General features: G+C 72.8%; 38 protein-coding genes, 1 rRNA gene and 1 pseudogene. 9 read left to right on the forward strand and 31 right to left on the reverse strand.

Features of this window, described 5'->3' with window-relative positions:
• Positions 1–108: 108 nt before the first annotated feature.
• From der to aroH, 5 genes are all read right to left on the reverse strand, one after another.
• Complete coding sequence (gene der, locus ACFWI4_RS35345) at positions 109–1,587, reverse strand: ribosome biogenesis GTPase Der (RefSeq protein ID WP_387204937.1); 1,479 nt, start codon at positions 1,585–1,587, stop codon at positions 109–111.
• A 76-nt stretch (positions 1,588–1,663) separates the two neighbouring features.
• The gene (locus tag ACFWI4_RS35350) at positions 1,664–2,281 is read right to left on the reverse strand and encodes a lysophospholipid acyltransferase family protein (RefSeq protein WP_387205020.1); all 618 of its coding nucleotides are present in this window, start codon (positions 2,279–2,281) and stop codon (positions 1,664–1,666) included.
• A gap of 53 nt (positions 2,282–2,334) precedes the next feature.
• Entirely contained in the window at positions 2,335–3,030 is a 696-nt protein-coding gene (gene cmk / locus ACFWI4_RS35355; RefSeq protein WP_385406887.1) for a (d)CMP kinase, read from the reverse strand.
• 133 nt (positions 3,031–3,163) lie between these two features.
• Positions 3,164–4,249: a prephenate dehydrogenase gene (locus ACFWI4_RS35360; RefSeq protein ID WP_387204941.1), complete on the reverse strand. Its 1,086-nt coding sequence runs from the start codon at positions 4,247–4,249 to the stop codon at positions 3,164–3,166.
• The gene (gene aroH, locus ACFWI4_RS35365; protein ID WP_037628600.1) at positions 4,246–4,608 is read right to left on the reverse strand and encodes a chorismate mutase; all 363 of its coding nucleotides are present in this window, start codon (positions 4,606–4,608) and stop codon (positions 4,246–4,248) included. Before aroH ends, ACFWI4_RS35360 begins: the two co-directional genes overlap by 4 nt.
• Positions 4,609–4,864: 256 nt before the next feature.
• Between aroH and ACFWI4_RS35370 the strand changes: the two genes are divergently transcribed.
• Genes ACFWI4_RS35370 through ACFWI4_RS35385 form a run of 4 tightly spaced genes read left to right on the forward strand, consistent with a single transcriptional unit; the run spans position 4,865 to position 7,287 of the window.
• A complete protein-coding gene (locus tag ACFWI4_RS35370) occupies positions 4,865–5,542 on the forward strand; it encodes a hypothetical protein (RefSeq protein WP_387204944.1) in 678 nt (225 codons plus the stop codon).
• Positions 5,543–5,566: 24 nt separating this feature from the next.
• Positions 5,567–6,151, forward strand: a complete 585-nt coding sequence (locus tag ACFWI4_RS35375; protein ID WP_387204948.1) for a DUF6529 family protein — start codon at positions 5,567–5,569, stop codon at positions 6,149–6,151.
• Positions 6,148–6,558 carry a Rieske (2Fe-2S) protein gene (locus ACFWI4_RS35380; protein ID WP_387204951.1) on the forward strand — a complete coding sequence of 137 codons (411 nt, stop codon included), beginning with the start codon at positions 6,148–6,150 and terminating at the stop codon, positions 6,556–6,558. Before ACFWI4_RS35375 ends, ACFWI4_RS35380 begins: the two co-directional genes overlap by 4 nt.
• Positions 6,559–6,579: 21 nt before the next feature.
• Positions 6,580–7,287: a DNA polymerase beta superfamily protein gene (locus ACFWI4_RS35385; protein ID WP_387204954.1), complete on the forward strand. Its 708-nt coding sequence runs from the start codon at positions 6,580–6,582 to the stop codon at positions 7,285–7,287.
• Here ACFWI4_RS35385 and ACFWI4_RS35390 read toward each other — a convergent pair.
• The 15 genes and pseudogenes from ACFWI4_RS35390 to ACFWI4_RS35460 form a co-directional block, all read right to left on the reverse strand.
• Positions 7,284–7,989 (reverse strand): annotated as a pseudogene (locus ACFWI4_RS35390) (DNA polymerase beta superfamily protein). The gene ACFWI4_RS35385 and the pseudogene ACFWI4_RS35390 sit on opposite strands and share 4 nt — an antisense overlap.
• A gap of 3 nt (positions 7,990–7,992) precedes the next feature.
• A complete protein-coding gene (locus ACFWI4_RS35395) occupies positions 7,993–9,015 on the reverse strand; it encodes an ADP-ribosylglycohydrolase family protein (RefSeq protein ID WP_387204956.1) in 1,023 nt (340 codons plus the stop codon).
• A gap of 11 nt (positions 9,016–9,026) precedes the next feature.
• Positions 9,027–9,818 (reverse strand): NUDIX domain-containing protein, encoded by a 792-nt coding sequence (locus ACFWI4_RS35400; RefSeq protein WP_387204959.1) that lies wholly within the window; start codon positions 9,816–9,818, stop codon positions 9,027–9,029.
• A gap of 82 nt (positions 9,819–9,900) precedes the next feature.
• Positions 9,901–11,376 carry an MFS transporter gene (locus tag ACFWI4_RS35405; protein WP_387204962.1) on the reverse strand — a complete coding sequence of 492 codons (1,476 nt, stop codon included), beginning with the start codon at positions 11,374–11,376 and terminating at the stop codon, positions 9,901–9,903.
• A gap of 20 nt (positions 11,377–11,396) precedes the next feature.
• Positions 11,397–12,008, reverse strand: coding sequence for a TIGR03086 family metal-binding protein (locus tag ACFWI4_RS35410; RefSeq protein WP_387204965.1), 612 nt, complete (start codon positions 12,006–12,008; stop codon positions 11,397–11,399).
• A 79-nt stretch (positions 12,009–12,087) separates the two neighbouring features.
• On the reverse strand, positions 12,088–13,077 hold the full coding sequence (locus tag ACFWI4_RS35415) for a sigma-70 family RNA polymerase sigma factor (protein WP_387204968.1): 990 nt from the start codon (positions 13,075–13,077) through the stop codon (positions 12,088–12,090).
• A gap of 170 nt (positions 13,078–13,247) precedes the next feature.
• The gene (locus ACFWI4_RS35420) at positions 13,248–14,486 is read right to left on the reverse strand and encodes a pseudouridine synthase (RefSeq protein WP_385406854.1); all 1,239 of its coding nucleotides are present in this window, start codon (positions 14,484–14,486) and stop codon (positions 13,248–13,250) included.
• Positions 14,486–15,142, reverse strand: coding sequence for an SMC-Scp complex subunit ScpB (scpB, locus tag ACFWI4_RS35425; protein WP_387204972.1), 657 nt, complete (start codon positions 15,140–15,142; stop codon positions 14,486–14,488). Before scpB ends, ACFWI4_RS35420 begins: the two co-directional genes overlap by 1 nt.
• Entirely contained in the window at positions 15,139–16,314 is a 1,176-nt protein-coding gene (locus ACFWI4_RS35430; RefSeq protein WP_387204975.1) for a segregation/condensation protein A, read from the reverse strand. The genes scpB and ACFWI4_RS35430 overlap by 4 nt, the downstream gene beginning before the upstream one ends.
• 360 nt (positions 16,315–16,674) lie before the next feature.
• On the reverse strand, positions 16,675–17,247 hold the full coding sequence (locus ACFWI4_RS35435; RefSeq protein ID WP_387204978.1) for a hypothetical protein: 573 nt from the start codon (positions 17,245–17,247) through the stop codon (positions 16,675–16,677).
• Positions 17,232–18,359, reverse strand: a complete 1,128-nt coding sequence (locus tag ACFWI4_RS35440) for a ParA family protein (RefSeq protein WP_078943795.1) — start codon at positions 18,357–18,359, stop codon at positions 17,232–17,234. The genes ACFWI4_RS35435 and ACFWI4_RS35440 overlap by 16 nt, the downstream gene beginning before the upstream one ends.
• A 425-nt stretch (positions 18,360–18,784) precedes the next feature.
• Complete coding sequence (ald, locus tag ACFWI4_RS35445; RefSeq protein ID WP_339128479.1) at positions 18,785–19,909, reverse strand: alanine dehydrogenase; 1,125 nt, start codon at positions 19,907–19,909, stop codon at positions 18,785–18,787.
• A 162-nt stretch (positions 19,910–20,071) separates the two neighbouring features.
• Positions 20,072–22,153: a tetratricopeptide repeat protein gene (locus tag ACFWI4_RS35450; RefSeq protein ID WP_387204982.1), complete on the reverse strand. Its 2,082-nt coding sequence runs from the start codon at positions 22,151–22,153 to the stop codon at positions 20,072–20,074.
• Between the two features lie 216 nt (positions 22,154–22,369).
• Positions 22,370–22,996, reverse strand: coding sequence for an NUDIX domain-containing protein (locus ACFWI4_RS35455; protein ID WP_387204985.1), 627 nt, complete (start codon positions 22,994–22,996; stop codon positions 22,370–22,372).
• Positions 22,997–23,108: 112 nt separating this feature from the next.
• Positions 23,109–24,776 (reverse strand): CTP synthase, encoded by a 1,668-nt coding sequence (locus ACFWI4_RS35460; protein WP_339128483.1) that lies wholly within the window; start codon positions 24,774–24,776, stop codon positions 23,109–23,111.
• A gap of 568 nt (positions 24,777–25,344) precedes the next feature.
• Between ACFWI4_RS35460 and ACFWI4_RS35465 the strand changes: the two genes are divergently transcribed.
• The 3 genes from ACFWI4_RS35465 to ACFWI4_RS35475 all read left to right on the forward strand — a co-directional run bounded on the left by ACFWI4_RS35465 (position 25,345) and on the right by ACFWI4_RS35475 (position 30,428).
• Positions 25,345–27,153: a glycoside hydrolase family 15 protein gene (locus tag ACFWI4_RS35465; protein WP_387205024.1), complete on the forward strand. Its 1,809-nt coding sequence runs from the start codon at positions 25,345–25,347 to the stop codon at positions 27,151–27,153.
• A 106-nt stretch (positions 27,154–27,259) separates the two neighbouring features.
• Entirely contained in the window at positions 27,260–28,654 is a 1,395-nt protein-coding gene (locus ACFWI4_RS35470) for an FAD-binding oxidoreductase (RefSeq protein ID WP_387204988.1), read from the forward strand.
• A 145-nt stretch (positions 28,655–28,799) separates the two neighbouring features.
• Positions 28,800–30,428 carry a PucR family transcriptional regulator gene (locus ACFWI4_RS35475; RefSeq protein WP_387204991.1) on the forward strand — a complete coding sequence of 543 codons (1,629 nt, stop codon included), beginning with the start codon at positions 28,800–28,802 and terminating at the stop codon, positions 30,426–30,428.
• 22 nt (positions 30,429–30,450) lie between these two features.
• Here ACFWI4_RS35475 and ACFWI4_RS35480 read toward each other — a convergent pair whose 3' ends face one another.
• The 5 genes from ACFWI4_RS35480 to ACFWI4_RS35500 form a co-directional block, all read right to left on the reverse strand.
• Positions 30,451–31,587: a glycosyltransferase family 4 protein gene (locus ACFWI4_RS35480; protein WP_387204994.1), complete on the reverse strand. Its 1,137-nt coding sequence runs from the start codon at positions 31,585–31,587 to the stop codon at positions 30,451–30,453.
• Between the two features lie 513 nt (positions 31,588–32,100).
• A complete protein-coding gene (gene recN / locus ACFWI4_RS35485; protein WP_387204997.1) occupies positions 32,101–33,843 on the reverse strand; it encodes a DNA repair protein RecN in 1,743 nt (580 codons plus the stop codon).
• A gap of 161 nt (positions 33,844–34,004) precedes the next feature.
• Positions 34,005–34,910 (reverse strand): NAD kinase, encoded by a 906-nt coding sequence (locus tag ACFWI4_RS35490; RefSeq protein WP_355853631.1) that lies wholly within the window; start codon positions 34,908–34,910, stop codon positions 34,005–34,007.
• Complete coding sequence (locus ACFWI4_RS35495) at positions 34,907–35,722, reverse strand: TlyA family RNA methyltransferase (protein WP_339128491.1); 816 nt, start codon at positions 35,720–35,722, stop codon at positions 34,907–34,909. Before ACFWI4_RS35495 ends, ACFWI4_RS35490 begins: the two co-directional genes overlap by 4 nt.
• A 138-nt stretch (positions 35,723–35,860) precedes the next feature.
• The gene (locus ACFWI4_RS35500) at positions 35,861–36,187 is read right to left on the reverse strand and encodes a hypothetical protein (protein ID WP_387205001.1); all 327 of its coding nucleotides are present in this window, start codon (positions 36,185–36,187) and stop codon (positions 35,861–35,863) included.
• 42 nt (positions 36,188–36,229) lie between these two features.
• Here ACFWI4_RS35500 and ACFWI4_RS35505 point away from each other — a divergent pair, with 42 nt between their 5' ends.
• On the forward strand, positions 36,230–36,577 hold the full coding sequence (locus ACFWI4_RS35505) for an SCP2 sterol-binding domain-containing protein (RefSeq protein WP_339128493.1): 348 nt from the start codon (positions 36,230–36,232) through the stop codon (positions 36,575–36,577).
• Here the strand turns inward: ACFWI4_RS35505 and ACFWI4_RS35510 are convergent.
• The 4 genes from ACFWI4_RS35510 to ACFWI4_RS35525 all read right to left on the reverse strand — a co-directional run bounded on the left by ACFWI4_RS35510 (position 36,561) and on the right by ACFWI4_RS35525 (position 40,894).
• Positions 36,561–37,451 carry an ABC transporter ATP-binding protein gene (locus tag ACFWI4_RS35510; protein WP_387205005.1) on the reverse strand — a complete coding sequence of 297 codons (891 nt, stop codon included), beginning with the start codon at positions 37,449–37,451 and terminating at the stop codon, positions 36,561–36,563. The genes ACFWI4_RS35505 and ACFWI4_RS35510 overlap by 17 nt on opposite strands.
• Entirely contained in the window at positions 37,448–38,545 is a 1,098-nt protein-coding gene (locus ACFWI4_RS35515; RefSeq protein WP_387205008.1) for a FecCD family ABC transporter permease, read from the reverse strand. Before ACFWI4_RS35515 ends, ACFWI4_RS35510 begins: the two co-directional genes overlap by 4 nt.
• Complete coding sequence (locus tag ACFWI4_RS35520; protein WP_387205011.1) at positions 38,542–39,585, reverse strand: FecCD family ABC transporter permease; 1,044 nt, start codon at positions 39,583–39,585, stop codon at positions 38,542–38,544. The genes ACFWI4_RS35515 and ACFWI4_RS35520 overlap by 4 nt, the downstream gene beginning before the upstream one ends.
• 280 nt (positions 39,586–39,865) lie before the next feature.
• On the reverse strand, positions 39,866–40,894 hold the full coding sequence (locus ACFWI4_RS35525) for an HAD hydrolase-like protein (protein WP_387205014.1): 1,029 nt from the start codon (positions 40,892–40,894) through the stop codon (positions 39,866–39,868).
• A 72-nt stretch (positions 40,895–40,966) separates the two neighbouring features.
• On the opposite strand from ACFWI4_RS35525, the gene ACFWI4_RS35530 reads away from it, so the two are divergent.
• Positions 40,967–42,259 carry a DUF1015 domain-containing protein gene (locus ACFWI4_RS35530; protein ID WP_387205017.1) on the forward strand — a complete coding sequence of 431 codons (1,293 nt, stop codon included), beginning with the start codon at positions 40,967–40,969 and terminating at the stop codon, positions 42,257–42,259.
• A 100-nt stretch (positions 42,260–42,359) separates the two neighbouring features.
• Here the strand turns inward: ACFWI4_RS35530 and ACFWI4_RS35535 are convergent, their stop codons facing one another.
• Together ACFWI4_RS35535 and rrf are read right to left on the reverse strand one after the other, a co-directional pair.
• Complete coding sequence (locus tag ACFWI4_RS35535; protein ID WP_387205027.1) at positions 42,360–43,205, reverse strand: hypothetical protein; 846 nt, start codon at positions 43,203–43,205, stop codon at positions 42,360–42,362.
• A gap of 1,364 nt (positions 43,206–44,569) precedes the next feature.
• Positions 44,570–44,664: ribosomal RNA gene (gene rrf, locus ACFWI4_RS35540) — 5S ribosomal RNA — on the reverse strand; the annotation flags it as partial.

Raw genomic sequence — 44,664 nt, forward strand, 5'->3', positions numbered from 1 at the left:
GGGCCCCCCCCCCCCGCGCGGGGGTTTGTACCCCCCCGAGCCGTCGGCGTACACGGGGGGGGCGGGCCGCCCCGGGGGCTCCCCCCCCTCACGCTTCGCCCGTGGGCGTCACTTCTTCTTGTTGGTACCGCGCTTCTCGCGCACCCGCACCGAGATGTGGATCGGGGTGCCCGCGAAGCCGAACTCCTCGCGCAGCCGGCGCTCGATGAACCGGCGGTAGCCGTGCTCGATGAAGCCGGAGGAGAAGAGCACGAACCGCGGGGGCTTGGTGCCCGCCTGGGTCCCGAACAGGATGCGGGGCTGCTTGCCGCCGCGGACCGGGTGCGGGTGGGCGGCGACCAGCTCGCCGAGGAAGGCGTTCAGACGGCCGGTCGGGACGCGGGTCTCCCAGCCGTCCAGGGCCGTCTCGATCGCCGGGACGAGCTTCTCCATGTGACGGCCGGTACGGGCCGAGACGTTCACCCGGGGCGCCCAGGCCACCTGGGCGAGCTCGGTCTCGATCTCCCGCTCCAGGTAGTAGCGGCGCTCCTCGTCGAGGGTGTCCCACTTGTTGAAGGCGAGGACGACCGCGCGGCCGGCGTCGACGGCCATGGTGACGATGCGCTGGTCCTGCACCGAGATGGTCTCGGACGCGTCGATCAGGATGACCGCGACCTCGGCCTTCTCGACGGCCGCGGCCGTGCGCAGCGAGGCGTAGTAGTCCGCGCCCTGCTGGAGGTGGACGCGCTTGCGGATGCCCGCCGTGTCGACGAACTTCCAGGTGACACCGCCGAGTTCGATGAGCTCGTCGACCGGGTCGCGGGTGGTGCCAGCGATCTCGTTGACGACCACGCGGTCCTCGTTGGCGACCTTGTTCAGGAGTGAGGACTTGCCGACGTTCGGGCGGCCGATGAGGGCGATGCGGCGGGGGCCGCCGACCGCGGTGCCGAAGGTCTGCGCCGGGGCCTCGGGCAGCGCCTCAAGGACGGCGTCGAGCATGTCGCCGGTGCCGCGGCCGTGCAGCGCGGAGACCGGGTGCGGCTCGCCGAGACCGAGGGCCCAGAGGTACGAGGCGTCGGACTCGCCGCTCATGCCGTCGACCTTGTTGGCGCACAGGACGACGGGCTTGCCGGCCTTGCGGAGCAGGCGTACGACGGCCTCGTCGGTGTCGGTCGCGCCGACCTTGGCGTCCACGACGAAGACGACCGCGTCGGCCGCCTCGATCGCGTACTCGGCCTGGGCGGCGACGGACGCGTCGATGCCGAGGACGTCCTGCTCCCAGCCGCCGGTGTCGACGAGCTTGAAGCGGCGGCCCGCCCACTCGGCCTCGTAGGTGACACGGTCGCGGGTGACGCCCGGCTTGTCCTCGACGACGGCCTCGCGGCGGCCGATGATGCGGTTCACCAGGGTCGACTTGCCGACGTTCGGGCGGCCGACGACGGCGAGGACGGGCAGCGGGCCGTGGCCCGCCTCCTCGATCGCGCCCTCGACGGCCTCGATGTCGAAGCCCTCTTCCGCGGCGAGCTCCATGAACTCCGCGTACTCGGCATCGCCAAGCGCCCCGTGCTCGTGTTCCGCCGAGCCGTCGGGCTGGATGTGGTCGTTCATGAAGTCCGTACCTCGTCGTTCATCGTGGTGATCGGTGGGCCACCCGTAAACCGGGTGATCCACTACTAAGTGTCGCCTAACGCCCGCCGGTGCGCCCGGCGTTTTCCCGGCGTCCGGTCAGATGTCTGGCGTTGTCCAGGTGGGCGCTGAGCTGCTTCTGGATGCGGCCGGTGGCCTCGTCCAGCGCCTGTCGCGTACGGCGGCCGCTGCCGTCGCCCGCTTCGAAGGGGTCGCCGAAGACGACGTCGACCCTGCTGCGCAGCGGGGGCAGCGCCTTCGTCAACCGGCTGGAGCGCTCGGAACTTCCCAGCACCGCGACCGGGACGATCGGCGCCCCGCTGCGTACGGCGAAGTAGGCGAGCCCGGCCCGCAGCGAGGCGAAGTCGCCCTCGCCCCGGGTGCCCTCCGGGAAGATCCCGAGGACCCCGCCGGACGCCAGGACGCCGAGGGCGTCGGTGATGGCGGCGCGGTCGGCGATCTCCCGGTCGACCTTGAGCTGGCCGATGCCCAGCAGGAACGGGTCGAGCGGACCGACGAACGCCTCCTTCTTGATCAGGAAGTGCGTCGGCCTGGGCGCGACGCCCATGACCATCGGGCCGTCGATGTTGTGCGCGTGGTTGACGGCCAGGATCGCCGGACCGGTCGCCGGGACCTTCCAGGCGCCGAGCACGCGCGGCTTCCACAGCCCGTACATCAGGCCGACGCCGATGCGGCGGCCGACCTCGGCGCCTCTGGCGGAGGGTGCGCTCACGCGGCGGCCCGCTTCTCCTCGACGAGGGTGACGACGCACTCGATGACCTGCTGGAGCGTGAGGTCGGAGGTGTCCACCTCGACCGCGTCGTCCGCCTTGGCGAGGGGGGAGGTCTTGCGGCTGGAGTCGGCCGCGTCGCGCTTGACCAGCGCCTCACGCGTCGCCTCGATGTCCGCGCCCTTCAGCTCACCGCTGCGCCGGGCGGCACGCGCCTCAGGGGAGGCGGTGAGGAAGATCTTCAGGTGGGCGTCGGGCAGCACGGTGGTGCCGATGTCCCGGCCCTCGACGACGATGCCGGCCGCCGCGGACCCGGCCAGGGCGCGCTGGAGCTCGGTGATGCGGGCCCGCACCTCGGGGACGGCGCTGACCGCGCTGACCTTGGAGGTGACCTCCTGCGTACGGATGGGCCCGGCGACGTCGGTCCCGTCGACCGTGATGGTCGGCTCGGCCGGGTCGGTGCCGGAGACGATCTCCGGCTTGCCGGCCGCGGCGGCGATCGCGGAGGGGTCCGTGATGTCGATGTCGTTGCTGACCATCCACCACGTGATGGCGCGGTACTGCGCCCCGGTGTCCAGGTAGCTCAGTCCGAGCTTCGCGGCCACGGCCTTCGAGGTGCTCGACTTGCCCGTGCCGGAGGGGCCGTCGATGGCGACAATCACAGCCGGAGCGGTACGGGCGGCGCCGTTTTCCACGGTGGGAACACCTTCCTGGTGCGGGGTGGAGGTCTCTGCGGGGCGCGAGGGCGCCCCGCACAAGGTTACCGGCCCCGCGGACCCCGTATTACTGGCCCTTCCCGGCGCCCGCTCACGGGCAGGGCCCGCGGTCCTACTGGCGCAGTGCCCAGCCCCGCTCGCGCAGGGCCGCGCCCAGCACCGGCACCGCCTTCGGCTCCACCATCAGCTGCACCAGGCCGGCCTGCTGGCCGGTCGCGTGCTCGATGCGTACGTCCTCGATGTTGACCCCGGCCATCCCCGCGTCGGCGAAGATGCGGGCGAGCTGTCCCGGCTGGTCGTCGATGAGGACGGCCACGACCTCGTAGACGCGCGGCGCGGAGCCGTGCTTGCCGGGGACGCGGACCTGGCCCGCGTTGCCGCGCCGCAGGACGTCCTCGATCCCGCCGGCGCCCTCGCGGCGCTTGGCCTCGTCCGAGGACTGAAGGGCGCGCAGGGCCTGGACCGTCTCGTCCAGGTCGGCGGAGACGTCCGCGAGGAGGTCCGCGACGGGGCCGGGGTTCGCGGAGAGGATGTCGATCCACATCCGGGGGTCGGAGGCCGCGATCCGCGTCACGTCGCGGATGCCCTGCCCGCACAGCCGTACCGCCGTCTCCTCCGCGTGCTCCAGGCGCGCGGCGACCATGCTGGACACCAGGTGCGGCATGTGGGAGACGAGCGCCACGGCGCGGTCGTGGGCGTCGGCGTCCATCACCACGGGCACGGCACGGCAGTGCGACACCAGTTCCAGGGCGAGGTTCAGGACCTCGGTGTCCGTGTCCCGGGTGGGGGTGAGCACCCAGGGCCGGCCCTCGAAGAGGTCGCCGCTGGCGGCCAGCGGGCCCGACTTCTCGCGGCCCGACATGGGGTGCGTGCCGATGTACGGGGTGAGGTCGAGGCCGAGCGCCTCCAGCTCGCGGCGGGGACCGCCCTTGACGCTGGCGACGTCGAGGTAGCCGCGGGCGACACCGCGGCGCATGGCGTCCGCGAGGGTCGCGGCGACGTGCGCCGGGGGCGCGGCGACGATCGCGAGGTCGACGGGCCCCTCGGGGGCCTCGTCCGTGCCGGCGCCGAGCGCGGCCGCCGTACGGGCCTGCTCGGGGTCGTGGTCGGCGAGATGGACGACGACACCGCGGGCGGTGAGCGCGAGGGCCGCGGACGTGCCGATCAGCCCGGTTCCGATGACGAGCGCGGTCCTCACTGGGCGATGTCCTTCCGGAGTGCGCCCGCGGCGCCCAGGTAGACGTGCACGACGTCGGCGCGCGGCCGGTCGGACTCGATGTGCGCGAGGACGCGGACCACCCGGGGCATCGCGCCCTCGATGTCCAGCTCCTGCGCGCAGATCAGCGGGACGTCGACGATGCCGAGCTTGCGCGCCGCCGCGGCCGGGAAGTCGCTGTGCAGATCGGGCGTCGCCGTGAACCAGATGCTGATCAGGTCGTCCGTGGTGAGCGCGTTGCGCTCCAGGATGGCGGTGAGCAGTTCGCTGACCTGCTCGTCCATGTGCCCGGCCTCGTCCCGTTCCAGTTGGACGGCGCCCCGGACCGCTCGTACCGCCACGGTGATGCTCCTCGCTGATCTGTGGTGCGTTTCGTGTCACTCCAGCGTAGTCAGCCCTCCGGACGGCGGTGCGCGGCGCCCGCCTGCCGAGACACGGACCGCGCGCCGGATCCGGCGGGGCCCCGCCGCCGCGCCGCGTCGGTGTCACCCGAATCGCCCCATTCCGTCACCCCGGGCGAGAACGCGCCCGTGCGCCTCTGGACGCGGGCGCCCCCGTCCGCTCTGATGGCAGGAGACCCGCCCGGGGGAGGACCGGATGAAGCGACCAGGACCCCTGCTGACCCTCCTCGCGGGGCTCGTGTTCGGTGTGCTCCTGCTGGTGCTCAACGCGACGACCGGGCCGAAGGGGACCTCGAACCCGTACCGGCCGGCGTCACCCGGCGTCTCGGTGTCGGCCACCGTGCCGGCCGTCTCCGCCTCCCCGTCGGCGAGCCCTCCGCCGAGCGCCTCGCCGTCCCGTACCGCCGCTCCCTCCGGCGCCTACGCGGGCCGTACCGACGACGGCACCTCCGCGATCGCGTTCTCCCTGCGCGACGGCAAGGTGGTCGCGTACTTCTGCGACGGGCACGCCAAGGAGTCCTGGCTGAAGGGCGACGTCGCGGACGACGGCAGCATGCGGCTCACCGGCGGCGACGGCGACGAGCTGGACGGAACCCTCCGGGACCACCGGCTGATCCACGGCAGCGCCGACGTCGGCGGGCAGCGGTACGGCTTCACGGCGGACCGGGCCGTCAGGCCCTCCGGCCTGTACCGGGCGACGGCCACCGTGCGCGGCGCGAAGGTCGACGGCGGCTGGATCGTGCTGCCCGGCGGGAAGCAGGTCGGCGTCGTCGAGCGCGACGGCACGCCCGCGGCGGCGCCCTCGATCGATCCGGAGACCGGCGCCGTGACGGTCGACGGCCAGAAGATCACCGCCCGTCCTGTCACCCCCTGACCTCCTCTGCCACAGGAGCCGTTCATGAGCGTGGACCCGAACGCCGCAACCCAGGGCTTCCCTCCCCCGCCGCCCGGCCACGACCGTCCGGGCGCGGCGCGCTATCTGGTCCCGGCCCTGGTCGCCGGGGCCGTCGCGGTCGGCCTCGGCGTCTACGGCAAGGTCCACGACCCGACGGGCACCGCGTTCGACCTCGCGGGGTTCAGCAGCACCGGCGCCGTGAAGTCCTGGCTGGCGACGACGGCGTTCTTCTTCGCCCTCGTCCAGCTCGTCTCGGCGCTGATGATGTACGGAAAGCTGCCGGGGCCGGGGTGGTCGGGGGCGCTGCACCGGTGGTCGGGGCGGATCGCGTTCCTGGTGGCGGTGCCGGTCGCGGTGCACTGTCTGTACGCGCTGGGCTATCAGACGTACAGCACCCGCGTCATGTGGCACTCGCTCCTGGGGTGCTTCTTCTTCGGTGCCTTCAGTGCCAAGATGCTGCTGCTCCGCTCGGAGCGCCTGCCCGGCTGGCTGCTTCCCGCCATCGGCGGCCTCGTCTTCGCCGTGCTCACCGCCGTCTGGCTGACGTCCGCCTTCTGGTTCTTCCGAACGTTCGGAGTGACGACATGACCCATCGCTCGACGCGGCGCACGGTGATCCTCGCCACGGGGGCGTCCGCGCTGCTCGCCGGGTGCAGTCAGTACGGCAGCGGCGGCGGCTCCTCCAGCGCCTCCCCCGACACCTCCGGCGGCGGGGAACTCGCCACGACGAGCGACATCCCGGTCGGCGGCGGCACGGTCTTCGCCGACCGGAAGATCGTGGTCACCCAGCCGGCGAAGGGCGACTTCAAGGCCTTCTCGGCGGTCTGCACCCATCTGGGGTGCATCGTCGACAAGGTGGCGGACGGCACCATCGACTGCCCCTGCCACGGGAGCAAGTTCGCCATCGAGGACGGGGCGGTCAAGGCCGGGCCCGCGCCGCGTCCGCTGCCCGCGGAGAAGATCACGGTGCAGGGAAACTCGATCCGCCTGGCGTGAGAGGGCCCGTACGCTCGGGACATGAGCTCCGACGGACACTCCCTGGTGCGGGACCACACGGTCTACTCCTGCGTGATGGGCTCCCGCGCCTTCGGACTGGCCACGGACGGCAGCGACACGGACCTCCGGGGCGTCTTCCTCGCCCCGACCGCGCTGTTCTGGCGGTTCGGGAAACCGCCGACGCACGCCGAGGGCCCGGCGCCCGAGCAGTTCAGCTGGGAGCTGGAGCGGTTCTGCGCGCTCGCGCTGCGCGCCAACCCGAACGTCCTGGAGTGCCTGCACTCCCCGCTGGTCGAGTACGCGGACGACACCGGGCGCGAACTCCGTTCCCTGCGCGGGGCGTTCCTGTCCCGTCAGGCGCACGAGACGTTCACCCGCTACGCGCTCGGCCAGCGCAGGAAGCTGGAGGCCGACGTCCGTACGCACGGCGCGCCCCGCTGGAAGCACGCCATGCATCTGCTGCGTCTGCTGACGAGTTCGCGCGATCTGCTGCGCACCGGGGTCCTGACGATCGACGTGGCGGACCAGCGCGAGCCGCTGCTCGCGGTGAAGCGGGGCGAGGTGTCCTGGAGCGAGGTCGAGCGCCGGATGGTCCGGCTGGCGGCGGAGACCGACGAGGCGGCCGCCCTCAGCCCGCTCCCGCCCGAGCCGGACCACGCGCGCGTGGAGGACTTCCTGGTCCGCACCCGCCGCGCCTCGGCCCTCCGGGACCCCGGCGGCGACGCCTAGCTCTTCGGAACCCCGTCCAGGCGGACCCTGACCACGAAGTCCTGCAGCGCCTCGTACGCGGAGGGGGCGTCCGGCAGCGCCGAGGCCTCCTGCGCCTCGTCGAGGAGGACGTGCAGCCGCTCCACGTCGGCCTCCACGCGCGGGTGCGGGACGTCGGCGGCCCCGTGCTCGCGCTCCGCCTTCGCGGCGATCAGGTCCGTGAGGTAGGCGGGGGACGAAGGGATCTGCCCGGTCAGTGTGGGCAGATCGGCCTGCACCTCGCCGCTGCGCATCAGATGGATGCCGGTGAGCAGCACCCGGAACGTGTAGAGCAGCGGCTTGAGTTCGCCGCTCTTCTCGAAGAGCCGCCACTGCGTGGCCGCGAACCCCCGGTAGTGGTGGGCGTGATGGCGGGTGAGGACCCCGGGGGCCAGCGAGATCAGCTCGCGGTGTTCGTCGCCGGTGTGCACGACCAGCGGCGTGGGTGACCAGGTCCATCTCGGTCCCCTCCCGCATCCACATCCGGGACCGGGTCTCCTGCGGTTCGTCGAGCCCGACGAGGTCGGCCGCCGGCAGCACGTGGACGCCGCGCAGGTCGACGTCGGAGTCCCGCGAGGGGAAGCCGTACAGGTGGGCCCCGGAGACGGTGGCGAAGAGCACGGGGTCGGGCTGTTCGCCCACCACGCTCGCGAGGTCGGCGCCTGTGCCGAGGACGTCTGTCATGGATCAAGCATCCCAGAGCGCCCCCAGCGCCATCAGGTCGCTGTGGTACTCGATGCGGTCGGCCCAGTCGGCCGGCCAGGCGTCCGAACCGAGGTGGGCGCCCGCGAACGCGCCGGTGAGACAGGCTATGGAGTCGGAGTCGCCCGAGGTGCAGGCGGCCCGGCGCAGTGCGGTGACGGGTTCGTCGGCGAACATCAGGAAGCACAGCAGCGCGGTGGCGAACGCCTCCTCGGCGATCCAGCCCTCGCCGGTGGCCAGGCAGGGGTCGTCCTCGGGCGAGGCGGTGCGCACGGCCCGGCGGACGTTGTCCAGGACGGCGATGCACTCGTCCCAGCCGCGGGCGATGTACTGCTCGGGGCCGGCGTCGTGGCAGAAGGTCCACAGGTCGCCGAGCCAGCGGGAGTGGTAGCGGTGCCGGTTCTCGTGCGCGTAGGCGAGCAGCAGGCCCGTCAGCTCCGCCGGCCTGACTCCTTCGGAGAGCAGCCGTACGGTGTGCGCGGTGAGGTCGGAGGCGGCGAGGGCGGTGGGGTGGCCGTGGGTGAGCGCGGCCTGCAACTGGGCGGCGCCCGCGCGCTGTTCGTCGCTGAGTCCGCGGGCGAGTCCGACGGGCGCGACGCGCATGTTGGCGCCGCAGCCCTTGGAGCCGGTCTGGCTGGCCTGCTGCCAGCGGCGCTTCTCGTCCTTGAGGAGGTTGCAGGCGACCAGGCAGGTGCGGCCGGGGGCCCGGTTGTTCTCGGGCGACTGGTACCAGTCCACGAACTCCTCGCGCACCGGCCGTTCCATCCGCAGCGGGCCGAGCAGTCCGCGGTCCATGGCGGTGCGCAGTCCGTGGGCCAGCGCGAGGGTCATCTGGGTGTCGTCGGTGACGATCGCGGGCCGGGGCAGCGCCAACTGCCGCCAGGGGCCGAACGAATCGAGGATCGCGGGCACGGTCTTGAACTCGGTGGGGAACCCGAGCGCGTCTCCGAGGGCCAGGCCGATCAGCGAACCGGTGGCGGCGCGTTTGGTCAGGGTCGTGCTGGTCATCGGGGCCGTCCTTACGAGGTGGGACGCAGCAGGGGTGGATGCAGTGCCTTCGCGTCGCCCGCGCGGTAGAGGGCGGCGGGTTTGCCGCGGCCGCCGGTGAGGCGTGCGGCACCGGGGACCTGTTCGACGAATCCGGGCGTGGCGAGGACCTTGCGGCGGAAGTTGGGCCGGTCGAGCGCGGTGCCCCACACCGTCTCGTACACGTGCTGGAGCTCTCCGAGGGTGAACTCGGGCGGGCAGAAGGACGTGGCGAGGCAGGAGTACTCGAGTTTGGCGCCGACGCGGTCGTGGGCGTCGGCGAGGATCCGGTCGTGGTCGAAGGCGAGCGGGGCGAGTCCGTCGAAGGGCAGCCACATGGCCCGCGCCGCGTCGCCGCCGCCGTGCGGTTCGGGCGGGTCGGGCAGCAGCGCGGCGAAGGCGACGGAGACGACCCGCATCCGGGGGTCACGGTCGGGATCGCTGTAGGTGCGCAGCTGCTCCAGGTGGAGTCCCGTCAGGTCCGACAGGCCGGTCTCCTCGGCGAGTTCGCGCCTGGCCGCCTCCTCGGCGGACTCGCGGGGCAGGACGAAGCCGCCGGGCAGGGCCCAGCGGCCTGCGTACGGTTGTGTGCCCCGCTCGACGAGCAGTACCTGGAGTGCGCCCGCGCGCACGGTCAGGACGGCCAGGTCGACGGTGACGGCGAAGGGCTCGAAGGCGTACTTGTCGTAGCCCTCGGGTGCCGCACCCCCCGGTGCGCGGCCCTCGCCCGTGTCCACTCCCGCGCCCCCGTCTCGCCGATGACCTTTTATGGTCACCTTGACCATGGTCACTACGACTATAAAGGGAGCGCGGGGTGTCAACAAGGCTTTCGACCGGGGAAGTTGCGGTCCCCGCGGGCCGGCGCCTTCACCGGGCCCGGGCGGGCGATCCCTCGGGCCGCCGGACGTCGTCCCGGGGCGCGTCCGGTCCGCGCGCCGGAGCGTGAGCCGGGGCGAGGGCGGCCACCAGCGCTCCGGCGGCCGCGACTCCCGCCGAGACCCACAGCGCCGGGCCGCATCCGTCGACGAAGTCCCGCGCCGAACCGTAGCCGCCGAAATGCGTGAACACGGCCGCCGCGGCGGCGATCCCGAAGACTCCGCCCAGTTCGCGCAGCGCGTTGTTGACGCCTGCCGCGACTCCCGCGTCGGCGAGCGGCACCGCGGACGTCACGGCGTTCGCGACGGTGGGGAAGACCATGGAGATGCCGACGCCCGCGACGACCAGGGGCAGCACCAGCCGTCCGTAGGCGACACCGGGCTGCACCTGCCAGGCCAGCAGCGCGAGTCCGGTCGCCTGGAGGACGAGTCCGCCGAACATGAAGGGACGGTTCCCGAACCGGTCGGCGAGTGCGCCCGCGAGCGGCGCCACGAGCAGGGGCATGCCGGTCCACACCAGGATGCGGACACCGGCCTGGAGCGGCGAGTTCCCGAGGCCGAGCTGGAACAGCTGCGAGATCATGAACAGCGAGCCGAGCAGCGACATGAACGTCAGGAAGACGGCGCCGTTGGCGGTCGAGAAGGCGCGCCTGCGGAAGTAGCCGAGGGGCAGCATCGGGTAGCGGGCACCCGCCCGCTCCCAGCCGAGGAACGCGGCCACGAAGACGACGCCGACGGCCAGCGCGCCCAGCACCTCGGCGCTCCCCCAGCCCGCCTGCGGGGCCCGTACCGGCGCCCAGGCCAGGCCGGTCAGCCCGACGGCGGCCAGCAGCAGCCCCACGACGTCGAGTTGGGGACGCGGGCCACGGCTCTCGCGCAGCCTCAGCGCGGCGAGCGGCATCATCGCGAGCCCGGTCGGCACGTTCAGCCAGAAGATCCACTGCCAGGACAGGCCCTCGGTGACGGCGCCGCCGAGCACGGGTCCGGCAGCGACACCCAGGCCGGTCACCCCGCCCCAGATCCCGATGGCCACGCCCCGCTTCTCGGCCGGGAACGCCTCGCTGATCAGGGTCAGGGTGAGCGGCAGCAGGACGGCGGCACCGGCGCCCTGGAGCACCCGGGCGGCGATGAGCTGACCCGGCCCCGGGGCCAGCCCGGCGAGGGCCGAGGCCAGGGTGAAGACGGCGAGCCCGACGACGTACATGCGCCGCCGCCCGAACCGGTCGCCGAGCGCGGCCCCGGTCAGGGTGAGGCAGGCGAAGACGAGGTTGTACGCGTTGATCGTCCACTCCAGGTCGGACAGGCTCGCCCCGAAGTCGGCCCGCAGGGCCGGCAGCGCGGTGGCCACGACGACCACGTCGAGGGAGCAGAGCAGCGCCCCGAGCCCGGCCAGGATCACGGTCCACGCACGGCGTGCGGGCGGGGCCGGCGACTGCTGGACGGGGGCGCGCGCGGTGGTGTCGGTCATGACGGTTCCTTCCGTGAGGATCACTCACGGAGGACCGACCCGCCCCGCGCCGGAAAGGAATCGCCGCCGGGGCACCGGCCGAGGAAAGCGAGGAGCCGGCCGCCGGGCGCCGTTCCCGGCGGGGCGTCGACGGGGTCGGCGAAGCGCACCCCGCGGTCGGCGTCCGCGACCACGAGGTGCGCCAGCGGCAGCAGCTCCGCGGCCAGCCCGGACGGGATCGGCCGGGCGTGCCCGCAGGCCCGCGCGACGTCCCAGCCGTGCACCGCGATCTCCAGGGCGCCGACGGCCACCAGCAGCCCGGCGCCCAGCGACCGGTCCCCCACGGCCGGGTCCCGGAGCGCCCCGGGGACCGCCGCGCACACACCGAGGAGGGCGGCCGCACGCTCGCGGAAGGCGCACACCGGATCGGCGGCGGGGCGCGCCGGACACAGCCCGACCCGTCCCTCCGCGACACCCTCGTAGAGCGCTTCGACCGAGTCGTCGAGGTGGTGGAGCAGGTCCCCCAGGTCCCACTCGGCGCACGGCGTCGGCCGCCGCAGGCCCCCGCGCGGCACGGCGGCGACACCGACGCTCGCGTACGCCAGCGAGCGCTCCAGGAGCTCCCCCGGATGCAAGGGGTGCAAGGGGTTCACGGGGAGCTCCTGGGACTCACGGAATTCACAGGACTCAAGGGATTCACGGGATCCACGGGATTCACGGGACTCACGGGGTTCACGGAAGGATCCCCGGCAGCCCGAAGGAGGCGAAAAGGCCCGGGTCCAGGAAGACGGTGAGCCGTGCGACACCGCCCGCCTCGACGGTGAGCACCTGCACGGAGTGCGCCCGCAGCACGCCGTCGCCGTCGCGCTCGTAGGCCGCGGCCGCCGGCTGTCCGTTGGCCCGGACGGCCACCATCCGGACATGCCCCGCCCCCTGGCCGGAGAACGCCCGTACGCGCAGGAACCGCACGACGTCCTTCTTGCCGCTGAACCACTCCAGGTGGGGCGGCATCTCCAGCTCGACCCCGTCGCGCAGCAGCGCCAGCAGCGACCCCATGTCGGCGTTCTCGAAGGCCGCCATGTAACGGTCGAGGAGCTCGCGGTCGTCGGTGCCGTCGGGCTCGACCACCAGGTCCTCCTCCGGCGCGACCTCGTCGAGCCGGGCACGCGCGCGCTGGAGCGTGCTCTTGACCGCCGCGGTCGACGTGTCGAGCAGGGCGGCCACCTCCGCGGCCCGCCAGGCCAGCACGTCCCGCAGGATGAGGACCGCCCGCTGCCGCGCGGGCAGGTTCTGCAGCGCGGCGACCAGGGCGAGCCGCAGACTCCCCCGCGCCGCCACGACCGTCGCCGGGTCGACGAGCGTGTCGGGCAGCGGCTGGAGCCAGGGGATGTCGGTCGCGGGAGCGCCGAGCGGCTCCTCGGGCGTGTCTCCGGGGCCGCCGAGGCCGGTGGGCAGCGGACGGCGCCCACGCCCCTCCAGGGCCGTCAGACAGGTGTTGGTGGCGATCCGGTGGAGCCAGGTGCGCAGGGAGGCGCGGCCCTCGTACCCCTCGTAGGACCGCCAGGCCCGCAGATACGTCTCCTGCACGAGGTCCTCGGCGTCGTCGGCCGAACCGAGCATGCGGTAGCAATGGGCGAGCAGTTCCCGCCGGTACGGGCCGGTCAGCCGGACGAACTCGTCCCGGTGCGTCGTCGCGGTCATCGCCGCTCCCTTCGTTCGCACGGGGCGCGCCGGAGCACACCCGTGGTCCGTTCACCGGTACAGACCGGCGGGGAGGCGAAAACGAATCGGCCGGTCCCGGAAAGGTTCCGGGACCGGCCGTCGCGGGCGCGGGTGATGACCGCGGGCCGCCGGAGCCGAGGGGGCTCCGGGGCCTCAGGGGGCCGGCGCGATCAGAGACCGACCTCGGCCATGAGCATGCCGACCTCGGTGTTCGACAGACGGCGCAGCCAGCCCGACTTCTGGTCGCCCAGGGTGATCGGGCCGAAGGCGACCCGCACCAGCTTGTCGACCGGGAAGCCGGCCTCGGCGAGCATGCGGCGCACGATGTGCTTGCGGCCCTCGTGCAGGGTCACCTCGACGAGGTAGTTCTTGCCGGTCTGCTCGACGACCCGGAAGTGGTCCGCCTTCGCGTAACCGTCCTCCAGCTGGATGCCGTCCTTGAGCCGCTTGCCCAGGTCACGCGGGATCGGGCCCACGATGTGCGCGAGGTAGACCTTCTTCACGCCGTACTTGGGGTGGGTCAGCCGGTGCGCCAGCTCGCCGTGGTTGGTGAGCAGGATGACACCCTCGGTCTCGGTGTCGAGCCGGCCCACGTGGAAGAGCCGCGTCTCGCGGTTCGTCACGTAGTCGCCGAGGCACTGGCGGCCCTCGTTGTCCTCCATGGTGGAGACGACGCCGGCCGGCTTGTTCAGCGAGAAGAACTGGTACGACTGCGTGGCGACGGTGAGCCCGTCGACCTTGATCTCGTCCTTGTCGGTGTCGACACGGAGACCCTGCTCCATCACGATCTGGCCGTTGACCTCGACCCTGGCCTGGTCGACCAGTTCCTCGCAGGCACGCCGCGAGCCGTAACCGGCGCGCGCGAGCACCTTCTGGAGGCGCTCGCCCTCCTCCTCGGCGCCCGGGAAGGTCTTGGGCAGCTTGATCTCCGGCTTGCCCGCGTACCGGTCGCGGTTGCGCTCCTCGGCCCGCGTCTCGTACTCACGCGAGCGCGCGGGCTCGGTGCGGCCGCCGCGCTGCTGGCCCTGCTTGGGGCCGCCCTTGGCGCCACCGCGCGCCGAGGCGCCGCGCCCGGACTTCGGGCCTTCGTGCGTGCCCCCGGGGCCTACGTCGTAGCGACGCTCCTCGGGACGGGGCTTGCTGGGACGCTTCGGCTGGTCGTCACGCCCCGCCGCCGAACTCCTCGGCTGGAAGCCGCCGCCGCCCGTACCGCGCGAGCCGCCGCCGCTTCCGCCACGCGAGCCGGCGCCGCTCCCGCCGCGGGAGCCGCCACCGCTTCCGCCGCGCGAGCCACCGCCCCCGCCGGCCCCGCGGGGCGCGCCGCTGCCACGCGAACCGCCGCTCCCGCCGGTTCCGCGCGGGTTGCCGCGCCCGCTGTTCCTGCCACTGCCGCTGCCACTGCTTCGCATCAAAGTTCCGTCGTCGTCGTGTCGTCTGCGTCTGCATCCGGTGCGTCCGGATCGAACGACGGGACCCCTTCCAGCGTCTCTGCCTCGATCGCGTCCGCCTCGGGGAGGAAGGGCGCGAGCTCCGGGAGCTCGTCCAGACCTCGCAGGCCCATTCGCTCCAGGAAGTAGTTCGTCGTCGTGTACAGGATCGCACCTGTTTCGGGTTCCGTGCCCGCCTCCTCGACCAGACCGCGCTGGAGGAGGGTGCGCATCACGCCGTCACAGTTGACTCCGCGGACCGCCGAGACCCTCGAACGGCTGACCGGCTGGCGGTACGCGACGACCGCGAGCGTCTCCAGGGCCGCCTGGGTGAGGCGGGCGTGCTGGCCGTCCAGGACGAAGCGTTCGACGGCGCTCGCGTAGGCGGGCCGCGAGTAGAAACGCCAGCCGCCCGCGATCAGTCTGAGCTCGAATCCGCGGCCCTGGACGGTGTACTCGTCGGCCAGGGCGCGCAGCGCGTCCGCTACCTGCCGCCTGGGCCGCTCCAGGATCCTGGCGAGGTGTTCCTCGGTGGCCGGCTCGTCCACGACCATGAGGACGGCCTCCAGGGCGGCCCCGAGATCGAGGTCCGCGACGGCGGGCGGCCGCGCGGGGGTGCCGGTGGTCTCCTCGCTCACGCCTTCTCCTTCTCGGTCCCGTCCTTCTTGATCGCGTCCTTGCCGACCGCGTCCTTCTCGATCGCGTCCTTCCCGGCCTTCCGGGGTCCGCGCCGCGTCTCGTCGTCGGCGGTCTCCGCCGGGCGGTCGAACTCGTCGGTCACCCGCGGCACCCCGTCGTCCTGGCCGCCGGTCCAGCGCACCATGAGGTCCCCGAGGGCCTCCTCCTGGTCGAGGGCGACGGCCTTCTCCCGGTAGAGCTCCAGCAGGGCCAGGAACCGGGCGACCACGGTGAGGGTGTCGTCGGTGTCCTCCACGAGCGAGCGGAAGCTGGCCTCGCCGAGCTCCCGCAGCCGCGCCACGACGATCCCGGCCTGTTCCTGCACGCTGACGAGCGGCGCGTGGATGTGGTCGACGTACACCTGGGGCTTGGGTCTGGGCTGCATCGCCTTGACGGCGAGTTTCGCGAAGCCCTCGGGGCCGATGCTGATGACGACCTCGGGCAGCAGTTCCGCGTACTGCGCCTCCAGCCCGACCGTACGGGGGTAGCGGCGGGCCTCCTCGTCCAGGCGCGCGTTGAAGATGTCCGCGATCCGTTTGTACGCGCGGTACTGGAGCAGCCGCGCGAACAGCAGGTCCCGTGCCTCCAGCAGGGCGAGGTCGGCCTCGTCCTCGACCTCGGCGGCGGGCAGCAGCCGGGCGGCCTTCAGGTCGAGCAGCGTCGCCGCGACGACGAGGAACTCGGTCGTCTGGTCGAGGTCCCAGTCGGGGCCCATCGCCCGGATGTGCGCCATGAACTCGTCGGTGACCTTGGACAGCGCCACTTCGGTGACGTCGAGCTTGTGCTTGGTGATCAGCTGGAGCAGCAGGTCGAAGGGGCCCTCGAAGTTCGCGAGCCGCACCTTGAAGACGCCGTCCCCCGATCCGGCGGAGGCCTCCCCCGGATCGGGGGCGGGGTCCGTGGACGTCCCAGGGCGGCCCTGGGGCGCCTCGGGGGGCGCGTCCGGCACATCGGGGCGCGCGGGCGCCGCGGGGCCCTCCACGGGCGCCCCGGACGGCTCGGCGGGGGTTCTCGGGGGCTCGACGGTCCGTACGGACCCCGTGTCAGGTCCGGAGGACACCCCGGAGACCTCACGGGCCTCGGGCCCCCCGGAGCGGTCCGCGCCGACCGGCCCGGAGGGAGCCGCGGTCACGGGTCCCGAAGGGTGGTCCGCGGTCGCAGGTCCCGAAGGGTGGTCCGCGGTCGCGGGTGCCTCCGAGGGCTCAGGGCCGACCGGTTCCTCGGAGGGTTCCGGGCCAGCTGGTTCCCCGGAAGGCTCCGGACCGACCGGTTCCTCGGAGGGTTCCGGGCCTACAGGTTCCCCGGAGGAATCAGGGGCTGCCGGTTCCTCGGACGGTTCCGGGCCCACCGGTTCCTGGGACGGGCCGGTCGTCTCGGGCTGCGCGGGGGGAGCTGGCGGCGCCCCGGGACCGCGTCCCAGCGCACGCCGACGACCGCCGGAGGCGGCTGACGGAGGCGGGACGTTCGAGGTCATAGCCGTCGAAGGCTACCCCTACCGCCCGCGCAGACGCCGGACGAGAATGCTCGCGTCGCCGCGCGACTCCAGGTCCGCGAGGACCACGGCGACCGCCTCGCGGACGATCCGCCCGCGGTCGACGGCGAGACCGTGCTCACCGCGGAGCACCAGGCGCGCGTGTTCGAGGTCCATCAGCTCCTCGGCGGACACGTACACGGTGATCTTCTCGTCGTGCCGCTCCCGCCCGCTGGGCCGGCGGTTCGCGGCGCGCCCCCGCTTGCGGGACGACTGCACGGACGTGGAAGGGGCGCCAGAACCTTCCTGCGCCGGCCGGCGCCCCGAACGGTCCGGGGCGCCTCCGCGACTGCGCGACTCCCCCGCGTCCGCCCCGGAGTCGGCGGCGACGTGTTCGTCGCCCTCGCCGTCCCCGCCCTGGACGGGCACCGACTGGGGAGCGTCGTCCCCGGCCGCCGCGTCGCCCTCGCCGGCCGGAGCCGGCACCCGGGCCTCGCCGTTGGCCCGGCGGGCGGGGCTGGACGACTGGAGCGCCATGCCCCCGGTGGTACGGAACAGTTCGTCGGCCCCCGGCAGACTCACTCGGCGTGACACCGGGCGAGCACCTCCCTGGCGAGCTGGCGATAGGCGGCGGCACCGACGGAGTTGGAGGCGTACGTGGTGATCGGCTCACCGGCGACCGTGGTCTCCGGGAAGCGGACGGTCCGGCCGATCACGGTGTGGTAGACGTGATCGTCGAAGGCCTCCACGACGCGCGCGAGCACCTCACGGCTGTGCACCGTGCGGGAGTCGTACATCGTGGCGAGGATGCCGTCGAGCTCCAGCTCGGGGTTGAGCCGTTCCTGGACCTTCTCGATCGTCTCGGTGAGCAGCGCGACACCGCGCAGCGCGAAGAACTCGCACTCCAGCGGCACGATCACCTTGTGTGCGGCCGTCAGCGCGTTCACGGTCAGCAGGCCGAGCGAGGGCTGGCAGTCGATCACGATGTAGTCGTAGTCGGCCATCAGCGGCTTCAGGGCGCGCTGGAGCGTGGACTCGCGGGCGACCTCGCTCACCAGCTGTACCTCGGCGGCGGACAGGTCGATGTTGCTGGGCAGCAGGTCCATGTTCGGGACCGCCGTCTTCAGGAGCACCTCGTCGGCCGCCATGCCCCGCTCCATGAGCAGGTTGTAGACGGTGAGGTCGAGCTCCATCGGGTTGACGCCGAGTCCCACGGACAGCGCGCCCTGCGGGTCGAAGTCGACGAGCAGCACCCTGCGTCCGTACTCCGCGAGCGCGGCACCCAGGTTGATGGTCGACGTGGTCTTGCCCACGCCGCCCTTCTGGTTGCACATCGCGATGATCGTCGCGGGGCCGTGACTGGTCAGCGGACCCGGGATCGGGAAGTAGGGCAGCGGGCGCCCCGTCGGGCCGATGCGCTCACGGCGCTGACGGGCCGCGTCGGGCGCGAGCGTGGCCGCGTACTCCGGATCGGGCTCGTACTCGGCGTCGGGGTCGTAGAAGTGCCCCTCGGGCAGTTCGTCGTAGTCGGCGAAGTGGGTGTGGTTCTCGCCACTTCCGTTGCCGGCCATGGCGTTCACGTGATGGCCATCCATGCTCGGGTGTGCTGTCTGAGTCGTCCGGGGACTCTGATGGGCTGCGAAGGTGCGGACAGCGACGGAGCCGACAGCCTCGAGCCCCGTGGGGTCCTGGCCCCGCGCCGGCATTCCTGGTTGACCACCCCCGGGAGTAAATGTCGACTCATTCACAAGTCGTCTTACCTCCTTGGTGACCAGGAAACTTCTCGATAGGTCAGCGTGGCACCATGCCGACGGTTGGCGACTCTATGGCGTGTCACCGCTCCGCAGCAACACAATCCGCCGGACCCGACCCGATGTGTCGGCAACCGAACATCCCTCTGTCAAGGGCGTAAGGGCGTCGCACGGCAGGTTTCACCGGTGTGCGAATCGGTTGAAGAGTTACGTTCGTGGCGAGTTGAACGAGTGCCGCGAAGTGACCCGACACACACCCGGCCGGACCTTGTCGGGCAAGGTCCGGCCTGGTGAGCGGTGTTGACGACCCGTGTTGACGTATCGCCTTTTGTCAGCGACGAGTCGACCGAAAATGTCGACTCATTGAGCCATCGGCAAAGTCAGCCGAGCAGGCTCTCCAGCGCGACGTGCTCCAGCCCGTGGGCCTCGGCCACCTCGCGGTAAACAACCTTGCCGTCATGCGTGTTGAGACCCTTGGCCAGCGCGTTGTCACGGCGCAGCGCCTCGGTCCAGCCGCGGTTGGCGAGCTCGACGATGTACGGCAGCGTGGCGTTGGTGAGCGCGTAGGTCGAGGTGTTGGGGACCGCGCCGGGCATGTTGGCGACGCAGTAGAAGACCGAGTTGTGGACCGGGAAGGTCGGCTCGGCGTGCGTGGTGGGGCGGGAGTCCTCGAAGCAGCCGCCCTGGTCGATGGCGATGTCGACGAGGACACTGCCGGGCTTCATCCGGGAGACGAGCTCGTTGGTGACCAGCTTCGGCGCCTTGGCGCCGGGGATCAGCACGGCGCCGATCACGAGGTCGGCCTCCAGGCAGGCCTTCTCCAGCTCGAAGGAGTTGGACATGACGGCCTTGACCTTCGTGCCGAAGATCTTGTCGGCCTCGCGCAGCTTGTTGATGTCGCGGTCGAGCAGCGTGACGTCGAAGCCCATGCCGATGGCGATCTGCGCGGCGTTCCAGCCGGAGACGCCTCCGCCGATGACGACGGCCTTGGCCGGCAGGACGCCGGGGACGCCGCCGGGCAGGACACCGCGGCCGCCGTTGGCGCGCATCAGCTGGTAGGCGCCGACCTGCGGGGCCAGGCGGCCCGCGACCTCGGACATCGGGGCCAGCAGCGGCAGGGCGCGGCTCGGAAGCTCGACGGTCTCGTAGGCGATCGCGGTGGTGCCGGACTCCAGGAGGGCGTCCGTGCACTCGCGGGAGGCGGCCAGGTGCAGGTAGGTGAAGAGCGTCTGGTCCTTGCGGAGGCGGTGGTACTCCTCCGCGATGGGCTCCTTGACCTTCAGCAGCAGGTCGGCGGTGGCCCAGACCTCGTCGGCGGTGGGCAGGATCTGCGCGCCGGCCGAGACGTACTCCTCGTCCGTGATCGAGGAGCCGACGCCGGCGTTCTGCTCGACGAAGACCTGGTGGCCGTGGCGCACGAGCTCGTGCACGCCTGCGGGGGTGATGGCCACCCGGAACTCGTTGTTCTTGACCTCGCGGGGGATGCCGACCTTCACGTCGATCACGGTCCTTGACTCAGAGGGCTCTGGGGCTATGCATGCCGAGGCGATGCAAGCCAGGCAATGCATGTCATACCCGACGTACGGGAGCACACCGGGAGACACCACGGAAGAACGCGGCGGAGCCAGTCTAATGAAGGGATTCCCTCTGTCTAGCCTTTCAATGCATCAATCTTCAGCGGATGCACTGCGGATTTCGTAGGCGTTAGCGTCGTGTTCCAGGCCGGATGTGCTCTCCAGCAGCTCATCTCCCAGCATGCGCTCGGCCGCCGCTCGGTGCAGCCCGGCGGCCGCCGGGTCCCCGAGCCGCTCCAGGGTGTCGGCCAGCCTGACCTGGAGCGCGGCCTGGAGACGTACGTCGTCCGCGCGGCGCGCCCACTCGACGGCCTCCTGGCAGGTGCGCAGCGACTCCTCGGGGCGTCCCGCGTACTCCTGGACCCGGGCCATCTCGCTCAACGCCCTTGCCTGGGAGGCGACATCGCCGTTCTTGCGGTGCCAGGCGACGGCGGCGCGCCAGTTGACCTGGGCCTCGCCGTAGCGGCCCGCGTAGGTGTGCGCCGTGGCGATGCGCCCGTAGAGCCGGGCGGCGTCCACGCGCTCGTCGCGCGCGAGCCGCTGGGCGAGCGCCCTGCCGTACCAGTCGGCGGCCCGGTCGTGGTCCCCGAGTTCCTGGTGGGCACCGCCTACGGATTCCATCGCGCGGCCGGTCGCGTACGGGTCGTTCGCCTCGCGTCCGGCGTCCAGCGCGGCCCGGTAGCGGGCCAGGGCGCCGGTCCTGCGGCCGGTCTGCGCGTCCAGGTCGGCGAGGTTGAGCAGGGCCGCGGCCTTCTCGCGGGGCAGGTCACGGCGTTCGGCGACGTCCAGGACGAGGCGGTGGATGCCGTACAGGTCGGGGGCGGCGGCCCGGGTGCCGAAGTGCGCGGCCATCGCCCGCACCAGGGCGGCCATCAGCCGCCTGGCCAGGGTGTCCAGCTCCCCGTCCGCGACGGCCAGCCGGGCCGAGGCGAGCAGCGCGGGCCGGCGGACGCGCAGCCAGTCCTCGGCCGCCCGGGGCCCGGCGAAGCGCAGGGCGCGGGGCATCCCGGCGAGCTTCTCCCGGGCGGGCGAGCTGTCGGTCTCGGTGATCGCGCGGCAGGACACCAGGAGCCGTACGGTCCGCTCCAGCATCCGGGCCCGGGCCAGCTGGACCTCGGCGGGCCGGTCGTGGGTGTCGACGAGCGCGCGCAGCAGGGGCTGGAGGCAGCCGGGCACCTCGTACTGCGGCAGCTCCGAGGGGACCGCCCGCAGCAGGCCGAGGGCGACGAACTCGTCCAGCACGGTGTGCGCCGACTGGACCGAGCAGCCGGCCAGCGCGGAGGCGGTGTGCGGGTCGACGAGGCCCGCGGGCGCCAGCGAGAGCAGGCGCAGGGTCCTGGCGGCGGACCCCGGCAGCGAGGCGTACGAGATCCGGAAGACGCGGTCCATCGGGGTGCCGTCGGCGCCCTCGGTGCGCAGCTGCTTGGCGAGGTCGGCGACGGCGGCGGCGGGTCGGGCGGCGAGCCAGCCGCCGGCCAGCACCAGGGCGGTCGGCTGGCCGGCGCACAGCTCGACCAGTCCCTCGGCGGCGAGGGGGTCGACGGTGATGCGGACCGAGCCGGTGAAGTGGCCGAGGAGTTCGAGGGCGGACTTGGTGTCGAGGCCGCCGAGGGTGCAGGGGCGGACGTCCGCGATTCCGGTGAGCGGCCCGCCGGAGACGGCGACGACCAGGCAGTCCGGGGAGTCGGGCAGCAGCGCGTCGACCTGTTCGGCGTCGGCCGCGTCGTCGAGCAGGAGCACCGCCCGGCGGATCGCGAGGGCCTCGCGCAGCCGCTCGCACAGTTCGTCGGCGCCGGCTCCGGCGGGTGCGGACAGCCCGAGGGCGGTGAGCAGGTCGCGCGCGGTGGCCTCGGTGGGCACCGGGGTGCCGTCGGGTTCGGTGAGCCGGGCGCGCAGTATGCCGTCGGGGTAACTCTCGGCGACCTGAGCGGCGAGCCGGTCGGCGAGCGCGGTGCGGCCGGAGCCGGGCTTGCCCGCGATGAGCAGCACCCGCGCGCGGGGGGCCTTGCGGCCGGCGATGGTGTCGAGTCCCGCCCGCTCGATGTCCGCCCGGAGTTCCTTCAACTCTCTTGTACGGCCCAGGAACTGACTCTCCGTGGGAGCGGACCCGGCAGCCGGGCGCTGCCCCTTGGACGCCACCTTGGTGCCGCCGTCGTCCACCGCCTGATCCGCCACGGGCCACGCTCCCGTTCCACTGCACGCGCAAGCCCGCCGGGACTCCGGTACGGGCGTTTTCCAGAGCCTAGTTCACGCTCTGCGACGATCCGGACGGAGCGCGACGGAGACATCCCCCGATCGGATCAGGCGATCGTAGGACCGGTGGCTCCGGACGGGCGTATACGACCGTCCGGAGCGGGTCGACGGAACGGACCGGCCGTCCCGGAGCCGGGGTCAGGCCTCGAAGGGACGCGCGGGCCACGGCGCCCCGGCCGGACGCAGGGCGTCGAGTCCGGCGCCCTGCCGTGCGGCGACGAGCGAGAGGACCCCCACGACCAGACAGTTGTTGTGCAGGTCACCGGCGAGCACACCGGCGACGAGTTCACCGAGCGGGACGCGGGCCAGCTCCATGTCGGCCTCCTCGTCCTCGACCTCGAACCGCTCGCCCTCCGCCTCGGAGAGATCGCGGGCCAGGAAGATCCGGATGGCCTCGTCGCAGCCGCCGGGCGTGGTGTAGACGTCGGTCAGCACCCGCCAGGTCTCCGCCTTGACGTGCGCCTCCTCGTAGAGCTCGCGCTGCGCGGCGTGCAGCGGGTTCTCGCCCGGGACGTCGAGCAGGCCCGCCGGGATCTCCCACAGCTTCTGGCGCACCGGGTGGCGGTACTGGCGCAGGACCACCACCCGGTCCTCGTCGTCCAGGGCGAGCACGGCGACGGAGCCCGGGTGGACCTGGTAGTCCCGGCGGACGACGGATCCGTCGGGCATGACCACGTCGTCGGTGCGCACCGAGGTCTTGTTGCCCCTGAAGGGGGTCTCGGTCGCCCGGACCTCCCACTCCTCGGGAATGTCCTTGATGGTCATGGCCTGTCCTCCCACACGCGCAAAAAGAAGCCGGTCCGGATCACGGGACCGGGGTGCGCATCCGGCGGGAACACCCGCGGATCCGCACCCCGGTCACCGTACAACCCTGGTGCTACTTGCCCGTCTTGCGCGCCACCGCGGCCTTGACCAGGCCCGCGAACAGCGGGTGCGGCCGGGTCGGACGGGAGCGCAGCTCGGGGTGCGCCTGGGTCGCGACCAGGTACGGGTGCACGTCACGCGGGTACTCGACGTACTCGACGAGCTTGCCGTCCGGGGACGTGCCGGAGAACTGGAGGCCGGCCTTCTTCTCCAGCTCGGCGCGGTAGGCGTTGTTCACCTCGTAGCGGTGACGGTGACGCTCCTCGACGTACTCCTTGCCGTCGTACACCTCGCGCACGATCGAGCCCTCGGCGAGCTTGGCCGGGTACATGCCCAGGCGCATGGTGCCGCCCATGTCGCCCTCGCCCGCCACGATGTCGAGCTGCTCGGCCATCGTGGAGATGACCGGGTGGCCGGTGCCCGAGTCGAACTCGGTGGAGTTGGCGTCCGGGATGTCGGCCAGGTTCCGCGCGGCCTCGATCACGATGCACTGCAGGCCCAGGCACAGGCCGAGCAGCGGGATGCGGTTCTCGCGGGCGTACTGGATCGCGCCGACCTTGCCGGACACACCGCGGTCGCCGAAGCCGCCGGGGATGCAGATCGCGTCGACGTCGCCGAGCTGCTTGGCCGCGCCCGCCGGGGTCTTGCAGTCGTCCGAGGTGACCCACTTGATCTTGACGCGGGCCTTGTTGGCGAAACCGCCGGCGCGCAGCGCCTCGGTGACCGAGAGGTAGGCGTCGGGCAGGTCGATGTACTTGCCGACGAGCGCCATGGTGATCTCGTGGACCGGGTTGTGGACGCGGTCCAGGAGGTCGTCCCAGGTCGCCCAGTCCACGTCACGGAACGGCAGGTCCAGCTTGCGCACGACGTAGGCGTCGAGGCCCTCGGTGTGCAGGACCTTCGGGATGTCGTAGATCGACTTGGCGTCGATCGCGGCGACCACGGCGGCCTCGTCGACGTCGCACATCAGCGAGATCTTGCGCTTGATGGCGGTGGGGACCTCGCGGTCGGCCCGCAGGACGATCGCGTCGGGCTGGATACCGATGTTGCGCAGGGCGGCGACCGAGTGCTGCGTCGGCTTGGTCTTCAGCTCGCCGGACGGGCCGATGTAGGGCAGCAGCGAGATGTGCACGACGAACACGTTGTCGCGGCCGACCTCGTGGCGGACCTGGCGGACCGTCTCCAGGAAGGGCAGCGACTCGATGTCGCCGACCGTGCCGCCGACCTCGGTGATGACGACGTCGACGTCGTCGGTCGCCATGCGGCGGATGCGGTGCTTGATCTCGTTGGTGATGTGCGGGATGACCTGCACGGTGTCACCGAGGTACTCGCCGCGGCGCTCCTTGGCGATGACGGTGGAGTACACCTGACCGGTGGTCACGTTGGCCGAGCCGTCCAGGTCCACGTCGAGGAAGCGCTCGTAGTGCCCGATGTCCAGGTCGGTCTCGGCGCCGTCGTTGGTGACGAACACCTCGCCGTGCTGGAACGGGTTCATGGTGCCCGGGTCGACGTTCAGGTACGGGTCGAGCTTCTGCATCGTGACGCGCAGACCCCGTGCCTTGAGCAGCGCGCCCAGGCTGGAGGCCGTCAGGCCCTTGCCGAGGGAGGACGCGACACCCCCGGTGACGAAGATGTGCTTGGTCGTCGTGGCTGTGCTGTTTCGAAAAGCACTGGGCGGCATGGCCAAGAGGGGGCTCCCGTGGTCGGTCTGGGGTGCGTGCCGGCGTGGGGCCCGGAGATTTCCGGGGGTTGCCGTCGCTGCGGTTCGGGGGTTTCTTGCCCACCGGTCCACGGGCTACCAGGGTATCAGCGACCGGACGAGGCCGCTTCCGGCCACGCTCCGCACCCGTCCGGGCGCCGGGGGTGCGCACCCCCGGCGCGCGCCGGGGCGGGCACAGAGCTCACACACCGCTCACTCGATCGGCTCAACCGGGTTGCCCGGAGCGGCACGCGGATCTTCCACGTGCGTCGTATCCTGCTCGGACACTCGCTGCCGAGTCCCTCCGGCACACGGCACCATCCCGTACGTAACCGGAACAAAGAGGGCCTGTCAGTTCGTTTCGAGACGACAATCGCATCGCCCATCGCACCGACAACCGACGTTTCGCGGCGAGGCACGACGGACGTCCCCCATCATCGACGTTCCGCAGATACCGAATCCCATTGCCTACTGTTTTGCAGTACCTACGTTCCCTTTGACCGCAAGAGCGACCGCCCCGCGAAGGGGCGCCGTGGCCGTTCGACTGGAGATGCACGTGGCCGGGCGCATCGAGGACTACGCACTCATCGGAGACATGCAGACAGCCGCGCTGGTCTGCCGGGACGGCACAGTCGACTGGCTGTGCCTGCCGCGCTTCGACTCCCATGCCATCTTCGCGGGACTGCTCGGCACGGAGGACCACGGATTCTGGCGGATCGGCCCCGCGCACCCGGCCGACGCCCAGTCGCCCGCGGCGACGCGCCGCAGGTACCGCGGCGACTCGCTGATCCTCGAATCCGAGTGGGACACACCGCGCGGCACGGTCCGGGTGACCGATTTCATGCCCCCGCGCGACGGCGCGCCGCAGCTGATCCGGATCGTGGAGGGCATCAGCGGGCGGGTGCCGATGCGCTCCACGCTGCGCATGCGGTTCTCGTACGGCCGCGTCGTGCCCTGGGTGCGCCGGCACGAGGGTCGTACGGTCGCGGTCGCCGGCCCCGACTCGGTCTGGTTCGACACGGACTGCATGACCTACGGCAAGGACCTGACCACCTACGCCGACTTCACGGTGGCCCCCGGCGAGACGGTCACCTTCACCGTGTCGTGGGAACCCTCGCACAAGCAGCCGCCGCCGCTGCCCGAACCCGAGCAGTCGCTGGAGGCGACCGAGGAGTTCTGGCGCGACTGGGTCGACCAGTGCACGTACCACGGCCCCTACCGCGAGGCCGTCGTCCGCTCCCTGATCACGCTCAAGGCCCTGACGTACGCGCCCACGGGCGGCATCGTCGCCGCGCCCACCACCTCCCTCCCGGAGGAGATCGGCGGCGTACGCAACTGGGACTACCGCTACACCTGGCTGCGCGACGCGGCCATCACCCTCTCCTCGCTGCTGCGCACCGGCTACCGCGAGGAGGCCCGCGCCTGGCGCGAATGGCTGCTGCGCGCGGTCGCCGGCGACCCGGAGAACCTCCAGATCATGTACGGCATCGCGGGGGAAAGGGAGTTGGGCGAGGCGGAGCTCGACTGGCTTCCCGGGTACGAGAATTCGGCGCCCGTCCGGGTCGGGAACGGCGCGGCGCACCAGCTCCAGCTCGACGTCTACGGCGAGGTCACCGAGGCCCTGCACCTGGCCCACATGACGGGCCTGTCCCGCAACGACTACGCCTCGCTGCTCCAGTTGAAGCTGATCCGCTACCTGGAGACCCACTGGGACCAGCCGGACGAGGGGATCTGGGAAGTCCGGGGCCCGCGACGGCACTTCGTGCACTCCAAGGTGATGGCCTGGGTCGCCGTCGACCGCACGATCAAGCTCATCGAGTCCGGGGACGCGGACGGCCCGCTGGAGAAATGGCGCGAACTGCGCGACGACATCCACCGGGACGTCTGCGAGAAGGGCTACGACCAGGAGCGCAACACCTTCACGCAGTCCTACGGCTCCAAGGAGCTCGACGCCTCGCTGCTGCTCATCCCGCAGATGGGCTTCCTGCCGCCGGACGACAAGCGGGTGATCGGCACCATCGAGGCGATCCAGCGCGAACTGTCCACCTCCGACGGCTTCATCCTGCGCTACCCGACCTCCGGCGAACACGCGGGCGTCGACGGCCTGGAGGGGGACGAGGGCGCGTTCCTCGCCTGCTCGTTCTGGATGGCCGACGACCTCGCGATGATCGGCCGGGTCGACGAGGCCCGCAAGCTCTTCGAGCGGCTGCTCGCCCTGCGCAACGACCTCGGCCTGCTGGCCGAGGAGTGGGACCCGCGCCTTCAGCGCCAGGTCGGGAACTTCCCGCAGGCCTTCAGCCACGTCCCGCTGATCGACACGGCCCTGCGGCTGACGGCGAGCGGGGCGTACGGCGGCTGACCCGGTCCGTGCCGGGCGCCCGGGGATCCCTCCCCGGCGCGCCCCGCACGCCGTACCCGCCTAGCCTGGAAGGAGTCCTGTCCCCTCATGGAAGGGGGCGGCTTCCATGGCTCCCCTTTCGAAGGCCGGAGCGGCGCTGACAGCGCTCCGCGCGGGTCTCTCCGGCGACGTGTACACCCCTGACGATCCGGGCTACGACGAGGCCCGGACGATCTTCAACGCGATGATCGACCGGCGCCCCGCCGTGATCGCGCGATGCGTGTCCGAGGCCGACGTCACCCGCGCGGTGCGCTTCGCGCGTGACCTCGACCTGCCGGTCGCCGTCCGCGGAGGCGGTCACAGCGTCGCCGGCATGTCGCTCAACGACGGCGGTCTCGTGATCGACCTCAGCCGTATGCACGAGGTCACCGTCCACCCCGGGTCCGAGACCGTCCGGGTCGGGGGCGGAGCGCTGATGACCCATCTCGACCGGGCCACCCAGCCCTACGGCCTCGCGACCACCGGCGGCCGGGCCTCGACGACCGGCGTCGGCGGCTATGTCCTCGGCGGCGGCACCGGCTGGCTGGACAGGTCCTGCGGCCTGGCCGTCGACAATCTGCTCGGGGTCGAGCTGGTGACCGCGGACGGCTCGCAGGTACGCGCCACCGCCCAGGAGAACCCGGAGCTGTTCTGGGCCCTGCACGGCGGCGGCGGGAACTTCGGGGTCGCCACCGCGCTGACCCTCAGACTGCATCCGCTGCCCGAGTTCTCCATGGCGCTGGTCATGTATCTGCCGGACAGCGGCCCCGACGTCGTACGCGTCTACCGCGAGGTCATCGAGAACGGGCCGCCCGAGGCGAGCGGCGGCGTCCTCTACCTGACCGCCCCGCCCGAGGAGTTCGTGCCCGCGCACCTGGTGGGCACGCGGCTGTGCGGCGCGCTCGTCGCGTACGCGGGCGGCGAGGACGACATGCGCAAGATCGCCCAGCCGCTGCTGGCGCTGCCGCACGAGGTCGAGATCGTCACCGCCGTGCCCTACGCCGACCTCCAGTGCATGCTCGACGACCCGCCCGGCTGGCGGAACCACTGGTCGGCCGAGTACCTGACCGGCGCGCCCGACGACTTCGTGGACGTCTTCTGCACCCTCGGCGACGCCATGCCCGTCCCCACCGGCACCCAGCACGTGCTGTTCCCGCAGGGCGGCGCCATCGCCTCCGGACCCTCCCACTGGCCGGTCCCCTACCGCGACGCGCCCTGGGCCGTGCACCCCTTCGGGATCTGGGAGGACCCGGCCGACGACGAGCGGTGCGTCGCGTGGGTCAGGAAGGTCCGCGAGGACGTACGGCCGTGGAGCACCGGCGCGGTCTATCTGAACTTCATCGGGGACGAGGGCGCGGACCGGGTGGCGGCGGGCCTCGGCGAGGAGAACCTGCGGCGGCTGGCCGCGGTCAAGGCCGAGTACGACCCCGACAACGTGTTCCGCTTCAACCACAACATCGCCCCGGTCCCCGCCGGCGCCTGACCCCACCGCCCACCACCCCACCGCTGACCACCCCGGCCCGCGCCGTCCCCGGGCCGCACGCCGGGGCACCGCGCGCCGGCGCCCTCCGCCGCCGGTCAGGGCCCGGAGATGCCCCCGGAAGCGGTCCGCGGGTAGCGTCCGCTGCATGGACAGCCGTTACGACACCCAGGGCGCCGGAATCACCGTGCAGCGGGCACTAGAGCTGCCGGGACTGCGCAGCGGGCTGCCGGAGATCATCGCCGGGGCCGACCGGCTGCAGCGGACCGTGCGCTGGGTGCACGCGGGCGAGGTGCCGAACATCGCCTCCCTGCTCAAGGGCGGCGAACTGCTCCTGACCACGGGATACGGACTCGGCACCCGCCCCGCCGACCAGCGCGCGTTCGTCCGCACCCTCGCCGAGCGCGGGATCGCGGCGCTCGTGGTCGAGCTCGGCCCGCGCTTCACCCGGCTCCCGGCCGCGCTCGTGGAGACCGCGCGCTCCACGGGCCTGCCGCTGGTCCAGCTGCACCGCGAGGTGCCCTTCGTGACGGTCACGGAGGAGATCCACACCGAGATCGTCAACGGCCACTACGCGCTGCTCCAGCAGGCCGAGGAGGTGCACCGGCGCTGCACCGAGGCACTGCTCGGCGGTGGCGGGGTGCCCCAGGTCCTGGGCATCCTCGCCGAGTTCAGCGGCAACCCGGTCTTCCTGGAGACCGCCGACGGACAGCTGCTGTACGCCGCCGGGGCGGGCTCCGCGGCCGCCGACCCGCTCCAGGTCTGGGAGGGCATGCGCGGCCAGCACCAGGAGGACCCGCCCGCGGGGACCACGCTGGTGGACGTCCCCGGCGGCGGCCCGGGCACCGGATCCGTCCGGGCCCGCCTGGTGCTGCTGCCCGTCGGCGCGCCGGTCGCCCCGGTGCACCGGATCGCCGCCGAGCGGGCCGCCGGCATCCTGGCCGTCGTGCTGATGCAGGCCCGCCAGGAGGAGGAACTGGCGGCGCGGGGACGCGGCAACTTCCTGACCGACCTCGCCGAGGGCCGGATCGAGGCCGAGGACGCGCCCGCGCAGGCCCGGGTGCTCGGCTTCAAGCCCGGCGCGGGACCGCTGCTGCCGGTCGTGATGCGACTCGCCGACGGCCTCGCGCCCGGCGGCGGCTGGGCGGTCCTGGCCCGCGCCGTCGCCGAGGAGCTGGCCTCGGTGGGCGTCCCCGTCCTGCTCGGCGTACGTCCCGTGGAGGGCCGGGTCCCGCTGCTGCTCGGCCTGCGTTCGGAATCGGAGCGGGCGGCCGTCGCGGACCGTGTCGCCGCGGCGCTGCGCGCCGGGGTGGAACGGGCGGGCATGCAGCGGCCCGGCGCACAGCCGCCGGTGGTGGTGGTCGGGGTGGCCGGGGGCTGGGCGGCCGCGTCGGCGGGGCTGCGGCACGCGGCGGAGACGGCCACGGCGGCGCAGGGCCTGTCGGACCGCCCCTGGTACGACGCCCGGCGGCTGGACATCGACCTGCTGCTGTGGCGGCTGCGCGAACACCCCGATCTGGCCGCCTTCGTGGAGCGCGCGATCGGCCCGCTCCGCGACCACGACGTCCGCTCCAAGCCACCGCTCCTGCCCACCCTCCAGACGTATCTGGCACACGCGGGCCGCAAGGCGGAGACCGCCCGCGAGCTGCACCTCAACCGGCAGACCCTCTACAACCGCCTCGCCCGGATCGGCGAGTTGCTGGGCATGGACCTGGACGACCCGCAGACGGTACTGGCGTTGAGCCTGGCGCTGCGCGCCCGCAGACACGTCCCCTGAGGGCCGGGCCGCGGGAGGGTCCTCAGACCAACGGCCGGAACCGGGTGAACTCGTCGTAGACGCTGAGCACTTGGGCCACGGTCTCGTCCTCGGTCGGCCAGGTCGCGGCCTGCCGGGCACCCTTCTCCCGCAGGGCCTCCCGGCGTTCGGGATCGGCGAGCAGCCGCACGACGGCGTCGGCGAGCGCCTTCGCGTTCCCGTACGGGACGAGTTCGGCCGCGTCGCCGACCGTCTCCGGGATGCCTCCGACGGCCGTGGCGACGAGCGGAACGCGCGCGTGGAGGGCCTCCTGCGCCAGCAGCGAGCGCGACTCCCACCGGCTGGGCAGCAGGACGAGGTCGGCGGCGGCCAGCAGGTCCGTGACGTCCTCACGCCTTCCGACGAGCCGCACCGGCAGTTCCTCGTCCTCGATCCGGCGCTGGAGCACGGCGCGCAGCGGCCCCTCCCCCGCGATCACCAGCAGCGGCACGGGGTCGAGGCGGCACCAGGCACGCGAGGCGTCGAGGAGCGTGTGGTAGCCGCGGTGCCGGTCGAGCGAGCCGACCGCGATGAGCAACGGGCGTCCGGTCGTGCCGAGTTCGGCGCGCGCCTTGTGCCGGGACGGGTCGGGGTCCACCGGTTCGGCGGGCCGGCGCGGTCCCGGGAGCGCCACGGCGGCGAGCCGCGCGTCGCGGGCGCCTCTCCTGCGGGCCCGGTCCACCAGGTCGGACGAGGTCCCGAGGACCACGGCGGCGGCCCGGGCGACCCGGCGTTCCAGGAGGCGCAGCACATGGGCCCGGGCGCCGTCGGCCTCCGAGCGGGTGTGCCAGGTGACGACGAGGGGGACGCGCCGCCCGCTGAGCGCGAGGACCGCGCGCAGCGCCGCGTGGATCCCGTGCGCGTGCACGAGGTCGGCGTCCGCGCAGGCGGCCCGCAGCGCGGACACCGAGGCGGGGTCGGTACTGCGGGGCACGGGGACGTGGTGCGCGCCGGCCCCGGTGAAGTCGTACACGCTGTCCGCCTCGGCGGGGGCGCAGACGGTGACCCGGACCCCTCGGGCGACCAGGCCCGCCGTCAGCGACCGCACGTGCGCGCTGCTGCCCGCGCTGCCGCCGCCGAGCACCTGCACGGTGCGCAGCGGCGACTGGCCGTGCGGTGAGTGGCTGCTCACGTGGCTCACGTGGCCGGGGCTCCTGGTTCGGCGTCGGACGGTCACGGGGAAACGTACAGAAGGGTCGTGCGCAGGGTGGGGTACCGCACGTCGTGCACCGTGTACTGGGCCAAGGATGCCAGGCCGTCCGGGCGTTCCGGCACCGCCATCACGACGAGGGCACGTCAGAAGGGGCAACCCGGCGACGACGGTCACCCGCACGAGTGATGAATGCCCCGTTCCGGGGAGGGCGAGCCCCGACGGAACGGCCGCGCCGCCGGTGACTCCCCGGACCCACGGGGTGCACCCGCGCACCCCCCGGCGCACAGACAACCCCACACGCCCCAAAACCCCAGACCCTCCGCCCCACCAATCAGGCGCAGGGAAGATTTCAGCCCCTCCGGCGTTTGAGGAGCGGGGTCCGGGGCGGAGCCCCGGGTACGGGACGGGCAGGGGCGGAGGGGGCGAAGGAAGGCAGGTGTCCCCGCCACCGGAGCAGCACGTCCGGAGAAACCCGGGGCCAGGACCTCCGACCCACGCCGGCTAGGCGTCCGCGCGGGCCGCCGCGAGAAGCTCCTCCGCATGGGCCCGAGCCGTCTCGGAGTCCTCCTGCCCGGCAAGCATCCGGGACAGCTCGCGCACCCGCTCCTCACCCTCCAGCACCTTCACACCCGACCGCGTCACCGAACCGTCGTTCGTCTTCTCGACCAGCAACTGCCGGTCGGCGAACGCGGCCACCTGCGGAAGGTGCGTGACGACCACGACCTGAGCGCTCCGGGCGAGCTTCGCCAGCCGGCGCCCGATCTCGACCGCGGCCTTGCCGCCGACACCGGCGTCGACCTCGTCGAACAGATACGTCGGCACGGGGTCGGTGCCCGCGAACACGACCTCCACCGCGAGCATCACGCGCGAGAGCTCACCGCCGGACGCACCCTTGGCGATGGGCCGCGGCGGCGCCCCGGGGTGCGGGGCCAGCAGGAGTTCCACCTCGTCGGCACCGGCGGGACCGTAGGCCACCGGGCGTCCGCCGACCTCCACCCCCTCCGGGTCCTCGGTCTGCCGGAGCTCGAAGGACACGCGCGCGTGCGGCATGGCGAGCGAGGCCAGCTCGGCGGTCACCGCGGCGGCGAACCGCTCGGCCGCCTCCGTACGGGCGTCCGTCAGTGCCTGGGCGAGGCCGCCGAGTTCGCCGCGCAGGGCGTCCCGCTCGGCGGTCAGCTCCTCCAGCCGGTCGTCGTCCCCGTCGAGTTCCGTGAGCCGCTCGGCACCGCGCTCGGCCCAGGCGATCACGGCGTCGATGTCCTCGCCGTACTTGCGGGTCAGCTGGGTGAGCGCGGCCCTGCGCTCCTCGACCGCCGCCAGCCGCAGCGGGTCGGCGTCGAGGTCGTCGGCGTAGCCCGCGAGTTCGCCCGCGACGTCGCCGAGCAGGATGTTGATCTCGCCGATCCGCCCGGACAGGGTGGCGAGGGCCGAGTCGTGGGACCGTACGGCCTCCAGTGCCCGGTGGGCGCCCGCGACGAGCGTGGCCGCGTCGATTCCCTCCGGGTCCTCGGGGTTTCCGGCCAGCGCCGCGTGCGCGGCCGTGGCGGCGGAGGCCAGTGCCTCCGCGTGCCCGAGCCGTTCCGCCTCCGCGGCCAGCTCCACGTCCTCGCCCGCGCGCGGCTCCACGGCCGCGATCTCGTCGAGCCCGAAGCGCAGCATGTCGGCTTCCTGGGCCCGTTCGCGGGCGCGGGTCGTGATCTCGTCCAGCTCGGCCGAGATCGCCCGCAGCCGACGGTAGGCGCCCGCGTACTTGGCGAGCGGCACGGCGACCGCGTCACCCGCGTACCGGTCGAGGGCCTGCCGCTGCCGGGACAGCTTGAGCAGTCCCTGCTGGTCGGTCTGGCCGTGCACCGCGACGAGTTCGTCGGCGAGTTCGGCGAGCACGCCCACCGGCACCGAACGCCCGCCCAGATGCGCGCGGGAGCGCCCCTCGGCCGAAACGGTACGGCTGATGAGCAGCACGCCGTCGTCGAGCTCGGCGCCCGCCTCCTCGGCCCGTACGACGGCCGTCCCGCCCGCGGGTACGCTGATCCGCCCCTCCACGACGGCGCTCTTGGCGCCGATCCGTACGAGGGCCGGGTCCGCGCGCCCGCCCAGCAGCAGCCCGAGGCTGGTGACCACCATCGTCTTGCCCGCGCCGGTCTCACCGGTCACGGCGGTGAAGCCGGGTGACAGCTCGACGACCGCGTCGTCGATGACTCCGAGCGACCGTATCCGCATCTCCTCCAACACGTCCCCGACCATACGAGGTTTTCCCGCCACCGTGCGACGCCGCCCCCCGCAAAGAGAACCGAGCGTTACTTTCGGGGGGCCGTGTCGTTCGGTCGCGGACCGTGCGAAGGGTCCCGGCACCCGGTCGGAATCCGGGCGCCGGGACGTGTGCCCGGTGCGGCGCTCCGCGGTTCCTAGTGGGGCGCTCCGCGCCACCCGGACACCGGGAGGGCGAACTTGGCGACGAGCCGGTCGGTGAAGGACGCGTGGTGCAGCCGGGCGAGCCGCACCGGCACCGCCCCGCGCCGCACCTCGACCCGGGCCCCCGGCGGCAGCTCCACCGTCCGCCGCCCGTCGCACCACAGCACACCCGGCGGGACGTGCGGCAGCACCTCCACGGCGAGCACCGAGTCCGGCGAGGTCACCAGCGGCTTGGCGAACAGGGCGTGCGCGCTGATCGGCACCATCAGGAGCGCCTCGACCTCGGGCCAGACCACGGGCCCGCCCGCGGAGAACGCGTACGCGGTCGACCCGGTCGGGGTCGCGCACACGATCCCGTCGCAGCCGAACCCGGTGACGGGCCGCCCGTCGATCTCCAGCACCACTTCGAGGAGCTTCTCGGCGGACACCTTCTGCACGGCCGCCTCGTTGAGCGCCCAGTCGGTGTGCACGATGTCGCCGTTGCGGTGCACGACGACGTCGACCGTCATGCGCTCCTCGACCTCGTAGGCCTTGGTGACGACCCGGTCGACCACCTTGTCCAGGTCGTCGCGCTCGGCCTCGGCGAGGAAGCCGACCCGGCCGAGGTTCACGCCGAGCATCGGCACCCCGGAGGCGCGGGCGAACTCCGCGCCGCGCAGCAGCGTCCCGTCACCGCCGAGGACGATGAGCAGCTCGCAGCCGTCGAGGCACTGCGGAGTGGCCTCCTGGACCAGCTCCACCTCGTCGGGCAGCGGAAGATCGGCGGCCTCGGCCGCCAGCACCCGCACGCCGATCCCGGAGCGCAGCAGCCCCTGGACGACCAGCTCGGCGCTGCGGATGGCTGCCGGCCGCCCGGTGTGGGCCAGCAGGAAAACAGTACGAGCTCGGGTCTGTGTCAACGCGGCCCCTCCGCCACTGCACGGTCAACGTCGGCCGGGTCGAGTTCGGGTGCCCCGGCACGCAGCCACAGAAAGTACTCGACGTTGCCCGACGGTCCGGGCAACGGGCTCGCTGTCACACCCTTCACTCCGAGCCCCAGTTCCCGGGCCCGCCCCGCCACACCACGCACGGTCTCGGCGCGCAGCTCCGGACTGCGCACGACACCGCCGCTGCCCAGCCGGTCCTTCCCCACCTCGAACTGCGGCTTGACCATCATCACCAGGTCGGCATCCGGCGCCGTGCACCGCGCGAGGGCGGGCAGCACCAGTCCGAGCGGGATGAAGGACAGATCCCCGACAACAAGGTCCACGGGCTCCCCATCGATCGCCTCCAACGTCAACTCGCGTACGTTCGTACGGTCCTTGACGGTGACGCGTTCATCGCTCTGGAGAGACCAGGCGAGTTGTCCGTAACCGACGTCCACGGCGACGACGTGGGCGGCGCCCGCGCGCAGCAGGACATCGGTGAACCCGCCGGTCGACGCGCCGGCGTCCAGCGCCCTGCGCCCCTCGACCTTCAGGCCCTGGGGCCCGAAGACGGCGAGCGCGCCGGCGAGCTTGTGCCCGCCGCGCGAGACGTAGTCGGGGTCGCTGTCGTCCTTGCTGACCACGATCGCCGCGGCGGTCTCCACCTGGGTGGCGGGCTTGGTCGCGAGGGTCTTGCCCACGCTGACCCGGCCCGCGGCGATCAGCTGTCCGGCGTGCTCGCGCGAGCGGGCGAGCTTCCTGCGGACCAGCTCGGCGTCGAGGCGGCGGCGTGCCACTCCTGCCACGTTCGGTTCAGCTCCTGCGGTCGTACGGCGTTGGAAAGGGGCGCCCGGGGGTTTCCCCGGGTGCTCCGGGGGACTCCTCAGGTGCTCCGGGGGAGGTCCCTGGTGCTCCGGGGGTTTCCCCGGGTGTCCCGAAGGATCTCATTGCGCGGCGGCGGCCGGGCGGCCGGAGGGAACCGGACCGGCCGGACCTCCCGGGCGGACGTCGAGCGCGGTCAGCGCGTCGCGCAGTCCCCGGTGCACATCCTCGTACACCTCCAGGTGCCCGTCCGTGGCGAGGTCGTCGGCGTCGGCCAGCCGGTCGAGCCAGGTGTCGACGCCCGCGTCGCCCGTCGGGACGCGCGGGACGTTCAGCGGGGCCGGCGCGGCGGGGTCGTACGCGGGTTCCTGGTCCGCCCGCGCGGGCGGGACGGGCTCGCCCGCGGTCACGGCCTCGGGGAGCTGGCCCCCGGACACTGAGTCGTTCATGCCCCGACGCTACCGCGAAGGGCTGCGGTACCGTCGATCACGATGGCGACGACTGAGGAGTGCCGCACCGCACTCGACAAACTTTCGGACAACATGGCGGGCGCCGACGGCGACGTGCGCGCGGCCGCGGCCCTGGACCGCTCGCTGAGCTGCCGGATCACCGACCTGGACATCACGTTCGTCGGCCGCCTCAGGGGCGGCCGGATCGAGGTGCTCGACACGCTCCAGGGCCCGCCCCCAGAGCGGGCCCAGATCCGGCTCACCATGAAGGGTGACGACCTGGTGTCGATGGTGAACGGCGAGCTGAACTTCGCGAAGGCCTGGGGTTCGGGCCGGGTGAAGCTGGAGGCGGGCCTGCGCGACCTGCTGCGGCTCAGGACGCTTCTGTAGCGGCCAAGGCGGCAGCGGCGGCACGGACCCTGGCCTTGCGGGCCGCGGGCACCACGAGCGGTGTCCCGGTCTCGGGGTCGTCGATGACCTGGCAGCGCAGCCCGAACACCTCCTCGACCAGTTCGGCCGTGACGATGTCGTTCGGTGCGCCCTCGGCGACGACCTCGCCGCCGCGCAGGGCGATCAGATGGGTGGCGTAGCGGGCCGCGTGGTTGAGGTCGTGCAGCACGGCGACCAGGGTGCGGCCCTGTGTCTCGTGGAGCTCGGCGCACAGGTCGAGGACGTCGATCTGGTGCTGGATGTCGAGATAGGTCGTCGGTTCATCCAGCAGGAGCAGCGGGGTCTGCTGCGCGAGCGCCATCGCGATCCACACCCGCTGGCGCTGGCCGCCCGACAGTTCGTCGACATAGCGATCGGCCAGCTCGGCGACCCCGGTCGAGGCCATCGACTCGCGGACCACCCGCTCGTCCTCCGCCGACCACTGGCGCAGCAGGCCCTGGTGCGGATAGCGGCCCCGGCCGACGAGGTCGCCGACGGTGATCCCGTCCGGCGCGATCGAGGTCTGCGGCAGCAGTCCGAGGGTGCGTGCCACCTTCTTCGCGGGCATCGACTGGATCGCCTGTCCGTCGAGCAGCACCCGCCCGGACGACGGCTTCAGCATCCGCGAGAGGGCGCGCAGCAGGGTGGACTTGCCGCAGGCGTTCGGGCCGACGATCACGGTGAAGGAGTGGTCGGGAATCTCCACCGACAGCTTCTCGGCGATCACACGCTGGTCGTAGGCGAGGGTGACGTCGGCGGCGGACAGGCGGTTCACGGTGCTCCTTGGGGTGTTCTCGTCCGCGGTCAGGGAGGCGGTGTTCGCCGGGCGGCTCATATCCGGCCCGCCTTGCGCTCGGTGACCAGCAGCCACAGCAGATAGACGCCGCCGAGGACGCCGGTGACCACGCCGACCGGCAGCTGGTCGGCGCCGAAGGCCCGCTGCGAGGCCCAGTCCGCGACGACCAGCAGGGTCGCGCCCATGCACATCGAGGGCAGCAGGTTGGGCCCCGGTGCCCGGGTGAGCCGCCGGGCCAGCTGCGGCGCGGTGAGCGCGACGAAACCGACCGGGCCCGCGGCGGCGGTGGCACCCGAGGTGAGCAGCACGGCGGCCACCATCAGCAGCAGCCGCGTCCGCTCGACGCTCACGCCGAGGGCGTACGACACGTCGTCGCCCATCTCCGTCATCCGCAGCCCGCGCGCGTTGGCGAGGACGAGGGGGACGAGGACCGCGCACATGATGAGCAGGGGCCAGACCTGGGCCCAGTCCCGGCCGTTGAGGGAGCCGGTCATCCAGACGACGGCGCGGGCCGCGTCGACGAGGTCGGCCTTGGTGAGGAGATAGCCGTTGACGGCCGTGACGACGGCGGAGACACCGATGCCGACCAGGACCAGGCGGTAGCCGTGCACGCCCTGCTTCCAGGCGAGCAGATAGATGGCGAGCCCGGTCAGGAGTCCGCCGACGAGCGCCCCGAGGGCGACCTCGGCGGCGCTGCCCGAGTACAGGACGATCACGACGAGCGCGCCGGCCGTGGACCCCTGGCCGAGTCCGAGCACGTCGGGGCTGCCGAGCGGGTTGCGGGAGACGGACTGGAAGAGCGCCCCGGACAGCCCCAGCGAGGCCCCCACCAGGAGCCCGACGAGGACGCGCGGCAGCCGCAGGTCGTCGACGATGAACTCCTGGCTGGGGCTGCCGTGACCCGCCAGGGTCCTGAGCACGTCGCCGGCCGGGATCGGGAAGTCGCCGGTGCCGATGAGCACCACGCCCGCCACGGCGGCGGCCAGCAGCAGCAGGACGACGACGGTGACCGTGCGGAGGTCGAACCGGACGGACAGTCCGCCGGCGGTGCGCAGGGCCCGGACGCGGCGCGCTGGACGTCCAGGCGCGCGGCCGGGGGTGTCGGGGGTGTCGAGGACACGTGGGGTCGTCACAGCTGCGCCGTCCTCCGTCGTCGTACGAGAAGGATGAAGACCGGACCGCCGAGGACCGCGGTGACGATGCCGACCTGGAGTTCCGCCGGCCGGGCCACCATCCGTCCGAGGACATCGGCGCCGAGCAGCAGCACGGGCGACAGCACGGTCGCGTACGGCAGGATCCAGCGCAGATCGGGGCCGGTGAAGGACCGGACGGCGTGCGGGACCATGAGCCCGACGAACACGATCGGTCCGCAGGCCGCGGTGGCGGCGCCGCAGAGCACCGTCGCGGCCGCCATGGACAGCGCACGGGTGCGGTTCAGGTTCGCGCCGAGCGCGCGGGCCGTGTCGTCGCCCATGGCCACCGCGTTCAGCGGCCGGGCCAGGGCCAGCGCGAGGACGGTGCCGACGGCGAGGAACGGGGCCACCTGCTCGATCGTCGCGTCCGTCGCCGAGGCGAGCGAACCGACCGTCCAGAAGCGCATCTTGCCGAGGGCCGCGTCGTCCATGATCATCACGGCTTGCAGATAGCCGTACAGCGCGGCGCTGATGGCCGTTCCGGCGAGTGCGAGCCGCACCGGGGTCGCGCCCCGGCTGCCGCCCAGGAACCAGACCAGCGCTCCGACCGCGGCCGCGCCGAGGAAGGCGAACCAGACGTAGCCGGTGAGCGAGGTGACGCCGAAGTAGGTGATCGCGGTGACGACGGCGGCGGACGCGCCCGCGTTGATCCCGAGCAGACCGGGGTCGGCCAGCGGATTGCGGGTGAGCGCCTGGAGGACGGCACCGGACAGCCCGAGCGCGGCGCCGGCCAGCAGCCCGAGCGCGGTACGCGAGATCCGGTCACCGACCACGACGTCCGCGTACGTCCCCGAGTCGTGGAACAGGCCGTGCCACACCTCGGCCGGCGACAGCGCCTTCGCGCCGATCGCGATGCTCGCCAGCGCGACCAGCAGTAGGACGCCCACGGAGACGAGGAGCCCAAAAGCCCGTATCGCCCGGCGGGTTGGGGGCGCGGGGGCGGTTTCCGCGCGCTGTTCAGGAGGACTGTCGACCAACACGAGGTTAGGTTAGCCTACCCTCGCATCCTGTTTCGATGGGGCCGTGCCACCACCCCGGCCGGAGCCCCGGGTCCACGGCCCTCGCCGGGCCGCCCGCACGGGAGCCAGGACCAGAGCCGGGACCAGGGGCAGGGGCAGAGGGACCGGCCAGGGCCCGTCCCGGGCGCCTCGTCCGCCTCGGATGCCCCTCCCGACCACCGGGACCTGCTGCCGCGCCCCTCTCGGGCCCGGCGGCGGATCCCGGTGCGGAGGGTCTGTCCTCCGGTGCGGGGGGTGTGTCCTAGAGACCCAGTCGGGCCAGCGCCTTCCCCCCGTTCAGCTCGCACGTCCCCTCGCCCGCGGCCGTCCACGCCGCCGCGCACAGGGCCCGCAGCCCGTCGAGGGCCTCGCCCTCGCCCGTCAGCTCCAGTTCCTCGCTGCCCGCCGTCGCCGTCCAGCCGCCGCAGCGGAAGCCGTCGCCCGCCTCGACGACCTCGGGCTGCCCGGTGAGCATGCCCCGCAGATCGGCGTCGACGTACGTCGGACGGTGCCGGGGCGGCGCGGCGAGCAGCTGCGCCCCGTCCGTCACCCCGGTCAGGACGAGCAGCGAGTCCACCTCTCCGTTGAACGCGCCCTCGATGTCCGTGTCCAGCCGGTCCCCGACCACCAGCGGCCGCTCGGCCCCGGTCCGCAGGATCGTCTCGCGGTGCATCGGGGGCAGCGGCTTGCCCGCCACCTGCGGCTCGGCACCCGTGGCGATCCGGACGACCTCCACGGCCGCTCCGTTGCCGGGCCCGATCCCGCGCGCGCCCGGAATCGTCAGATCCGTGTTGGAGGCGAACCAGGGAACCCCCCGCGCGATGGCGTAGGACGCCTCCGCGAAGCGGGACCAGGGCAGATCGGGACCGCCGTACCCCTGGACCACCGCGACGGGCCCGTCCTCCGCCGAGTCGACCGGTTCCAGCCCGCGCTCGCGGAGCGCGACCCGCAGCCCCTCGCCGCCGATCACCAGGACCCGGGCCCCCGCGGGGACCTGCTCGCTGATGAGCCGGGCCACGGCCTGCGCCGAGGTGATGACGTCCGAGGCCTCCGTCGGTATGCCCAGCTCCGTGAGGTGCCCGGCGACCGCGTCCGGGGTGCGCAGCGCGTTGTTCGTGACGTACGCGAGGCGCATGCCGCCCGCGCGGGCCGTCGCCAGTGAGTCCACCGCGTGGGCGATGGCGTCACCGCCCGCGTAGACCACACCGTCCAGGTCGAGCAGCGCGGTGTCGTACGCCTCGCTCAGTGCCTGCCCACTGCCCTCGGGCCGTGTCCTGACGGTCTGGCTCATTGCGCATCGCTCCTCGTTAGATCCCTTTCCCCCGATCATCGCGCATGCCACCGACACACTTACGATGCCCCAATGAACTATGCAGGTCCCGAGGAGGAGACACCGGCAGGGAGCGGCCTCGAACTCACCCCGTTCCGGGGCCTGCGCTATGACCCCGAACGGGTCGGCAGCCTGGCCGCCGTGACGTCCCCGCCGTACGACGTGATCGTGCGGCCCGACGGACTCCTCGAACTCGAATCGGCCGACCCGTACAACATCGTCCGGCTGATCCTCCCCCAGGACGGCACGCCCGCCGCCCGCAACCGGCAGGCGGCCGACACGCTGCGCCGCTGGCTGTCGGAGGGCGTCCTGGCCGCCGATCCCGAGCCGGGCCTGTACGTGTACGAACAGCGCGACGGCGACCTGCTGCAACGCGGCGTGATCGGCAACCTGCGCCTGTCCGATCCCGCCGACGGGGTGGTGCTCCCGCACGAGGACGTGATGCCGCACGTGATCGCGGACCGCGCGGCCCTGATGCGCGCCACGTCCGCCAATCTCGAACCCCTGCTGCTGACCTATCGCGGCAACGGGTCCGAACGCGGCGCCGGTGCCGTCATCGAACGCACCGTCGCCCTGCCGCCGCTGCTGTCCACCAGGACGGAGGACGGCATCAGCCACCGCCTGTGGGCGGTCACCGACCCGGCGGAGCTCGCGGAGATCCGCGCGGACCTCGGCCGGCACCAGGCCCTGATCGCCGACGGGCATCACCGGTGGGCGACGTATCTGCGTCTACGCGCGGAGCATCCCTCGCCGAGCCCCTGGGACTACGGTCTGGTCCTGCTGGTGGACACCGCCAGGTACCCGCTGCGCGTCCGGGCCATCCACCGTCTCCTGCACCGTCTGCCGGTCGCCGAGGCGCTGGCCGCTCTCGGGGACTCCTTCCGCGTGCGTCACCTCGACGTGCCCCTCGCCGAGGCGCTGGAGGCCCTGGCCGCGGCGGCGGCCGAGGGGAACGCGTTCCTCCTCGCGGGCGACGGCCGCTTCCACCTCGTCGACCGCCCGTCCCCCGCACTCCTCGCCCGTACGATCCCGGCGGGACACCCGGAGGCGTGGCGCGCGCTGGACGCAACGGTGCTGCACGCGACCCTCCTCGACCATGTGTGGGGCATCCCGGAGGACTCCCCCGCGCACATCGCGTACATCCACGACACGACCGCCACGGTCGAGAAGGCGGAGCGCGACGGGGGCACGGCCGTGCTGATGCACCCGGTCCACGAGGAGGTCGTACGCGAACTCGCGCGCCAGGGGGTCACGATGCCGCGCAAGTCGACCTCCTTCGGGCCGAAGCCGGCGTCCGGTCTCGTCCTGCGGGCGCTCACGCCCTGAGGGAAACCCGGCTGCCGGGAACTCCCCCGGAAACGCCACGTGGGCGGCGGGCACCTTCCGGTGTCCCGCCGCCCACGTTTTCGCGCCGTGGTGTCCGGCGTCAGTCCTGCGGACGGTGAGGAGCGTCGTCCTCGTCGTCGTCCTCGTCGTCCTCGTCGTCGAGGTCGTCCACGTCGTCCGTGACGGTGTCCGTGGCCGCGGTCTCGGACGCGAGCTCGTCGTCCTCGTCGTCCTCGTCGTCCTCGTCGTCCTCGGCGTCGAGTTCGGGCGCGGCTCCGGCCGCGGTCCCGTTCACGGGCTCGTCGTCATCGTCGTCGAGGGCGTCGACGAACTCGACGCCGTCCATCTCGGCGAGGCGGTCGGAGGCGTCCGTGCTGCCGTCCTTGTCGGACTCGACGGTCTTGGCGAACCACTCGCGTGCCTCGCCCTCACGTCCGGCGGCGAGGAGCGCGTCGGCGTAGGCGTACCGCAGTCGCGCGGTCCAGGGCTGGACGGAGTTCGAGGCGAGCTCCGGGCTCTGGAGGGTGACGATGGCGGCGTCCAGCTGGTCCATGTCGCGCCGGGCACCGGCCGCCACGAGCCGCATCTCGACCTGGCTCGCCTTGTCCAGCTTCTGGACCTCGGGCGCGCCCGCCATCTCCAGCGCCTTCTCGGGCCGGCCCATGCCGCGCTCGCAGTCCGCCATCACGGGCCACAGCTCCACGCTGCCGGTCATCCGGCGCGCGGCGCGGAACTCGGCGAGCGCCTCGCTGAACTTCTGGTTCGCGTACGCGGCGAAGCCGGCGGCCTCGCGCACGGCGGCGACACGTGAGGCCAGTCGCAGCGCGATCCTCGAGTACGCGTACGCGGTCTCGGGGTCCTCGTCGATGAGCCGGGCGACCATCACCAGGTTGCGGGAGACGTCCTCGGCGAGCCCCTTGGGCAGGCTCAGGAGCTCCTGTCGCACGTCCTGGTCGATCTCCTCGCCCGTGACCTCGTCCGGGATCGGCAGCCGCTTGATCGGCTCACGGTCCCGGTCCCGCTCGTCGCGGAAGCGGCCGCCACCGCGACGGTCGTCGCCACCGCGGTCGTCACGGCCGCGGAAGCCGCCGGGGCGCCCGCCCCGGTCGTCACCGCGCGGTCCGCCACGGCCGCGGTCGTCGCGTCCGCGGTCGTCACGGCCCCGGAAGCCACCGCCGCTGCCACCACGGTTGTCGTCACGGCGGAAGCCGCCGCGCTCGTCGTCGCGACGGGGGCCGCTGGGACGCTCGTCACGACGGAAGTCACCACGGTCGCCACGGTCGTCGCGACGGAACGGCGGACGGTCGCTGTCACGGCGCTCTTCACGGCGGAAGTCGCCGCCGCCCCGGTTGTCGTCACGGCGGAAACCGCCGCGGTCGTCGTCACGGCGCGGGCCGCTGGGACGCTCGTCACGACGGAACCCGCCACGGTCATCGCCGCGGAAGCCACCGCGGTCGTCGTCGCGACGGGGGCCGCTGGGGCGCTCGTCACGGCGGTCGTCGCGGCGGAAGGCCGGACGGTCCGGGTCGCGGCGGAACCCGCCACGGTCGTCGCCGCGGCGCTCGTCACGACGGAAGTCACTGCGGTCGTCGCGACGGAAGCCGCCACTGCTGCCGCCACCACGGTTGTCGTCGCGACGGAAACCGCCGCCGGCGCTGCCACCACGGTCGTCACGACCACGGTAGCCACCACTGCTGCCGCCACCGCGGTTGTCGTCACGGCGGAAACCGCCACCGCTGCCACCACCACGGTTGTCGTCACGGCGGAAGCCGCCGCGGTCGTCGTCGCGACGCGGGCTGCTGGTGCGGTCGTCGCGGTTGAAGGCGGGGCGGTCCCCGTCCCGGCGGAATCCGCTGCCGCTGCCACCGCGGTCGTCGCGGCGGGGGGCGCCACCCGGACGGTCGTCACGGCGGAACGGCGGCCGGCCGCCCCGATCGCCCTCGCGGCGGTCGTCGCGGCCACGGTAGCCACCCGTGCTGCCACCGCTGCTGCCGCCGCCGCGGTTGTCGTCGCGACGGAAGCCGCCACGGTCACCGCCGCGGCTGTCGTCACGGCGGTCGTCGCGCCGGCCGGAGCCACCACGGTCGTTGTCCCGGCGCGGGCCGCCGCGGTAGTCACCGCGGTCACCACTGTCACGACGGCGCTGGTCGCGCTCCGGTCGCTCGTCGGGAGAGTTGGTGGACATGGGGTGACTCCTGTCTTCGGTACCGCAAGTCATTCTCGCGCAGCCGGGTACCCGGCGCGCTTCGGCAAAACAAAAAGGACCCTCAGCCCCAGCGAGTCGCTGGGACCAAGGGTCCTCCAAATTTAGTTCGGCGGCGTCCTACTCTCCCACAGGGTCCCCCCTGCAGTACCATCGGCGCTGTGAGGCTTAGCTTCCGGGTTCGGAATGTAACCGGGCGTTT

This window comes from Streptomyces sp. NPDC127038 (genome assembly GCF_042725875.1).
Taxonomy (GTDB): Bacteria; Actinomycetota; Actinomycetes; order Streptomycetales; family Streptomycetaceae; genus Streptomyces.

Coding starts and splice junctions, on each gene's coding strand:
- der (WP_387204937.1), bottom strand. CDS start 1,587: ATGAACGACCACATCCAGCCCGACGGCTCGGCGGAACACGAGCACGGG.
- ACFWI4_RS35350 (WP_387205020.1), bottom strand. CDS start 2,281: ATGTACGGGCTGTGGAAGCCGCGCGTGCTCGGCGCCTGGAAGGTCCCG.
- ACFWI4_RS35370 (WP_387204944.1), top strand. CDS start 4,865: ATGAAGCGACCAGGACCCCTGCTGACCCTCCTCGCGGGGCTCGTGTTC.
- ACFWI4_RS35375 (WP_387204948.1), top strand. CDS start 5,567: ATGAGCGTGGACCCGAACGCCGCAACCCAGGGCTTCCCTCCCCCGCCG.
- ACFWI4_RS35380 (WP_387204951.1), top strand. CDS start 6,148: ATGACCCATCGCTCGACGCGGCGCACGGTGATCCTCGCCACGGGGGCG.
- ACFWI4_RS35385 (WP_387204954.1), top strand. CDS start 6,580: ATGAGCTCCGACGGACACTCCCTGGTGCGGGACCACACGGTCTACTCC.
- ACFWI4_RS35395 (WP_387204956.1), bottom strand. CDS start 9,015: ATGACCAGCACGACCCTGACCAAACGCGCCGCCACCGGTTCGCTGATC.
- ACFWI4_RS35400 (WP_387204959.1), bottom strand. CDS start 9,818: ATGGTCAAGGTGACCATAAAAGGTCATCGGCGAGACGGGGGCGCGGGA.
- ACFWI4_RS35405 (WP_387204962.1), bottom strand. CDS start 11,376: ATGACCGACACCACCGCGCGCGCCCCCGTCCAGCAGTCGCCGGCCCCG.
- ACFWI4_RS35420 (WP_385406854.1), bottom strand. CDS start 14,486: ATGCGAAGCAGTGGCAGCGGCAGTGGCAGGAACAGCGGGCGCGGCAAC.
- ACFWI4_RS35440 (WP_078943795.1), bottom strand. CDS start 18,359: ATGCCGGCGCGGGGCCAGGACCCCACGGGGCTCGAGGCTGTCGGCTCC.
- ACFWI4_RS35455 (WP_387204985.1), bottom strand. CDS start 22,996: ATGACCATCAAGGACATTCCCGAGGAGTGGGAGGTCCGGGCGACCGAG.
- ACFWI4_RS35460 (WP_339128483.1), bottom strand. CDS start 24,776: ATGCCGCCCAGTGCTTTTCGAAACAGCACAGCCACGACGACCAAGCAC.
- ACFWI4_RS35465 (WP_387205024.1), top strand. CDS start 25,345: ATGCACGTGGCCGGGCGCATCGAGGACTACGCACTCATCGGAGACATG.
- ACFWI4_RS35470 (WP_387204988.1), top strand. CDS start 27,260: ATGGCTCCCCTTTCGAAGGCCGGAGCGGCGCTGACAGCGCTCCGCGCG.
- ACFWI4_RS35475 (WP_387204991.1), top strand. CDS start 28,800: ATGGACAGCCGTTACGACACCCAGGGCGCCGGAATCACCGTGCAGCGG.
- recN (WP_387204997.1), bottom strand. CDS start 33,843: ATGGTCGGGGACGTGTTGGAGGAGATGCGGATACGGTCGCTCGGAGTC.
- ACFWI4_RS35500 (WP_387205001.1), bottom strand. CDS start 36,187: ATGAACGACTCAGTGTCCGGGGGCCAGCTCCCCGAGGCCGTGACCGCG.
- ACFWI4_RS35505 (WP_339128493.1), top strand. CDS start 36,230: ATGGCGACGACTGAGGAGTGCCGCACCGCACTCGACAAACTTTCGGAC.
- ACFWI4_RS35510 (WP_387205005.1), bottom strand. CDS start 37,451: ATGAGCCGCCCGGCGAACACCGCCTCCCTGACCGCGGACGAGAACACC.
- ACFWI4_RS35525 (WP_387205014.1), bottom strand. CDS start 40,894: ATGAGCCAGACCGTCAGGACACGGCCCGAGGGCAGTGGGCAGGCACTG.
- ACFWI4_RS35530 (WP_387205017.1), top strand. CDS start 40,967: ATGAACTATGCAGGTCCCGAGGAGGAGACACCGGCAGGGAGCGGCCTC.